We start from the raw sequence: 52708 nt of genomic DNA, 5'->3' as shown, positions 1-52708 counted from the left end.
AGTTCAATGTGAGCGATGTTCAAACTCTTCAATTAAAAGTTTTTTGAAACCGAAGTTTCGTGCTCAATGAATTCTGTATAAATTGACTATATAGTCACTCATAAGAAATTGAGACTCTAAATTTGTTTGCTCTACTTAGTAAACTAAGCTTCGCTGTTAGAACTCAATCTGTACGAGTGCCCACACAGATGATTGCTTTATATTGTTAAAGAACGTTTGAGATACTTTTTCGTCTCAAGGGCTGTGCATTCTACGCAAGCCGTTATTTTTGTCAACACTTAATTTTGAGAAAAGTTTATTTTTTCAAAACTCAGTCTTACTTGACTCAACCAACTCGTCGTTTTGCTTTTTTGTAAGCAGTCCGCCGTGTCGGTGGATGCGCATTATAGGGAGATCCGAATTGAGATCAACTGTTTTTTGAAGTTTTTATGAAAAAAATGACTGTTCGCGCAAAATACGAACGAAACGGGTAAAAATAGCACTAAAAAAGGCCCCGAAGGGCCTTTTAACGTTATTTTACTATGAGCTTCCAACCTACTTTTGCTTGTAGCTTGGACTCTAGTTGCAGCTCACTGGCCATTAATGGGTGATATTTTAACCAATCACCATCAAATGTCAGTGTAAGGGTGTTTTCATTAACACTGAGATCAATCGCTGGTAGTACATCATCTTGGCGACGCATTGATAAGATCACAGCGATCCGCACAACTCTTGTTAAGCATTCTGCGAGTACTTGATGACAGCCCAAGTGAGCAAAACTGTTTTTAACAAGATCAGCGCGATGCTCACTAGCAACAGCAGTAATCAGTTTATGCTCAGATTGCGAGAATCCTGGCATATCTGTGTTTTCTATAATGTAAGCCGTGTGCTTATGATAAAGCTTATACTCTATGAGTAAGCCTATCTCGTGCAATTTTGCTACTGTCCTTAGCAATGCAATTGCATTTTCATCGATCGATTGCCATTGCCCCATCACGCTTTTAGCCAACTGCTCCGCAAGTTGCGCAACACGACAAGCCTGTTTTTGATCTACATGATAGCGATTCATTAAACCATCAACTGTACGTTTGCGGATGTCGTGGTTATGAAGCTCTGGCACCATGCTATATAAAACACCTTCACGCAATGCACCGCGCGCAAGACCCATTTGTTTTATATCTAGCGATTGAAACAAGGCGATTAATATAGCGAGGCCAGAAACAAACACTAGGCGGCGCTCTTCACTCAAGCCAGCAAGCTCAAGATCAGCAATCGTTTCAAATTGCACTGATTGCTCTTTAATAGCGAGAAGTTTATCAAGCGTTAAAAGCTCATCTTGGTTTTGTGCAACCATGATTTCTTGGATCGCTTGCACTGTGCCTGACGCACCGCTCGCAATTTGCCATCCGGTTGCTTGGTATTCATCGACAATTTCTGCAACCACTTCACTTGCAGCTTTAATTGCAGCAGCAAAGTTTTCGTTACTGAGCTTTTGATCTTTGAAGTAGCGTTCTAGGAAGGTAACACAGCCCATGTGTAGACTTTTATAATGCAGTGCATCAAAACCCTGACCGATAACAACTTCGGTACTGGCTCCGCCAATATCGATAACCAGTTGTTTACCGCTACAAGCAGAGGTGTGCGCCACGCCTTTATAGATTGTCTTAGCTTCTAGTTCACCGCTGATAACATTGATTTTATGACCAAGGATCTGTTCAGCTTTATGCTTGAATACATCAGCATTAGTAGCAAGACGTAATGTTGCGGTCGCAACAATTGTGATGTTTTTCTTTGGTATGTCTTGTAGACGTTCAGCAAACAAGGCTAGGCATTCCCAACCTCGTTGCATGGCTTCAGTGCTAAGGACGTTGTTTTCATCAAGCCCTGCAGCAAGCCTTACTTTACGTTTTACTCGACCGATCGTTTGCAGACCGCCAGCAATCGATTTAGCGATCAGCATATGAAAGCTATTTGATCCTAAGTCGATTACTGCATACACATTTTTTTGCGGTTGAAGTTGCCCCACCGTTCAAAAACCTCTAGTTACTACTAAGTCTTCAATAACGGCCGTTTATCACGACCGCGATTTCTGGTAACTATTATTTGGTCGACGTCCGTTGTTATTACGATTACGTGGGCCTGTAGAATAGTTCCGCTTTTTCTGAATAGTAGGCTTAGTTAAATCATCAAGCAATGCACTTTTATCATAATGTGATAATGGAATGCTGTGTTCTATGTATTGCTCAATTTCGTGGAGATTATAGGCGTACTGTTCACAGGCAAAGCTAATAGCGTGTCCTGATGCACCTGCACGTCCGGTACGACCAATACGGTGTACATAGTCTTCACAATCATCTGGCAAATCAAAATTAAATACATGACTTACTTCTGGGATGTGCAAACCACGAGCTGCAACGTCTGTTGCTACTAAAAAGTCTAAATCGCCTTTGGTAAATTGAGCCAAAATTGATTGACGCTTTTTCTGGTTTACATCACCGGTTAATAATCCAACTCGGTGACCATCGGCTTTCATCCATGCATAAACATTCTCACAACTGTGTTTCGTATTTGCAAACACAATCGCTTTATCTGGCCATTCTTCTTCAATTAAAGTTAACAGTAACTTAATTTTGTCATCTTGCGATGGATGGAATAGCTCTTCTTGAATACGCTTACCTGTTTTTACATCAGGTTCAACTTGTACATGCTCAGGGTTAGTCATATGTTCAAACGCTAATTCCTGCACACGATATGACAAGGTTGCAGAGAATAATAGGTTTAATCGCTCAGACGTTTCTGGCATACGTCTAAACATATAACGAATATCTTTTATAAAGCCTAAATCGAACATACGATCTGCTTCATCAAGCACTACAACCTCGATTTCATTGAGGGTATAACAGCCCTGCTTGTATAAATCGATAAGGCGTCCAGTAGTCCCAATTAAAATATCAACGCCTTTTTCTAGTTGTGCACGTTGTTTTTCGTAATCTTCGCCACCATATACTAATCCTAAGTTAAGATTACAGTGTGGCGCTAAAATTTTTGCATCTTTGTGTATCTGAATCGCCAGCTCCCTTGTTGGGGCCATGATCAGGGCTCTTGGATGTTTACTAGATGCTTTGCTAGATTGTAATAACCGATGGCACGTGGCGGTTAAAAACGCCAACGTTTTGCCCGTACCTGTTTGCGCTTGGCCCGCAATATCGCGGCCTTCACAAATAAAAGGTAGGCATTTTGCTTGAATGGGTGTGCAATATTCAAACCCATTTTCGGTTAAACCGGCAACCACTTCCGGTGCGATAGCAAAGTCTGAAAACTTTTTATCGGTCAAATGTGTCTTAGTCATAGCGTTTAAGCATAACGTTTAAACTTGCAATAAGAAACAAGAGTGTTTAAATACGCATTAAATATTTCGCCTAACTAATCGGAGATCGCAATGAGCGAGAAAATTATTCAATTAACTGACGATAGCTTTGAAGCTGACGTACTACAATCAGACAAACCTGTACTTGTTGATTTTTGGGCTGAATGGTGCGGACCTTGTAAAATGATCGCCCCTATTCTTGACGAAGTAGCTGGCGAGTTTGATGGCCGAGTTACCGTTGGTAAACTTAACATCGACCAGAATGCAGGCACACCACCAAAGTTCGGTATCCGTGGTATCCCTACATTACTTCTTTTCAAAGATGGCCAAGTTGCAGCAACTAAAGTTGGTGCTCTTTCTAAGACTCAATTAGTAGAGTTTTTAGAAAACAACATCTAATGAAAATATAAAAAAGGGCTTTTTGCCCTTTTTTTAGCTTTATTTTGTTTAAAGACTGGACGCCTTGCTAGTGACCTGCTAGTTTATAAAGCCAACTAATCCTTAGTTATACCAACAAACCTCACTCATGTATCAAACGATGATTTTGAGTATGACAATTGTAATAAAGAACCCACCAATATGCATTTACGCGAATTAAAAGACAAGTCTATAAAAGAGCTTGTAAACTTAGCTGAGTCCATGGGGCTCGAAAACGTAGCCCGTTTAAGAAAACAAGACATCATTTTCGCCATCCTTAAAGCGCACGCTAAAAGCGGTGAAAACATCTATGGCGGCGGTGTACTAGAGATCTTACAAGATGGTTTTGGTTTCTTAAGATCATCAGAAGCATCTTACTTAGCCGGCCCAGATGATATTTATGTATCACCGAGTCAAATCCGTCGATTCAGCATGCGTACTGGTGACTCAATTTCAGGCCTTATTCGTCCACCTAAAGACGGCGAACGTTACTTCGCACTATTAAAAGTAAATGAAGTAAACTTCGACAAACCTGAAAACTCTCGCACAAAAATCCTATTTGAAAACCTTACCCCACTACACGCAAACGAACGTTTACGTATGGAGCGTGGTAACGGTAGCACTGAAGACATCACAGCACGTGTACTTGATTTAGCCTCTCCAATTGGTAAAGGTCAACGTGCGCTTATCGTTGCTCCGCCGAAAGCGGGTAAAACCATGCTACTGCAAAACATTGCGCAATCGATCAGCTACAACCAGCCTGATTGTGAACTGATGGTTCTTCTTATCGACGAACGTCCAGAGGAAGTTACAGAGATGCAGCGCCTTGTAAAAGGTGAAGTAGTTGCCTCAACGTTCGATGAACCAGCGAGTCGTCACGTTCAAGTTGCCGAGATGGTAATTGAAAAAGCAAAACGCCTTGTTGAGCATAAAAAAGACGTGGTTATCTTACTTGATTCAATCACACGTCTTGCTCGTGCCTACAATACGGTGATCCCATCATCAGGTAAGGTATTAACCGGTGGTGTTGATGCAAACGCATTACACAAACCAAAGCGTTTCTTTGGTGCAGCTCGTAACGTAGAAGAAGGCGGTAGCTTAACAATTATCGCAACGGCTCTTATCGATACTGGTTCGAAGATGGACGAAGTTATCTACGAAGAGTTCAAAGGTACAGGTAACATGGAATTACACTTAAATCGTAAGATTGCCGAAAAGCGTGTATTCCCAGCGATTGACTTTAACCGCTCAGGTACGCGTCGCGAAGAGTTACTTACTAAACCTGATGAACTACAGAAGATGTGGATCTTACGTAAGATCGTTCATGAGATGTCAGAAATTGACGCAATGGAATTCTTAATTGATAAGCTTTCGATGAGCAAAACCAATGATGAATTCTTTGACTCAATGAAACGACAGTAACGATTACTAAGTTTTTAAAAAATGCCTGTTTAATACAGGCATTTTTTTTGCGTAAAACTAAGGACATAACACTTTAAAAGTTATACTTTTACAGAATAAGTTTATTGGTATTTGAAGAATAATTGTTCTATAAATGATTAGATATAAAGGTAAGGATCCTCTATGTCGCATTTAAAAATTGCAATTATTCTATTTGTAGTTAGCTTAATTGGCAGTATTACCAGCTTTATCATTTTCAACTCATCTATGAAAGAAATAGTCATTTTTGGCTTAGTTTCAGTCATTCCTTGGTCGCTATTAATCATTTATCTACATAAAGATAATGACAAACAAAAGGACTACCTTAAATATTTTGTATCTTGTATAACAACGAAAGATGGCATCGACTTCACTTTTCGGTTTAATGAAAGTGACAGCCAATTACCTGAGGTCTGTCACGCATTAAATGCAAGTCTAACCATGGTCGAGCATTTACTTAGTGAAGTTTCAGCTTCATCTGCGCGGCTTCTTCCTATGGCAGATGCTCTGCGAGACACCTATGCCTCAATGACTCAGAAAGCCACAATACAAAATGCACATGGAATTGATTTAGCCAATACAATAAATCGAACGATTGAAGTATCAAGAAAGCTTGATCATAGCTTGAAAGAAATCTTTCAATCTGTTTTGGCTGCGACAGAATCAGTTCAACAAACTCGTTCTGATTCAGATAAAAGCCAAGCAAGCCTTATTAAACTTGCTGATAATATAAATCTCACAAGCGAACAAATTTTATTACTTAAACAAGACAGTGATGCCATAGGCTCAATTATTGATGTAATAAATGGCATCGCAGATCAAACCAACCTCTTGGCATTAAACGCGGCAATTGAAGCAGCCCGCGCTGGTGAGCAAGGTCGAGGCTTTGCAGTTGTCGCAGATGAAGTAAGAAACTTAGCTGCACGAACGAGTAAATCGACCCAAGAAGTGCGTGAAATGGTAGCTAAAATTCAACACAGCACCAAACTTGCAAATCAACTGATGCAAACAGCTCTCAAGGAAGCTGAAAATACAGTACAGTTATCTGATGCAACGACAAAAGAAACAAATAAAATAGAGCAGGCTATGTTAGCTATCAGCAACTACTCAGAGGGCGTTCATGAGCAAGTCGCAATACAAAGTACTATGTCTGACGAAGCCCAGGCTAGTATTGATGCAATGGTAGAATTAAACTCAGACGCACTTTCAAGTTCGCAAATTCAAGCTGTGTCCAGTAAGGATTTAGTTAGCTTAGCTCACGCTATAGATGACAAACTGTCTTTGTTTCATATTGCTCACCCAGATATCGATACTAATCAGCGTATAAATCGCGATCGTATCCAAACTAGCGACTCTTCTAAAAATCATCAAGATGGAGAGATTGAGTTATTTTGACTTACAGCAGCACAATGTAGCTGCTCAAGCAACTGAGCAACTAGGCTAGTTAAGTCTGATAATTTTTGCTGTTTTAGTGCAGACTCAAGCGCCATTGCACTCACTGCCACCTCTTCTAACGCAAACATTTTTGCAGCACCACCAATGCGGTGCGCATCCTGCTGCAAATCGAAGTATTTATCAGCAGCAAAGTGTTGTTGTATTAAGGCGCTTTCGTGCTCGAAACTTGCAATAAAACTTGCGACTAAGTCGCTCATATCATGCTGAGACTTAATTGTAACGGCGTCCTTCTTACAATGCTTAGCAAGTTGCGTGTAAAACACCTTTTTATCAATTGGCTTAGCAAGATAACCTGTAAATCCCGCTTGAAGATAACCGTCGATTTCGTGACTAATAGCATTAGCCGTTAACGCATATACGGGCTGTGTAAACCCACATTCATGTAATAGTTTAAGCGCACTTAAACCATCAAGCACTGGCATCTGAATATCAAGCAACACAACATCGGGAAACTCCTTTAAACACTGCTCAACGGCTTGCTCACCATTTTCTACAGCAATCACTTCAAGTCCCATAGATTCTAAATAGCGAGAAATTAAACGGCGGTTATCTGGATGATCTTCAGCTAGCAGCACTTTGCCAGATAAGCCATTGGCAGCATGTTGTTCGAGTTTTGCAGGCTCAATGATGTCAGAGCTTGGTATATACTCTTTACAAGGTAAGTAAAATGAGAACACGCTACCTTGGTTCAGCTCACTTTCAACACTAATATAACCACCCATCATCATTGCAAGCTGTTGCGATAAACTTAATCCAAGTCCAGTACCACCGAAACGGCGACTAATACTATTGTCACCTTGGCTAAAGCAGTCAAATATTTGCTTCAGTTGCTCGGCATTCATGCCAATACCAGTGTCGGTAACATAAAACCACACACCTTGCTCAACACGCGAAACCTTTAACTCGACTTCGCCTTGGTTTGTAAACTTAATTGCATTTGCACACAGGTTAATAAGGATTTGTTTAATGCGGGTAAAATCGAGCAAGCTATAATATTGCTCACCAAGTTCATTATGAAATGCAAAGTTCAACCCTTTATCTTTAGCCTGACCACTAAGCATAGAATGGACATCTGTAAGCAACCGAACTAAATCCCCCTCTTTTAGGCTAAGCTCTAGCTTGTTAGCTTCAATTTTACTGATATCTAGCACGTCATTTATTAGCTCTTTTAAATGATCACTTTGTTTTTGGATAACAGCAAGTTCATCATTTAAGTGCTCTGGTTTATAATAACCATTAATTAAATTATCTGTTTGCCCTAAAATTGCAGTTAGCGGCGTACGAATTTCGTGACTAATATTTGCTAAAAATTGACTCTTTATTTCGTTAGCTCTGCGCAATTTTTCTGCTGTTTCTTCAAGTTCTTTTGTTCGTTTTGCCACCATTAAAGAAAGCTGCTCTTTAGCGCCTTTTTCAATACTACGACGGTATACAGTAATACCTGTTACCACCAGCATAACGAATAAGATGAATAGCATAATGCCCAACTGTCGTTGTTTGGACATTTCGAGATCTTGTACTTGTTGACGTTGCTTTAGTTCGATTATTTCTTGATTGAGCTGAGTTGCTTGTATCTGGCTTTGTAACTCTCCCATCGACTTTAATAATTTGGCATTTTGAACAGAGTTAAATGAACGAACAAACTTATCAAAATTCGCAACGGCTGTAGCAAAATCACCTTGACCTGCTTTAATTAAAGCCATCATCCCCATACCATCTTGAACACGTAAATCGTCTTTGTACTCCTTTGCCATCTGTACTGAAGTAGTTAAAGTGGATTCAGCTTTTGTTAATTTATTCTGTAACAATTCAATTTTTGCTTGTGACAACACGCCGGCCAACTCTAAGGCTTTGTTGTCAATTTTTTTTGCAAACTCAATCGCTTTTTCGGCATGGCTTAAGGCAAGCTCTAAATCACCCGTGCGCAAATAAACATTAGCAATGTTGCCATGGCGAGAAGACAAGAAATAGGCGTTATTTGTTTCTTGATAATAGCGCAAAGCACGCTGATAATAATGCAAAGAGAGTTGATACTGCCCAAGCTCAGAATAAGCTACCCCCATATTTCCATAGGATTGAGCGACACCATCCATATCACCTAAACTTTGGAATATATTTAATGTTTCTCTGTACATTTCAAGAGCAACTTCGTAACTTGAAAGTCGAATATATATTCCGGCAATGTTATGCAAAATATCAGCTTTATCTTGCTCACTACCATGTTGTTCATAAATATCTTTGGCCTGTTTGTAGTAATTTAAAGCTTGATTCAAATTAAACATATCAAAATAAGCGAGACCAATATTGCTCATTAAATTGGCTTTAGCTAGTGGGTCAGGCATTTTTTCAGCAAAAGGTATCGCTTTTAAGTACGCTATTAGCGCCTGTTGCATCAAACCTTGATAATAGTAGGTCACTCCTTGCATTTTTATTGCACGAAAGAAACGCTCCGGATTGGTATCAAATGATGTAGATAACTCAACTTTTTGGTAATTTTCAATTGCTTTAGAAAATAAGTCTTTCTCTAATGCTAAATCGGCTAATTGCATATAAACATCAAGAGTTTGCTCATTACTCAGTGAACCTTGTGAAATTAACTGTAACCCTAGTTGATGCTTATCTTCCCATTGTTCTTGTTGTGTGAATTGCTCAAATAATGAATTTGCAGCCAAATTGAAGGGCATAACGAAAAAACAGCAAAAAAACGCTGAACAAAGTATGCTTAAACGTGTAGGTGCGAGCATATATTTAATATCCCTAATCTTATACTTGGCTTTTTATGCTAATTTTATAATGCTAAATATTTATCTCAGAGCAACTTTGTAGTTTCAATTGTTTAGCTGTGATAGCGTACACACATTTAGATTACACCAAAGTCAGGCTTGCGAACAATGGTTAACCCACTGATTGATGAGATTTTTTACCTCCTTTTGGAACAGCCTGTTTGGAAGGTTCATACGCTTGCCAGAGCACTTAGTGAATCTGGAAAAATAGAACCATTAGACGCAGACCCACAAAAAGATCTGTTTAAACGCAACTTTTTAGTTATGAATGGCTTGTATCAACTGCAAGCACAACTTGCGCCAGAGCAACAGCTAGAGATTGCCTCTTTACATATTGAACTTATTAGTAAGCAAACAAGTAACGCATTAGAAAGTCATGACCCGCTACGGGGTTATTATTTAGATTGGCAAAACTTTGATACAACAAGCGATGAAATTGATACGTTGTTAACTGATTTTTGGCAGCGCTTTTCGTCATTTAGCCCAAAAAAGGCCATTCACTCATTACCTCAGCAGCAGCTAATACAATTACAACAGGCGTGGCAGCTACCTACTGATTTTTCGGAAAAACAGTTACAAAAGCGTTGGCGACAACTAGCATTAAAACACCACCCAGACCGCCAAGGCTGTGCAATTGAGTTTAAGAGAATACAACTCGAATATGAGCAACTTAAAGCTAGCTGCTCATAATTAACCAGATTACCGACTCAAACGTCGCGCACGAATCTTGCGCTTTTTAATATTACCTTCGGTCAATTTGCGTAATGCAGGTTTTGCAGCTGCTCGCTCAACAGCAATAAAGGCCACATTATCAAGTACGTTAATTTTACCTACCTGATGACCAGCAATTCCCTCTTTACCAGTTAATGCACCTAAAATATCACCGGCACGAATTTTTTGCTTCTTGCCAGCATCAATCATAATTGTCGCCATGGTTGGCTTATAAGCAGGCTTTTCGAGCAAGCTAAATGGCGGAATTGGTTCAGGGTCAAAGTCGCGCTCATAGTGGTCGCCAATTTGTGCCACTTTAAATTGCTCTGCTTCACCATAAATAGAACATGCAATACCCTTTTTACCTGCTCGACCAGTACGACCAACACGGTGTACATGGGTTTGAGGGTCATGCGCGAGGTGGTAGTTCACTACCATGTCCATATCGTTGATATCTAAGCCACGCGCAGCAACATCCGTTGCAACCAGAATACAGGCACTTTTATTAGCAAAGCGAATTAAAGTGCGCTCACGTTCACGTTGATCTAAATCACCGTGTAAGGCAACCGCACTAAACCCTTCAGCATAAAGGTCATCACAAATCTGTTGAGTTTCAACCTTGGTGTTACAAAAAACCACACAGCTTTCTGGCTGGAACTTTAATAACAACAGCTTCAATGTATTAAAGCGCTGTTTGTTGTTATCTAGCTTATAAAAGTATTGCTTTATGGTGCTTTTTGTTTGCTCTTCTTCAACCTTAATCATTTCTGGATTGCTAAGCACTCGCTCAGCTATCGCAGCAATTGATTTTGGATAAGTCGCACTAAACAATAATGTTTGGCGTTGATTTGGAATACTCTCAACAATAGCATCAAGGGTATCTTGGAAACCCATATCTAGCATTTGATCAGCTTCATCTAACACCAAGGTTTCAACATCATTTAAGCGCAATGTGCCTTTGCGAATATGGTCATCAACACGACCTGGCGTGCCAACAATGATATGCGCACCATGCTCTAATGAGCCAATTTGTGGACCAATAGACACACCGCCACATAAGGTTAAAACTTTAATGTTATGAATACCACGGGCTAGCTTACGAACTTCTTCCGCTACCTGCTCTGCTAATTCTCGGGTTGGACATAAAATGAGAGACTGAATACGAAAGCGTTTCACATTTAACTGAGCCAGCACACCTAGACTAAATGCAGCCGTTTTACCCGACCCGGTTTTAGCTTGGGCAATAATATCTTTGCCTTGCAAGATCACTGGCAAGCTTTGCGCTTGCACAGGCGTCATTTGCGTATAACCTAAAGTTGATAAGTTATCGGTTAACTCTTGCGGCAAAGCCAAAGATGAAAAAGCAGTAGCGGTCACAGTAATATTCCAAACTTGATAATTGAGGGACATCCTCGAAGATGCTGTGGATCATAGCAGAGAATGTGCTGTTTCTCTAAACGAAAACATTGTTCAGCATATTTAATTCATATTTGCTTACAGTTTGGTGCTTTCTAACTCTCTGCATTTGTTCTAGTTTATTGATAGCAATATTCAGGAAGAAACGATGCTTCTATTTAATACCGCACCCGCTGATGTTTTTTATAAAAAACAAAAAACGTGTCCACATTGCCATAGTGAACATTATTCTTTAAGCAATCACAGTAAAGTTTTGCGCTTTACTATTTTGCCCATCATGCCACTTTCTATTAATTATCAAAGACAATGTGATGACTGTGGCTATGTTACTCCTGCACCTTGGTATTCATTGCCCGCCTTAGAGTTAGCGTCGTTTATAAAGTACTTTATTGGCCTATTCATCATCGCTTACCTATTAGCAAAAGCATTAATCGGGGCGAATGAACAAACTGAGAACGAGCAAACTTACCTAAACGAGCCAAAGTTGTTTGATACCTATTTTGTCTATTCAGATAAGTTTACTGGCAAACCAAAACGTATTAACAACCTAAAAGTAGCTCAGCTCGTTGAATTGGATGACAAGAACATGACTTTTAGAGTTGCTAACTACACTTACAAGTACAATAAAGACATCGAGATTGCGATGCGAACCAGCATGCTAGTTCAAGATGATTACTTTTCTAGTAAAACCCTGACTTTCAGTAAATCACAAATACAGCAGCTTTATGATGAAGGCAGCATATATAAGATTATGCGACCTGAGCTTTATAGTTTATTTGGTGGTTTTGTTATGCACCCGCCTAGACCTAAGCCTTTATATACGGGCGTTAAGCTCGATAAACATAATCAGGAGGGGATCACTTACTTCAAAGATGGCTTATACGAGGAAGCGTTGAAAAGTTTTACCCTGTCTGCGGAAGATGGTTATTCATGGGGACAATTAAACTTGGGTCAGATGTATCGCGATGGCCAAGGGACAGAAGTGAATAACGAAAAAGCAGCTTACTGGCTCAACAAAGCCACCTTACAAGGGAATCCTAAAGCAAAGGTTGAGCTCGCAGAGCTATGCTTGAGTTACGATTGTAGTAAGTTGAATACTCAATAATCTGTTACCCATAAATATCACGCAGAAGAAACCAGCCTAATAATATGACTCTCGCTATTTACTTTATTTTTGTTATGTTATAACATTTTTGTATGGCACAGTATTTATATTACTTTGTTGGTTTTATAAATGCTTATTAGCAATAACAGAGTCACTCTCCTGCTCTGTTTTAAATTGCAACTAGGCTTCATTGCTTAATGAACGAATCATCTTTTGAGTTTGTACAACTTAAAGGAAGACCTTGCACACTAGCACGCTTACGTTCCCGTGCTAAATCCTTGCCGGCGAGCTTGCTCGCCGGCACTTTTCATTAAAGCTTTAAATGATCATCTAAAAAAGCCAATACTTTTTTATAGTAAAGAGTGCGGTGCTCTTCTTTATAAAAACCGTGACCTTCATCATCTAATAGCTCATAAATATAGGGATGATTCTCTTTTTTAAAAGCCGAAATTAAAGACTCAGCTTGCTCGATAGGCGCCCTTCGATCTTCCCCACCATGAAAAATTAATACTGGAGCTTTTAACTTTTCTATATTGTAGCTTGGTGAAAAACGCTTTAGTTGCTCTTCATCCTCGCCTAATACCACTTTTAGAAAACGTTGCCCGCTATCACGCTCAGATACATCTCCCTCATCAAACATGAGTGGTAAATCATATACACCTACAACTCCAATCGCACACTGGAACATATCAGGTTCCAAGATCGCACTTTGTAACGCGGAATATCCACCAAAGCTGGCCCCCATAATGCAAATGTTACCTTTATCAGCAATACCGCTTGAAATAAGATATTTTACACCATCTATAATATCGTATTGTATTTCCTGTCCCCACTTGCGATGGCCGGCACGTTCAAAATTTCGTCCAAAGCCACCTGAGCCACGAAAGTTAACCTTTAGTACAGCAATTCCTCTACTCGCAAGAAGCTGAGCTGTTGAGTCATATCCCCACCAATCTCTTGGACCATGAGGACCCCCATGCGGCATTACTACTAATGGTAAGTTTTTTTCTTCAGCGTTATTTGGAATAGTTAAGTAACCGTAGATAGCTAGTCCATCACGTGCTGTAAAATTGATAGGCTTTGTAATCGCCATTTGACTAGGTTTAATCCAACTTCTGGATGAGAATAGAAAACCGAGATTATTAGTTTTAGCATCAAATAAGTAATAACTGCCAGGATTAGTGTCACTTGAGGCAAAAATGACGCTCTTATCACCATTTACGGTACTGCTGACTAATTGAACTTGCTGGCCCTCAAGCACTCTTAAAAGAGCTTTTAATTGCTGGCTTTTCTTAGTGTTATTATCTATAAAAGAATAGGTTGGGTAGCCTAACTCATGCTCGACAGCAAAAAGTTCTTTTGATACTTCATCCACCCACACCTGCTTTGGTGAAACACTTTTTTCTTTATGGATTAGATCAAATTGTTTAGTTTTAAGATTTAACTTATAAAGCCCTTTAGCTTCTCCGTTAACAGAAGCCGTCACATAAGCAGATTCATCCGTGCTATCAAAAGCATGCAACCCAACATCACTATACGAAATATCCTTTAAATTGAGCTCTTCCCACTCACCACCAGATTTAGGGCGGATATATATTTTTGGATTAATATAGTCATCAGTCGAGGCGGATACTCTTACGTTGCCTTCATGATCAGTCAGAAAACTAGCCATTCTTGAAGGTGAACGTGTGATCTTTTTTCTTGTCCCTCGATAGACATCTACTTCATACACAATCGTGTGAGGCTCTTTGGCAGCTGTCCATGGTATGGTTAAAACCAACATTTTACGCTTATTTTCTACCAATGGGTCAAGCACATAAGAGGTCCCTAATACAGGAGTTGCCTTTTTAATTCTCGTCCCAGTTTGCCTTTCACCTTGATAACCAACCAAATACTCCCCTTGACTGCCGTCTGCGTTTACACCAAACAACTCACCATGGTATTCAGGATGATCTTTCCAACCTTTTAGATACTCTTTAGCTAATACAATACGCTCTTCATTCACCCAGTAATAGTTGCCGACTTGAGCATTTTTTGGAAAGTTTATCGCATGCAATACCTTAAATGTATCAGTATCCAAAATCATTAAAGAATTCTTGCCGTTAGGCTGCGTCATTACGGCTAGGTATTTACCAGTAGGTGAAATCTTCACACTTCCAAACTCGCTAGCTTTACTGAAGGTTTCAATTGGTAAAGGTTTTGGTTTTGCATTACTAATAAAGCTAATAAGCAAACAAGATATAATTATGATTAATCTAGACATAAAATTCCCTTTTAAATTTAGAGTAAAATAAAAGGTAACAAATAACTCCCAACCAGTATACTTATAAATAACAATTGTTACCGAAAAAATCTCTTATAGATAATTGTCATTAAAACGACGATCCCCCCAGCCAAAACACCCAATAAACCATCAAATATAATCGGCGTAGCCAACTCCCCAGTTTTGCCAACTAAATCCGTTACAAACTCGATGCTACCTTGCTTGACGTGATGCAAAACAGGGATCCCATGTACCAATATGCCACCGCCAACTAAGAACATAGCAACCGTTCCTGCAAAGGCTAAAAAGCGCATTAACTTAGGCGCTGCAGCAAGTAAAAACTTACCTACAAGCTCTTTAAACTTACCGCCACTTTGCTGCGCTTTTTGCAGTAAATACAAACCAGCATCATCAAGTTTAACAATCCCAGCAACTAACCCATACACGCCAATGGTCATAATAATTGCGATTACACTGAGCACTAAAGCTTGATTAACCAGCGTTGCGCCAGCAACCGTACCTAGCGTTATCACTATAATTTCTGCAGAGAGGATAAAATCAGTACGGATTGCTCCTTTGATTTTTTGCTTTTCGTATTCTTGTAAGTCTTGTTGTTCAACCACACCTTCACCTTCTTGTTGAGCGTGACCAAACAGCTTTTCGATAATTTTCTCTGCACCTTCAAAACACAAAAACAGCCCGCCAACCATTAACAGCGGAGTGATTAACCAAGGCAACCAAACACTAATCAATAACGCTGCGGGCACTAAGATGGCTTTGTTGATAAACGAGCCTTTTGCCACAGCCCAAACCACTGGCAACTCTCTATCGGCAGTTACCCCTGTAACTTGCTGAGCATTAAGCGCGAGGTCATCACCTAACACCCCTGCTGTTTTTTTTGTTGCGACTTTACTCATCGTCGCAATGTCGTCTAAAAGTGTTGTAATATCATCAAGTAAGGTTAGTAAATTTGTGCCTGCCATGGTGGTTCCTTGCCCATTAAATACACTATCAACATAACTTATCCTGCCATTTTCACCAACGGTTAATTTTTCTTTGTTAGGCTTATAGCTCATTCAAAAATAGAGGTGTTTCTATGATTAAACCACTTCTCTCGGGGCTCGCTTTAGTTACCTTGTGCGCATGTGCTGAGCAAAGTGCACCGAGCAACTATCTGTGCGATGAGACCCTCAGCGCCAGTATCGTTGAGTACAATGATGAGGAAGCCAGACTGACATTTAAGGAGAGTGAATATTTACTCAATCGCCAAGTAAGCGGCTCTGGGGTTAAATACAGTGCCGATAATGTGCTGTTTTGGTCTAAAGGCGATGAAGCCATGCTGATTTTAAGAGGTAAAAAGTACCAATGTAGCTTAACCCAGTAATAGCAAAAGCTTTCGTGGCTAAATTAGCTTAATCAGTGGTTTTGAGTATAATAGCGACAGTTTATTCAGCGTTTAAGCGGCTATAATGAAATACAAAGATCTTCGCGAATTTATCGAGTTATTAGAACAAAAAGGTGAGTTAAAACGGATCAAACAAGAAATTGATCCTTACCTTGAAATGACCGAAATTGCCGACCGTACGTTACGTGCAGAAGGCCCTGCTCTGTTATTCGAAAACCCTAAAGGTCACACCATTCCCGTTCTTGCTAACCTTTTTGGTACGCCCAAACGTGTAGCGATGGGTATGGGCCAAGATGATGTCAGTGAACTGCGCGAAGTTGGTAAGTTATTAGCTTTTCTAAAAGAGCCTGAGCCACCAAAAGGCATTAAAGAGGCACTAGGGCAAATCCCAGTATTCAAACAAGTACTGAATATGCCAGCTAAAGAAGTAAAAAAAGCGCCTTGTCAGCAAGTGATACTTGAAGGCGATGATGTTGACTTAACTAAGCTGCCTATCCAACATTGCTGGCCGGGTGATGCTGCTCCCTTGATCACATGGGGTCTAACGGTTACCAAAGGGCCTTATAAAAAGCGCCAAAACTTAGGCATTTACCGTCAGCAGCTATTGGGTAAAAACAAAATTATTATGCGTTGGCTATCGCACCGCGGTGGCGCATTAGATTTTCGTGAATGGTGTAAAGAGCACCCAGGCGAACCTTACCCTGTATCTGTCGCATTAGGTGCCGACCCTGCGACAATCTTAGGCGCTGTAACACCAGTACCAGACACCCTAAGCGAATATGCATTTGCTGGTTTACTACGCGGTAGTAAAACTGAAGTTGTTAAATCGGTTTCAAATGACCTACAAGTGCCTGCTACCGCAGAGTTCGTGCTTGAAGGTTATATTATGCCAGGTGAAACAGCACCAGAAGGCCCTTATGGCGACCACACAGGTTACTACAACGAAGTAGACGAGTTTCCGGTGATGACGGTCACTCACATTACACATCGTGAAAACCCAATTTATCACAGCACTTACACTGGCCGTCCACCAGATGAGCCAGCAGTACTCGGGGTTGCATTGAACGAAGTGTTCGTACCAATTCTGCAAAAGCAATTCCCTGAAATTGTAGATTTTTATCTACCACCTGAAGGCTGTTCTTATCGTATGGCTGTGGTCACGATGAAAAAACAATACCCAGGTCATGCCAAGCGCGTGATGATGGGGGTGTGGTCTTTCTTACGTCAATTCATGTATACCAAGTTCGTGATTGTTTGCGATGATGATGTAAACGCACGTGATTGGAACGACGTGATCTGGGCCATTACAACGCGTATGGACCCTGCTCGCGATACGACGATGATCGAAAACACGCCAATTGATTATTTAGATTTTGCATCGCCAGTTTCGGGCCTTGGCTCAAAAATGGGCATGGATGCAACCAATAAATGGCCAGGCGAAACAGATCGTGAATGGGGTGAGCCCATTGTTATGGATCCAAAAATCAAAGAACGTGTTGATGAATTATGGGACAGCTTAGATATTCTCTAGGCTGTGACTATGTTAAACTGCTCAAAATTTAACGGTTATGAGTGCGATTCATAACCGAATTTGCTTCTGTGCTTATAAAGGTAAACTATGCAAACATTACTCGCTGACGTTGTTGCGATCAGCCCGCTTACAGACCATGTACATAAGGTCATTTTGAAACCACAGCAACCTGTGTCATTCGAGGCAGGCCAATATATGCAACTTGTATTAGGCGAAAAAGATAAGCGTGCCTTTTCTATTGCAAGCCGCCCTTCACAAACTGACCAAATTGAACTACATATTGGTGCCGCAGGTGCTGATTCGTATGCAATGCAAGCGCTTGATCATTTACGTCAAGCACATACAGAGCAACAGCAAGTTAATGTTGAAGTGGGTTTAGGTGTATCACAGCTGCGAGTTGAGGGTGAGCGCCCAATTATTCTACTTGCTGGCGGTACTGGTTTTTCTTATGCCAAATCAATGGCTGATCACCTTGCTGAAATTGGCTGTGAGCGCCCTGTATTATTTTACTGGGGTGTTCGTGAGCAAGCTGCGCTTTATGCTCATGATGAAATGCAAGCATGGGCAAACAGCAACCCACATTTCCAATACATTCCAGTGGTTGAAAATGCGCCGCAAAGCTGGACTGGCAAAACCGGTTACGTCCACAAGGCCGTTATGGAAGATATAGTGTCTTTAGAACCATACGATATTTACATGGCAGGCCGCTTCGACATGATTGGCGTGGTTCGCGATGATTTTATTAACCATGGTGCGGTACGTGAGAACATGTACGCTGATGCATTTGCATTCATTAAATAACTAACTCATACAGATTATTTTTAAGGCATCCAATTGGATGCCTTTTTTATTTGTTTTACCTATCGCCTTAATCCGTCTAAACGATTTCACAAACTGCATTTCCTTGACCATACTCTGTTTAGAATAACGATGGGGAGAGACCCAAATGCTAAATACAAAAGTACAAGACTTTATGCAACGTAAGTTGCCACACATTACGCCTGAAACTGAAATGACCACCGCGATTAGCGAGCTGCAAAAGTTTAAATTACTAGGCGCACCTGTATTCGATGACAACAAAAGTTTAGTTGGCTTTATTTCAGAACAAGAGCTGCTGCAACCGCTCATGCAAAACAGTTATTTCTGCGATGGCGTGGTAAAGGTAAAACAACTCATGCGCACCGATGTTGTTACCGTGAGTAGCGATCAAAATATCATTGAGTTGGCTGATGCCATGAAAACGGGTAAGCCAAAGAATTACCCAGTTATCGAGGGTGGTAAGGTTGTTGGCATGATCAGCCGAGGTGACGTGCTCAAGGCATTATATGAAAACTACGTTTCATGCCAAGAGCACCAAGTATAAGTTAGCTGCTTAACGATTAGCAGCTAACTGTTTTAAAGCCGCTTTATCTGCATCGCTTAAATAAGCAATTTCAAGCGCATTAGCTTGCGCTTTTTCCATATCGGCTTGGCTTAACCCTGCCGCAGGTGCTGCTACTTGATACTCATACGCTATTTCAATACCTTCAACGGCCGGATCATCAGTATTAATCGATGCCAAAATACCATGGTCTAAGAAGGTTTTTAGCGGGTGTTTTGCAAGCTCAGCAACAGTACTGGTTTGAATGTTACTGGTTAAGCAAGACTCAATACCAATGCGCTTATCACGTAAGTAATCCATTAGTGCAGCATCTTCAATTGCTTTTACACCATGACCAATACGCGTTGCACCAAGCTCGTTAATTGCTTGCCAAATGCTTTCGCTACCGCGTGCTTCACCGGCATGAATCGTGGCAGCTAAGTATGCATCATGAACTTGTTTAAAGTGATCAACAAATAGCTCACCCGGGAAACCAATTTCATCGCCAGCTAAATCAACCGCCACTAAATCATTTTTAAAAGCAAGTAGCGCATCAAGCTCTTGCTGACAGATTTTGGTGCCATATGTACGCGACATGATGCCGATTAAGTTAGCTTTAATTGGCGCGTTTTGGCACGCACTTTTTACACCATCAACCACCGCTTCGACAACTCCTTGCGGGTGTAAGCCTTGGCTTTGCGCCATATAATATGGACTAAAACGAAGCTCAACGTAATCGAGGTTTTGGGCAATCGCATCTTCAACGTTTTCGATAGCAATACGACGACAAGCATCGTAATCACCCAGTACTTTTACACCCCAATCAAGCTTTTGTAAAAATGCCACTAAATTTGGTTCAGGGTCGATAACCTGTACGTGCGGAATAAGTGCTTCAATGTTGTCAGCAGGTAATTCAAGATTAAACTGACGACCAAGGTCTAAGATCGTTTGTGGGCGAACATTACCATCTAGATGACGGTGAATATCAAGCAAAGGGAGTTTGTTATTGATCATAATTAGCACTCAGGTTCAGTAAATTTGCGCGGATCATACGTACCCACGGCGATATTTCAAGTTTAGATGATTTTATTTACTTTTTTGAGGTCAAATGTCTGCTTTAATGGCTGCTATCATTATGCAAAAAATGCCACAAGGTTTTAAAAAGTTTATCAGCATCAATTGGTTTTGTTAAATAACCATTCATACCACTGGCTAAGCCTTTCTTAAGGTCATCATCATGGGCATTTGCCGATAAGCCAATAATCGGTAAATCGGTGATCAGCAACTCATTACGAATAACCTTAGTCGCTTGTAAGCCATCCATATTCGGCATTTGAATATCCATGAGCACAAGGTCATAGCTTTTTTCACTGATCATCTTAATAGCCTCGTGGCCATCTTTAGCGATATCAGGTTGGCAGCCTTTAGTTTTTAAAATCGAACCCGCCACATGTTGATTCAATGGGTTATCTTCAACCAATAAAATTGCATCATAGGCAAATGACACAGCTGTCACATCGATATCAGCTAACTCATCATCACTATGAATCACCTCTTCAAGAGGGGACTCAAATGGCAGCGAAATTGTAAACGTTGAACCTTGCCCCTCAGAGCTAGTTAGGCTTATCTCGCCTCCCATCATAACAATGAGTTTTTGACAAATGCTTAAGCCTAAACCTGTGCCACCAAAACGACGAGAGGTTGAGCTATCAGCTTGTGAAAATGGTTTAAACAGGCGCTGCTGAGCCTCTTTACTGATGCCGATGCCTGTATCAATAACACTAAAGTAAGTAAATTCACCCTGCTGCCAAATACGTAATGTAATCGTGCCTTCTTGAGTGAACTTCACCGCATTGTTTAACAAATTCAACAATACTTGTTTTAAACGAATTGGGTCGGTGTGGATCAGTAAGTGTTCAGAAGCATCAAGCTCAACTCTAAATTCTAAAGAGCGAGAGTTAAGCTCAAACTGCAATAAGTTAGTCAGCTCACTAACCAACGCATTCACATCAATGGGTTCTTGATGTAGCTCCAATCGCCCCGCTTCTATTTTAGAAAAATCTAAAACATCATTGATTACCCGTAATAGTACATTCAGTGCACCATCGGCTTGATCAATATAACCACGGGCTTGTTGCCAGTCAGGCTCTTGCATTGCTAAATAATGCAAACCCTTTATACCATTAATAGGTGTGCGTATTTCATGGCTCATATTCGCCAAGAACTCACTTTTAATTTGGCTGGCTTTATCGGCTTTTAATTTTTCTTCGCGAAGGCTTTGAGTTTGCTTTGCCACTTGCTGACGAATTTGAATATTAGTACCAGTTACTGAAATCAAAAAGGTGATCAATAACCAAACAAACAGCATACCGACTATTTGCGCCAACCAATAAGGCAGCCATGACGACTGTGTAACTGACTCCCATAGTTTTACCTGCCAAACGCGCTCACCAATAATAAAGTTGAAGCTCGCAATAGCTGTTGTACCTACACGGTGTGGGTTGTAAATTTCGACAGGATTACTGCCGTCAGTAACGTCATAGAAGCTGGCATCGATATCAGTGTTCTGATTAAAATTAAGTGTTTGTGCTAACACCTCTAAATTGACCACGGCGACAACATAACCTCTAAACCCGACCTGATGATTAATGTCTGAATAAACTGGGTTGAAGAATAAAACGCCCTTTTCGTTACCATCACCTTGCATCAGGGTAATAGGCTCACTGACGGTGACATTTTTAATTAACCGAGAGTCAGTTAACGCTTGTTTACGTAACTCGTTTGAGGCTAAATCAAAGCCCTGCGCAGGTTCGTTCCCTGCTAATGGGTGAATATATTGCACCGGAAAATAGACTGCTCGCTTACTCACCGGCTGCCACTGCCCTGCAGCATTTTTTTCTTTCACATAATAGTCAGCGCCGAGTTCATCACGTAGTAAATTTTGATAATTATTTAGTTGTGAGTGAATAACCTTAGGCGCCCACTCAAGGGCAAGAATTTCTTCGCTGTATTGTAGTTGCCTTGATGTGAAGCGTTTAAATTCGTCAAAATCAACCATGTCACTACTAGCAAAAAAAGTTGCGAGTAAGGCTAAGTGCGACTTAATTTCATCGACTTTATGCTCAAGGTTCGTGTGAATAGCACTGACTTTAGCTTGCTGGCGCTGTAAATCTTTGTCTTTTTTAACACTGGCTGCACCATAAAAGCTGACACAAATAACCACGTAAATTAATAGCGACGGCACAATGATTTGCAGCCGTTGGCGAGTATGATGGTAACTAAATGCCGCTAAAATTAATGGCGTGAAAATCAGTACCCCAATGCTATCGCCAATCCACCATGCGATAAAATTATTAAGCGCCGCATAACTCGGAATAACATTGTTAATGACCAGTAAGCCGGTGCCAATTGATGCTGCAATCAAGCTACACAAAGGGCCGCCAATCATTAAACCAAGCATACTTTGCTTTAATGACGATAATTCAATTGGGCGTTTAGCGACATGAATAATAATGTAATAAGCAAGCCAAGCTTGGAATGTAGATGCAGTTGATACGCCAATTGCCTGCATCATCATTTGCCAATGAAAAATATCAGTGACTTTATCAAGGTGAATAAGGTTTACAAAGAATGCCCCTAGCAGAACCCCTGGCAAGGCACGATTTCTAAGTAGCAAGATACTGGCAAGCGCAATACCTGAAGGCGGCCATGCTGCAACCGCATAACCATCAATCGCCAGCAAAGAATTACTTAAATACCCTGTAAGAAAGTAAGCAAGTGCAATGCTTATTGTCAGTGTAAATAAGTTCTTCAAGCCATCGCTCCTTTGCTGGCTGGAGTAAAATTATTGATAGAGTACCAATGCTTTTTCTGGTTGGGCACTCTTACTGTAGCTTAGCACCGCTTGCTGCAAATAAGCATGGCGATTATCTGCATTAAGCGCTTTATCAAACACTCGCGCGGCTAAGTCGTATTCACCGTGAGCATTTGCTAAACATGCAAGGGCTAGTAATAAGTCTGTATTTTCGGTGTCTTTTTTTAATACATCCTGCAAACTTGATTGTAATTTCAGTGCATCGCCAGCGCTACTAGTACGTAAAATACGTGCTAAATCTTTATGCTGTAGCGGTTTTTTGATCATTTTAATTAAGCTTAGCTCAATTTTGTTTAACTCACCTGCCTTCGCCATCGCCGCTAAATAGCTTACCTCTGCGTGTGGCTTCAAGTTTTTGGCTAATTGCTCATAACGCTCAGTTAAATCCCCGTTTGACTGAGCTGCAAAATAACGGTCGAACAATTGTTGCCACTCTTGCTCAGAAAGAGCTTTTTTACGTAATAAACGTGGCATAAAGTCATTAAGTGCCGCCCACTTTTGCTCTTGCACTAAAACATGGGCATACATTTTAAGCTCTAAACGAGAGGCTTTTTTGCGTTCAGCTAACGCTTTAAGATCAGCAAAGATAGTGCTGGTTTCGCCGCTAGCAATCCATAAATTAGCCACTTTTAGCTGCTTATCTTGGCTTATTTTATCAAGATAGCTAATTGCTTTTTCATTTTCATTATTCGCCAGTGCCGCTTTAGCTAGAAGCGCAAAACGTATATCGCTCCACTTTTCTGCAACACTGTTGTTATCAAGTGCAAGCTCAAGCTCCGTATAATCGTTATTAATCAAGCTCCATACGCCTTGCTCAATGGCCGCTTGTTTACGCTCTTCACTGCGCGCAAAGAAACCATGGCGTGTATGGCTATATAAAGATATTACGTATCGGCAAAGCTTATAAAGTAAAAACAGTGCAGCGAATGCTAATATTAAAAGTGCAGTAACGCCCCAAATAGTCCCTTCAATGGTTGTTTTATTAAAGGCAATTAGTACATAACCCTTTTGGTCTATAAAAAAAGGGGCAATCCCTAAGCAGACTGCTATTGCAATAATGATTAATAAAAAGCGGATCATTGTGCCCACTCCTTCACCTGCTCAGTACTTTGTAGTGACACTTTTGGACTAAAATCGAGCTGCTCTTTCGAAAGCTCAGCAAGACTTTTTAAGGCCGCTTTTGTTTGCGCATCATCTTGTTTAAAGTAATCTTTTACTAAGCTATGAGCAGCATCAACAGCACTAAAATACACACTACTTTGTTTACTTAATACCGCATCTTGCGCTTGAGCTAAGTATAAACTTAAGCGCTGTTTTACTAGGTGACGCTCTTGCTCACTTAAAAATGGTGCGATAACCATATCTTCACGTGTGCGCACTTCTACAAAGAAGTCTTTAAACTGCTGCCACGACTTCGCAAGGTTTTGACGCCATTCACTGACATTTTCACTTAATTGATTTGGGTCCTCTTTGACGACCTCTTCAGGGAGTGAAATAGCATTAAATACCAGTTCATCAACTTTTTGATTAATGCCATGCAGTTTTAAATAAATTGCTTCAACAGCCACAGGTTCTATGGCATTCAAGGTTTGTAAATCTTGGTGAATTGCTTGGCGAATAGCGCCTGTACCCGGGTGTTCTGCAAGCAAGCTATCTAAGCGAGATAGCACAGCAGCAGCCCCTTGGTAATCGTGCTCTGCCCACAATTTAAATTCGGCCATACGCTGCAAGCTTGTGACTTCTTGCGGATTAAGCGTGAAAGTTTGCTGCTCGGCGCGCTTTAAAGCCGCTTGTAATTGCTGCTGTGTTTGCTCAGCACTTTCGTTTAGTGCATCAGTGACCTTTTGTTCACTGTTATAAAGCGAGTGCTGCATTGTTTGTTGGGCACTTTTTAATGCATCAATTTGCTGCTGTAAGCGAAGGTTTTCATCTGTCAGTTCAGTCAATACCACAGCCGATTGCTGATCGCTATTTAATTTTAGATAAAACTCATAGCCAACTGCACAAGCCACTAAAAGTGAAATAAGTAACGCTAAGCTACCTGTTTTGCTGATGCCTCTTTTAGCTTGTACAGGCGCTTTTGCCCCAGTATTTGCCGTTTGCGCTTTTTTCTCTGGCTGTGCAGTCACTGGCTTTGCGGGTTGTTTTGATTCTGCTTCACTCATTTTGCTACCTTGCTGATTAATGCAGGTGAACATAGCGTTGTCGCTCGCCCCTGCAGCAATATATATCTGTGTTCTTACGACATTTTGTTGCTTTAAATAGTCTGCGATACGCTCACTGGCAACGAAAAATTGTCGCTCTTTCAACCATGCAAGCTGAGGCTCATTTAAACCATTAAAAATGGCATCCACCGCTGCATTACTGGTAATGACTATACCTTCTACATCAATTGTTTGCCAGTGGTCCATCCACTTGCCCGGTTCGCTCTCAATTGCGCTTCGCTTGTAAACAACCAATTGATTTAATAAAGCACCACGTTGTTTTAACGTTTTTGCTATGGTCGTGCGTCCACCTTCACCTTTCACTAAAACAATGTTACTTAGTTCAACATCTTGTAGTGTTTTTAATTCAAGCAGACCTTCTGAATCATGCTGTTTGGGCACTGCGGCTCGTCGCCCAAAGGCTTCATAAACCGCATCAGCCGTTTGCTGACCGACCGCATAAAGTTGCGCTGCTTTGTTGATGGTTGGTGTGAGTTTTAACAAGGCATGCACGGCATCTTGCGAGATAAAAATGATTTTATCGGCATTTTCTAGCGGCGCGAGCTCACTACTATTTACTGTGAGGTAATCTAAGGTAAGGACTGGGCACAGGGTTGTTTGATAACCCGCCTGCTGAAGCTCAAGAGCAAGCTCAGTGCCTTTTCCTTCTGGACGAGTTATCAAAATATGCATATTAAGCGTCTCTATATACTTCAGCTAAAATTTTATCAGCACCTTGCTCAAGTAGCTTTTCAGCAAGTGTAATACCTAACTGCTCTGCGTCAGCCACTGGGCCTGTCACTTCATCACGTAGCATTTGGCTACCATCAATAGCGCCCACTAAACCACGTAAATGCACTTGCTCACCATCGACCAATGCAAATGCACCAATAGGTACTTGGCAACCACCTTCTAAACGGCGATTCATAGCACGCTCGGCATTAACACGAATGCGTGTTTCATTATGTTCAAGTGGCGCTAACAGTGCTTTTGTTACTTCATCATCAATACGGCACTCAATACCCACAGCACCTTGACCATTTGCAGGTAATGATACCTCTGGCTCGATAAAAGCTGTAATACGCTCTGGCATTTCTAAACGAATTAGACCCGCTGCAGCTAGGATGATTGCATCATATTGTCCATCATCTAGTTTTGCTAAACGTGTATTAACATTACCGCGTAAGTCACGAATGTCTAAATCAGGGCGCGCTTCGCGAATTTGGCATTGGCGGCGTAAGCTTGATGTACCAACAATCGCACCTTGTGGTAACTCATCTAAACTCTTGTAGTTATTTGATACAAACGCATCGCGTGGGTCTTCACGTTCACAAATTGTGTGTAATGCTAAACCTTCAGGAAACTCAACAGGCACATCTTTCATTGAATGCACCGCAATATCTGCGCGACCATCAAGCATGGCTTGCTCAAGCTCTTTTACGAATAAGCCTTTACCACCAATCTTGGCCAGTGGTGTATCAAGGATAATATCGCCTTGTGTCGACATAGGAACCAACTCTACCGTTACGTCGTCATGGAAGTGCTCTAGTTGAGCTTTTACAAATTCAGCCTGCCATAAAGCAAGTGCACTTTTACGGGTCGCGATACGAACTAGTTTTGTTGTCTGTGTCATGAAAAATCCAATTAATTATCAGGCTGATACTAAATATTACTCAGCTAAAATTCTAAATTCTTTTTGGGCCAGTAAGTTGCCATCTGCGTCAATAACTTCAACACGCCAATCACCCAGTTGCTCTGGCATGATGTTTTTCGTTGAATAAGTACGAAAACGTGGACTGCTTACGGCCAATTCAATCGAAGCAAGCTGTTGGTCTTGGTAATACCATTGGTGACGAACAGTTTGTCCCTGCATATTTCTAAGCTCGCTAAAAAAGCTCAGGCTACTGCTAATTTGCGCTAATTTTACATCGTTTTTTAAAACGTTTACTGGTTCTCGATCAACAACATCGGTAGTTAATACTGCGCGGCTTACTTTATCTGTGTCTATTTTTGCGCCAATTGCGACACTGGCAATATGTGCTGACCGTGAAAACTGCTGCTGAGCATCAGGTGCTGCTGTAATTTCAACTTGCGGTTCAGTTTGTGATGCTTCTTCATCAGGAATAACGGCTAATGTTTCAGGTTGTTGCTCATCAATAACCTCTTCACTGTCGATCTCAGCCTCTACTGTCGTAACGTCAGGTTCTACAATGTTTGAGCTCACGACCTCTGCTTTAGCTGTTTCTGTGTTATCAGCCAGCGGTGTTTGCTCATTCATTGGCGGTGCGACGATTTCTTTTGGCTCTTCTTGCTCAGCGTCATTCAAAGGCGCTTGTAGCTCAGCATTTGCAAACTCTGATTGCGGCTCATCTTGCGGTGATTGCTCTGCATTTACAGCGCCAATAAAGCTATACACTAATATAGCCAGCGCAACTAAGATAACACTGCTAACCATAAAGATGCGTCGCCAATGCCATTGATAAGTCACTGCTGTCGGTGCTGAACTTGCCGATTCAACGGCATTCATATTTGCTGTAATTACAAGTTTCTTTGTCATGCTGGCCTCTAAAACCAAAAAATTAACTCAAGCGAGCAATTAACCACTCTCGAATAGCCATCAGTTCTTCACCACAAACTTGGTGCGCCATCGGATAGTCTTGCCAGCTTACTTCCATGTTGTTAGCGCTAAGCACGTCAAATGCTTGTTTGCCCGCGCTATGCGGTACCACATCGTCAAATCGACCATGTGCCATAAAAATATTTAACCCCTGCTGCTTGGCTTCATCAGCAAATTTTGCAGGCACACACATATAGGTTGAAAGTGCCATTACACCCGCTAATTTATAATCTAGACGTGGCGCTAAGTGCAGCGATACCACACCCCCTTGCGAAAAACCGGCAAGAATAATTTTGTTAGGAGCGATACCTTTTGCAATTTCTTGGTCAATAATTGCAGCCACTTTTGCAGCAGATTCACGCACTCCTTGCTCATCAGCACGCTTATCTAAATCCATCGATTTAATATCGTACCAAGAGCGCATTGCCATACCTCCATTTAAGGTGACCGGTTGCACTGGCGCATGTGGAAACACAAAACGTACGCCAAGCTCTTTTGGTAGAGCAAGTTGCGGTGCAACGGGCGCAAAACCATCACCTGAATCACCTAAACCATGTAGCCAGATAACCGTTGCTTTGTGTTCAGCTTGCGCTGGATATTCAACAAACTCTAAACTCATAGTTCAGAACGCCACTCAATTGTTTGACCTGCTTGGCGAGTTGCCGCATCACACATAAATTGCCAAAACTCTGCACCTGAGCGGTTATCAATCCACTTATCGTCGCGTAGTTCAAAATGGTGACCATTAAATTTAGTCGCTACCCAAACTTGGTGTAATGGTGCTTGCTTGTTGATCACAATTTTACTGCGATCAGGAAAGATGATTTCTAAAATACCTGACGCTGATTCATAGTCTAAATCGGCATCACATTCATCGATTTGCTCTTCAATAGTTAGCATTAATGCATCGGCTAGTGTGTGGTATTCATGATCAGTCATTTTAGTGTCCTTTAACTGGCTTTAAGCCTAGATCTGGGGGCAGATTGTGTACATCAAGTGTAACAGGAATAAATTCATCCGCGAATAGCTGCATTTTTTAAATATTCTGTTACTCTGCGATTATAAAGCCAGCAACCGTATTAATCTAATGAAAGAGACTCATAGCCAAAAATTAAAAACCATTTTACCTCTAAGCGCCCTTCTAGTAACCCTAGCAGGTTGCGGACAAAGTGGTGCTCTTTATCTGCCAGATGATACTAAGCCGCCTGCAAAGTCTCAGCCACAAGCTGATCCATCCGAACAACCAGAGCAAAAACAGGACCAATAGATGGACTTTTTTAACTACAATAATAGTCAGCTGTTCGCTGAAGACATCGCTGTCAAAGAGCTTGCCGAACAATATGGTACGCCTTGTTATATCTATTCTCGGAAAACCTTTGAACGTCATTATCTAGCATTTGCTGAAGCTGCTAAGTCACATAAAAGCTTGGTGTGCTATGCCGTAAAAGCCAACTCAAATATTGCCGTGCTGAATATTTTAGCGCGACTTGGTTCAGGTTTTGACATTGTCTCAAAAGGTGAGCTTGCGCGTGTCATCCAAGCAGGCGGAGACGCAAGTAAGGTTGTGTTTTCTGGCGTTGCAAAAACCGCTGACGAAATTGCCTATGCACTTGAATTGGGGATCAAGTGTTTTAACGTTGAGTCAGTGGCTGAGCTTGAGCGTATTTCAAAAGTGGCAACGGATCTTAACTTAGTGGCACCGATTTCGATTCGCGTAAACCCAGATATAGATGCAAAAACGCACCCTTATATCTCAACTGGCTTAAAAGAGAATAAGTTTGGTATTGATATTCAAACTGCGGTGACTGTGTATCAACATGCAGCATCATTACCCGGTTTAAAAATTACCGGTGTAGATTGCCACATCGGCTCGCAGCTAACGGAAATTAAACCTTTCTTAGCAGCACTTGAAAAAGTACTGTCTCTTATCGAAGAGTTAAAAGCGGTTGGCATCAAGCTAACTCACCTAGATATCGGTGGTGGTCTTGGCGTGCCTTATAATGGCGAAACACCTCCTCACCCGAGCGAGTATGTTGATAAAATTACCGCTCGATTAGCAGGCTACCAAGATTTAGAACTTATTTTTGAACCTGGTCGTGCGATTGCAGCCAACGCAGGTATTTTAGTTACTAAAGTTGAGTTTATTAAACAAAACCAAGATAAGTTCTTTGCTATTGTTGATGCTGGCATGAACGATATGTTGCGTCCATCGCTGTATCAAGCTTGGCAAAGTATTGTGCCAGTTGAACCTCGCGCAGATGATACACCTACTCACAACTACGATATTGTCGGCCCAGTTTGTGAAACCGGCGACTTTTTAGGCAAAGACCGTGAGCTTGCACTTCAAGCCGGTGACCTATTAGCGCAGCGCAGCGCTGGCGCGTATGGTTTTACCATGAGCTCAAATTACAACTCACGCCCGCGTGTTGCAGAGATTATGGTGGATGGTCAGCAAAGCCATTTAATTCGCCAACGCGAAACCTTAGAAAGCCTTTGGCAAGGTGAGAAAATTTTACCATAAACGTTTTTATAACCGCCCTGCTCTGTGGCATGATTAGCTCAGAGCAAACCCGAATTAGAGCGTTATGTTAGTTAATTTTTCAAAAATGCACGGCCTAGGTAATGACTTTGTCGTTATTGATAACATTACTCAAAATGTTTTTTTATCACGTGATCAAATAAAGAAGCTGGCAGATCGCCATTTCGGCATTGGCTTCGATCAACTGCTTATGGTTGAAGCCCCTTACTCGCCTGATCTCGATTTTCATTATCGAATTTTCAATGCCGATGGTAACGAAGTTGAACAATGCGGCAACGGCGCGCGCTGTTTCGCCCGCTTTGTACGTATGAAGGGCCTGACCAATAAGCATAAAATTTCGGTTTCAACAAAATCTGGTAACCTCACGCTTTATATAGAGAAAGATGGTCAAGTAACGGTAAATATGGGCCACCCTAATTTTGAACCGAACAAAATTCCATTAAAAGCCAGCAAGCGTGAGCTGACCTATATTCTTCGCACTGAAGAACACACAGTATTTAGTGGCGCAGTGTCGATGGGTAACCCACATTGCGTGTTAGAAGTTGATGACATTCATACCGCAGAAGTCACCACCTTAGGCCCACTCCTTGAAAATCATGAGCGTTTTCCACAACGTGCAAATGTTGGTTTTATGCAGGTAATTTCGCAAGATCACATTAAACTAAGAGTGTGGGAACGTGGCGTTAGTGAAACCTTAGCCTGTGGTACAGGTGCTTGTGCTGCGGTCGTGGTTGGACAAATTCAAAGTAAACTTGCTAATACCGTACAAGTTGACTTACCCGGCGGCAGTTTACAAGTACGTTGGCAAGGCGAAGGCCACCCTGTACGAATGACAGGCCCTGCTGAGCATGTTTTTGATGGACAAGTGGCACTATGAGCAAACTAACAGAACAACAAATTGCTGACTATTTAAAAGCACACCCTGATTTTTTTATCAAAAACCCGGATGTGCTCGCTGAAGTTGAACTACAACAACAAACGGCGGGAGCAACGTCTTTGGTACATATTCAACAGCGCCAATTACGTGAACACAATACGTTATTAAAAAATAAGATTGAGCAGCTCGTTGAACAAGCAAAAGAAAACGAGTTAATTTACCGCTTATTTAGCGACTGTCATCGTCAGTTATGGACTAACTACGACTTTACGACACTGGCTAGCAATTTGCGCAATATTATCTGCACTAATCCATCCATTAACGAATGCCACTTAGTTAAGTACGATAAAAAGTTTGATGAATTAATTGCTCATCGCCTGCAAAACGACGGCATTTACTTGGGTCGAGTAAGCCAACAAGAAAGAGACTTACTGTTTTCAGACACGACTCAATCGACTGCCTTATATTTAATTGGTAACACAAAACACCCTGTGGCTATTTTGGCGTTTGGTAGTGATGACGTAAATCACTTCGAACCGGCAAAAGACAGCTTTTTTGTCCTTGAGTTTGTTCGCTCATTACAACTGCGCTTATTGGAACTTGCATGAGCGATGTGACGACGCCAGACATTGATGAATTAAGTGATGCTTGGCGAACACCTATCCAACTATTTGCAGACTACTTACGCTACGAAAAACAATACTCAGCGCACACAGTAAACCAATACACTAGCCAGCTAGGCTTCGCAGCTTTGTACTTTAGTAAACTATGTGAAGACTGGTTTGCTGTTCAAGGTGAGCATATTCGCCGTTACAGCATGCAAATGCGCAGCAAACAATTGAGTGGTCGCACAATCAGTTTAAAACTGAGCTGTATTCGCAGTTTATATAAATTCTTAAAAGCCAAAAATATCGCCAGTCAGGCACATTATCATAATCCGGCAGAGGCCATTAAAGGGCCAAAATTTTCCAAGCCTTTACCCAAAAATTTAGACGTAGATCAAATGGCTAAGCTACTAGAACTGCCAGATGATGAGCCTTTAGCTATTCGTGACAAAGCCATGATGGAATTAATGTACTCTTCGGGTCTGCGCATTAGCGAGTTAGTTGGCGCTAACATACAAGATATAAACCCGGCTGAAGGCGAAATTTTAGTCCGTGGTAAAGGTAACAAAGAACGCTTATTACCTGTAGGCAGCAAAGCGCTCAGTGCATTAAAAGCATGGCTGAAAATTCGCCCTCAATTTGCACATCCTGATGAAATAGCCGTGTTTGTTAGCAGCCAAAAAAAGCGAATTTCCGTACGCCAAGTTCGCTTACGGATGCAAGAATGGGGCATTAAGCAAGGGATCAGCTCACAAGTGCATCCGCATAAATTGCGCCACTCATTTGCATCACATATTTTAGAATCATCAGGGGATCTGCGTGCCGTACAAGAACTGTTAGGACACAGTAGTTTGTCTGCAACTCAAGTTTATACGCATTTAGATTTTCAGCATTTAGCTAAAGTGTACGATAACACCCATCCACGCGCTAAAAAGCGCTCAACATCAGAGTAAACCCTTGTCATTATGATCCGATTTAACCGTGCCCTATCGCCAGTTTCTGTTTTAAGTTTTGATTTAGACGACACACTTTACAACAACCATCCGATCATAAAATCAGCCTTGCAAGCACAAGCTGATTACCTCGAGGCATTAGACCAATGGCCAGCCGATAGCATGAGCTACTGGTTAACATGCCGCGATAAAGCTTTAAAACATGATGCGACTTTAATTGATGACGTTACGCGCTGGCGACAAGCAGCATTACACTATGCCATGACCGATCTGGGTTTTTCAGCAGAGCAAGCTCAGTTGCATGCCGAAAATGCTTATCAGGCATTCGCTGATGCCCGCAGTCAAATAACCGTTACTGATGAAGTACTTGAATTACTTACTAATCTCAGTAAACACTACCGCCTCATCGCCATCACCAATGGTAATGTCGAAGTAGAAAAGTTTAACCTTAATGGTGTATTTGAGTTAGTTTTACAAGCAGGCCCACACGGAAAAGCGAAGCCGCATAGCGCCTTATTTGATAGCGCAGCCAAACACTTAAAGGTGCCTCACAAGGAAATTTTGCACATTGGCGATAGCCTAGATACTGATGTGCAAGGTGCCAATAATGCTGGCTGCCAAAGCGTTTGGCTTAATAACCAAGCAACGCAATATCGTTATCAAGGATTAGCAGATATTGAAATAAGCAATATCATGGCGCTCAATCATTTAGTTAAAAAGTAACGACTTTAAAAAATGTGTTTTATGCTGAGTAAGTAAATAACAAAGATTAAATGATTGGGCAAAACGGATGAATGCTTTTCTTAAATTAATATTGCTATGCTCTCTTAGCTTAAACGGATACTTTATTTGGCAACTGTTTAACCCCGCGAAGCCAAAACAAATTGAGACTGTAGCAACCACTCCCATAGTCAAGAAAAGCGCGGTTTTACCAGCCCACTTTCAACAAGCTGTTGCGCTATTTAGCAACCAATTATTCGACAAAGCGGTGGCCGAGTACACCCAATTGCTTATGAATGAACCTCGCTATGCAAGGCAACTTAAACAAATTTGGCAACAACAACTTGAGACATGGCTTTCCCATCAAAAATTCACCTTAAGTGAGCAATTTTTAACGGCCTTTTTAAATAGTCACCCTTACGATGTCACCATGCTTGAACTTGAGGCAAAGCGTTTAATAGCACAAGGTGATACCCAACAAGGTATTATCAATTTACTGGCGCTTAGCAACCAGTTAGACAGCAATGATAAGCAACAACTTAACAAACAAATAGACGAGCTAAGCAAATCCTATATTGATGAACTTATTGCAACGCAACAATGGCAAGCCCTACTTAATATTAGTCAACAATGGCTTGATTACGCGCCTGGCAACGCGCATTACTTATATAACAATGCATTAGCTAGCTACCATTTAGAAGATTATGTCGCGAGCCAAATAACCCTAGATCAACTACCCGAAGATCATGACTATAAACAACAGGCTGAGCAATTACATCAGTTGATTCAACAAGCTCTCGCAGGTGTTGAAATTATAAAATTAACTGCTCGAGGTTCGCACTATTTGGTGAACAGTATCATCAACGATGATATCGAAACCGAGCTGATGATCGACACCGGCGCTAGCTTTACTGTAATTAACCAAACATTATTAAACTCGCTTAACACCCCAGCCAATTACCTTGGCACCTTACAAGTAAACACAGCTAATGGAATTGTTGAAGCAGAGCGTTATCAGCTCGAGTCGTTTCAAGTCGGTCAACAACGTATTCGTAATTTTGAAGTGCTGGTAATAGAAAATCATGTTGGCTATGGCTTGCTTGGTATGAACTTTTTAGAGAATTTTAAGTTTAATATCAATCAGCAAGTGAATGAGTTAGAGTTGATAAAGAACAATTTTTAAGGACAAGCAATGACTCTTAACGAATTTCTTGCGAAATTAGCAAGCACACCTCAGCAAATTGAGTTTACCGATACCATGGCGGTCATAGACAACAATTATGATTTTACCCCAAGTGGTTTTAACAATCATGGCCTGCTAAGCGCGGCAAATGAAAATAATGGCTCGTGTAAAATTTTTGCCTTTGCTAAGCTAAATCAACTGAGTAAACAAAACACCCTAGATTGCTTTGGCGCGTTTTATCGTGATGACGTATTACACAATCCTGAAGGGCAAGACCACATGAACATTCGCACCTTTATGCTTGCCCCTGAAGCGACCCCTTTCTTAGGGATTACTTTTACCGAGCAAGACGTGCTAAAAGCGAAGTGAGTAAAAGCCAATAGTTAAAGGCTTTTTTCCATAAAATAACGGCAGCCGTCGAGTGGGTAGTTACGCATTTCATATTTAACTAGGTAGCCGTTGTTTTCGTAAAAGGGTTTAGCTTGGAAATCGAGCGTATCAAGTTGTGCGGTGTTTGCACCAAGTGCTTTAGCTTTACTCTCTAATTCAGCGAGTAAGCGTGTCGCAAGTCCCTTACCACGCGTCTTATCATCACACCAAAGCCAACTAATAAGCAGCCAATTGCCAAATACCTGACCATGAATACCAGCAACCACACTGTTTTGTTTATTAACGAACTTAAAACCAACGGGAATACGCTCGGCATTAAAATGCGCGGCGTTGAAAGCCACAATATGTTCTCTAAGCTGGTTGTTTAAATCAGCTGAGTCATCACTTTTTAATTGATACATATACTCAGTATACGCTTATATCGTTAATCAGTATAAGTGGTTCTTACCATAAGGTACTTCGAGCATGTTGCTGGCCAGCTTTTCGGGCTGACCACACATCTCATCATAAGCACTAGTGTGGCGTAAAACCATATCACCATAACTTAGGTGATCGAGGCGCTTTTGAATGTGCAACGGGCTAATATCGCGAATAAACTCACCTTGCTCATCAGTAACATAATACTCAACGTTATTGATCAGCACAGACACCTGATACAGCGCCATTTCTAATGAATGAAGGATAACCTTTTGCAGTGGTTGGTGAGCTGCAAGCTCTGATAATTTGATAGGCATGTGCATTCCTCTTTGGTGGTGGAACTATTCATACGTGATTTTGATATACTGTGATCAAATTAATTGTACAAAAATCACTCATGCCAGAAAAAGTACGACTTGCTAAATTTATTGCCCATGCGGGTGTTTGCTCTCGAAAGCAAGCATCGCGCTTGATAGATCAAGGTGAGGTAACAGTAAATGGCCGTGCCGCAAATCATATAGATCATGTTGATGAGCACGATGATGTGATTGTACTTGGCGAAAAAATTTTAGCTAAGGCACCACTCACCTACTTTGCTTATCACAAGCCTGTTGGTATAGATTGCAAATTAAATGCTGATGACCCAACAAGCCTTATTCATAGCCTGCCTAAAACCACTCGCGTTTACCCAATTGGCCGGCTCGACAAAGACTCCCGAGGTTTATTGATTTTGACCAATGACGGTGAGTTTTGTAATCAACTGATCCACCCTGATTACCACCAACCCAAACGCTATTTAGTCACCGTTGATAAACCTCTTGATAGTGATTTTTGTAAAAAAATGGCGGGCGGTGTGCCTGTCGATAAACAAATAACCCTCCCTTGCACGGTGACTCAAGTCAGCGAAACACAGTTTTGCATCGTCTTAAAACAAGGTTTAAATCGGCAAATACGTAAAATGGCTCGTTTTTGTGGCTACAAAGTCATCGACCTTTACCGCACAGATATCGCAAAACTGTCACTCACCACGCTGAATTTGCCCGAAGGACAAATAGTCAGTATCAAAAAAAGTGACATTCTCTAACAAAAAAGTTTGCATTAATTGATTACACGTGTAATCTTTAATTAAAGATTACATCTGTAGGCATAAAAATGATTGAACTTTCTAAAGCTGAATTCGAAGTATTAGATGCAGTATGGCTTGGCTACCCAGCCACAGCTAGTGAAGTAATTGCGCGTTTAAGTGACGATAAAGAATGGCACGAAAAAACCATTAAAACGCTACTAAGCCGTTTAGTTAAAAAAGGCGCTCTTAGCTTCGAGAAACAAGGCCGCCAATATAACTACACTCCTTGCATCGCCCGTGAAGAATACACATTAAAAGAAAGCCAAAGCTTTATTGAACGCTTCTTTAATGGCCGTATTGCGCCACTGGTGAGTGGCTTTGCTAAATCAGAGCAACTCTCGCAACATGATATTGATGAGCTGAAAAAGGTCATTGATGATTGGGAAAAACAGCAAAAATAAGGCGTTGTTATGTTAGATGCATTTTTTAATTGGCTGTTAGATCAACAACTTTTGATCTCATCTGCAATTATGTTTTTATTGCTGCTAGAGCGAAAGTTACTAAGCCAGCTATCGGCACGCTTGGTTTATACACTGTGGGCGCTTTTACCAATTAGTTTATTGTTAGCGAACCTACCAGAGCACTTAAAGCCAATTCAAAACGACTTTATCAGTAAGCTGACTATCACGCCAAACACAGCAATAATGCCACAGTTTACGCTCACTTGGTTTGCTATTTATGGCTTTATTAGTGCCGCACTGCTGATCACTGCCGTATATTTTCATTACCGTTTTCTAGCGAAACTGCAGTTAGCGCCAATTACGCTTGATCATCACAGCAATCAAAGTATGCGCTTATACCAAAGCAACCAAGTGAGCTCACCTATGGTTGTTGGGGTTTTAAATACCAAGTTAGTGCTGCCTACAAACTATCAAAGCCACTACGATAACCATGCTTTAGCGCTTATTTTAGAGCATGAATCAGTGCACATTAAACGCAAAGATAACCTAATTAATGCCATCGCTTTAAGTGCCACTATTTTGTTGTGGTTTAACCCTGTCGCTTGGCTTGGTTATGCAAGTCTGCGCCGTATTCAAGAGCTTTCATGTGATGAGCAAGTACTCAAAAATAAATCAACTGAACAACGAATTTTATACAGTAAGGCATTAGTGCACTGTGCAAGCTTTAGCAGAACAGGCTTAATGGCTTATTCACAATACGGAGATAAAAACACCATGTTACAACGTCTAAACCAAATAAAGCAGATCGACAACAGCTCATTTATCGCAAAAACAGCGTTAGTTATTTTTACAGCGGGCATGCTTAGCAGCTTTGCGATTGCAAAACAGCCGATGTCAGTTGAAAAGACAAAAGACTATCAAGCGGTTATGCGTGTAGAGCCGATATACCCTATTCAAGCTGCAGAGCAAGGTATTAGCGGTTCAGTCGTTTTGAAATACGATATTTTACCAAGCGGCGCCACCAGCAATGTAAGTGTGGTAAGTGCAGAGCCTGAAGGTGTTTTCAATCGAGAAGCGAAAAGAGCCTTAAAAAAATGGCAGTATGCGCCGTCTGAATCCGGCTTTAAAAACGCATTAGTACAACTCGATTTCGCCTTAGACGAAAACTACCAAGCAAAGGATTTAATAGAGAAAATTAAAGTTAGCTCTAAGTAAAAGCAATCACTTAAGACCCTAAAGCAAGCGCCTTATTTAAGCCGCTTGCTTTGTGGTTTTTGACTATTTGCTCTATCGCTAAAGACAAAGAGCAATCATAGCCACAGCACAAACATAGCCAACAAGCCAAACTAATGAACGTAAAATATCCTGGTTTATGTAGTAGAAAATACAATACAACACACGGGCAATAACATGCATAATCGCTAGGGTCTCAGTTACCTGATAGACATTATTGCTACCTATAACGACTGCCAGCGCGACCGCAAAAATAATCAGCGATTCAAAGCTATTTTGATGTGCTGCCAACGCACGAGCACCAAAGCCGGTTAGTTTAGCTTGTTGCTCGCGAGGGTGCTTATTGTCGTAGCCTGCCAACTTATTTTGTGCAAAAGCCACAGGCGCTTTGGCTAAATAGGGTATGAGTACTGCGATGAGTGCGCAGATAATCAGTGTGGTCATGATATTTCCTTATCTTTTAACTATAATACCCTACCCTAGCGTAAACAAAAAAAAGCCGCTACTTAAAACAGCAGCGGCCAGCAATAGCATCATTGTCACTATAGTCTAAAGTCAGCATAAAAGCCCTGCGGCATATTGTCACAGCTGAGTTTTTCTCAAGTTGGTCGATAAGCTGATGCTCTCATACTTTGGTTTTGTTACTATATACCCAAGCCTCCTCAAGATGCAGAATTCAGCGTTTCACAGGAGCTTAATATCAAGGCGGTACTTTGCAAGAATGGCAGTCCCTTTTAAGAAGTAACAACGATGAGAGTAAGTGCCTGTGAAGCGCCCAAAGGGTTGGTTTAAAAGCGATTTATACTGCGTTATTGATTTTAACAATAGAACCACTATTATTTGCAATCAATGCCTTGCCTAAATCGCTTTTAATTCCAACTGAAACTCACATCTTGAGGTGGCTTGGGTATAAATACTCCTCATTAATTTATTTTCAATATGACTTGGATTTTCTTAACTATTTTTGCGGCATTTATGCAGTCTTGGCGCAACGCTCTGCAAAGTAAACTCAGTGCAACAGTGAGTGTTGCCGGGGTAACACTTGCTCGCTTTATCGTTGCCAGCCCAATTGCTGCCCTGTATTTATTTGCACTTTATCAGTATCAAGACGCCGCACTTCCTGATTTTAACCTAGCTTTTATTGGCTACATTGTTGGTGCCAGTATCGTCCAAATCGTTGCCACTGGTTTGATGGTAAAACTGTTTAAAATGAATAACTTTGCTGTCGGCGCAGGGCTTGCCAAAAGTGAAGCGCTAATGGCGGCCATTTTAGGTGTTATGTTCTTTGGCTCAGCACTGTCGTTACTGGGCTGGGTTGGCGTATTTATTGGTGCAATTGCGGTACTGCTATTAAGTGGCATCGCGAATGTTAAACACTTTAATTTGGGCACCGCACTGCTTGGGCTTGCTTGCGGCACTTCTTTTGCTCTCTCTTCATCATGGATCCGTGAAGCAAGTTTAAGTTCAGGGCTGACTTTTCCGCACTCTGCAGCTTGGGTGTTAGTGCTGATAATCAGCTTACAAACACTGATGCTATGCGTGTACATTGCATTCAAAGAGCGCGATACTTTTAAGAAAATGTGGCAACACAAAGGCACCACGACCGCTGTTAGTATTTGTAGCTGTTTAGGTTCTATTGGTTGGTTTAGCGCCATGAGCTTGCAGCATGTTGCTTATGTAAAAACACTGGGGCAGATAGAAGTATTCTTTACCATTATGGTATCGATTCTTTGGTTAAAACAGCCGTTAAAACGCCAAGACACGGCGGGGCTTGTGTTAATTGCACTGGCTGCCATTCTTGTAATGCTACCCAATTAGGCTTATTCCTAGTCATTAAAAAAGCGGCTATGCCGCTTTTTTAATGGCTAATCTTTAGGGTTATTACACCACTAATTATCAACAGTACTCCGGCAATGCGGCCAAAAGTAGCGGCATCCCCATAAAATAAAATACCAACCAAGAAAGTGCCAGCAGCACCAATACCTGTCCATACTGCATAGGATGTCCCCATCGGAATATCCTTTTGCGCCAACCACAACATAAAGCCACTAGCGACCATAAAGGCGACGGCTATTGCAATGCCTAACCAGCGACTGTCTGCCTGTTGAGACATCTTAAGGCCAACAGGCCAGCCAATTTCTAACAGCCCTGCGACAATTAAATACGACCACGCCATTATTGATCTCGCTTTTTCAAAATTACATCATATAAATCTTCACGGCGGTCTTTTAAGTTTCTTACCGTACCTTCACTGTGAAGGATTTTCAGTTTATCCATATCTAAATCACTGAATAACAACATTTCGGTATTCGGTGTTGCTTCATTCAAGGTTGCATCATGCGGGAACGAGAAGTCAGAAGGGGTAAGCACTGCTGATTGCGAATACTGTACATCTAAGCTTTCTACTTCAGGTAAGTTACCAACAGAGCCTGCAATCACAACATAACATTCATTTTCGATTGCACGTGCTTGCGCACAATGACGAACACGTAAGTAACTATTTTTTGTATCTGTCCAAAATGGCACGAACAAAATATCTAATCCTTGCTTAGCGAGAATACGCGACAGCTCAGGAAACTCTACATCGTAACAAATTTGAATACCGACACGACCCGCATCCGTTTCAAATACCGCAATTTTGTCACCACCTTGGATCACCCAGTCATTTTGCTCGTGAGGGGTAATATGAATTTTACGCTGCTCATCAATTTTACCGCTACGGTGGCACAAATAGCTGACATTATAAATCTTGTCGTCTTCAGCGAGTGGCATGGAACCGGTGATAATATTGGCATTGTATTCAACCGCCATGCGTGACATCGCATCACGGAAGGTTTCTGTGTATTCGGCCAAATAGCGAATCGCTTCCGTTTGATTACTTTGCTCGGTAAGACCCATTAACGGGGCATTGAAAAACTCCGGAAACAGAATAAAGTCACTTTTATAATCTGATACTGTATCAACAAAATACTCCACCTGCTTAAGCAGCTCTTCAACAGACTCAACACAGCGCATTTGCCATTGTACAGCACCGACACGGACAATTGATTTAGTCGACTCAAGTACCGTTTCTGTCGGCTCAAACATAATGTTATTCCACTCTAGTAAAGTGGCATAACCAACTGACTCCTGATCTTCAGGAAGGTATTTTTTAAGTAAACGTTTAACTTGGAAATCATTAGATAGCTGAAAGCTTAAAATCGGATCATACAGCTCTTTGTGGTCAACTTTTTCGATGTACTCCATCGGAGACATCTCTGCACTATGATTGTAATAGCGCGGAATACGTCCACCCGCTAAAATAGCGCGCAAGTTATACTGACGGCACAGCTCTTTACGCGCATCGTATAAGCGACGACCCAGTCGCATCCCTCGGTGAGTTGATGAAATCACCACATCTAAACCATAAAGTGCATCACCTTCAGGATCACTAAATACACGGTCGTGACCATCAACAATATCTTCGTAGGTATGTGGATTAGAAAAGCGCGCGTAATCAACCTGTACACTCAAGGCGATGCCTACTAAAACACCATCGTCTACAATGCCTATTTGCCCTTCCGGAAACTGGTCTATTAGCCTAAAAATAGTATGGCTTGGCCAAGCACCTCCAAGCCCTGGGTAAGCTTGATCCATGAGGGTCTTTATTTGTGGGTACTGTTCTTTAGTTAGATTACAAATCTCTAAATGCGTTTTTTCCGCCGGCATAACTACTCCTTTTTAGGCACGAAAATATTATCAGGCAAACGGCAAGCCGATATCAATGATGGTTTGATTAGAGTGGCATTAATTCACAGTCCTGCCAAGCTTAAAGCTTAGCAAAAACGAAGTGAACTGGTGTTTAACCCCGATTAAATTAAATGAATTAAAGAAACAGAAATCTCTTTAATTCTTCACAGCCTAAATTTTAATCTATACTAGTTTTTACACCTAGCTGTCTAAGAGGTCCGGTTGCTAAAACATCTCTTAAAACAACCTAAGCAATCAGAGTTACAAGAAATAGAGCATGTTAAGTTTCTTATTATTTTGAAGATTGCTTACTTTGCACTCGCAGTCCACGTTGTGCTAATTCCCGTTTTCGCTCACATTGGTGCAGTTACTTTGGCAATAGTAAATGTTCTAAGTGTGTGTGCATGGGCTGGGGGAATTTTTCTAATCAAACAAGGTTTAACCTCCTTAGCTCTTCGTGTGTTTTGTCTTGAAGTTGTTATTCACTCAACCATTGTTTGTGCAATGCTTGGCTTAGATGCAGGATTTCAATTTTATCTATGGACTGTGTCTTGCCTGTTAATGATCGACTATCAACTAACTTTAAAGCGAGCTTCTTTGTATAGCGTGTTAATGATCATTGCTTTTGCATTGTTGTATGTGTTTTTTTCAAATACAAACTACCCTTTTGCTTACTCTGAACTGCTCCCCCATATTAAAATAATTAATATAATTATTGCTGGCTTACCTATGATTTATGGCATGGGTTTAATTAGAGAGATTACTCTTTCACAACGACTAGAGTTAACGGAAATGGCAGCCCGGGATCCTCTTACAAAACTTTTCAATCGCCGCTTTGCTAAAAGGCTAATTATGAATGCACGCAAAAATTGCATAAATAATAACAGCCCTCTTTGCATGGCCATGGCAGACATCGATCAGTTTAAAAGAATCAATGATAATTACGGGCATGATAAAGGTGATACTATTTTAGTGAATATTTCACGACTCATCAGTGAATTCATGAGCGAGGATGATATTGCAGTTCGTTGGGGCGGAGAAGAGTTTTTACTAATACTTACTCAATCTAATGAACGCCAAGCCTTTGCAAAAATTGAAGCTTTGCGTACAAAAATAGCAGTATTGGAAGCTCACCCTGACTGTCCGGATTTAAAAGTAACTATGAGCTTTGGTTTAATTGAATGGCAACCCCTTACTCCCATAGAAAAAATGCTGCAGTATGCAGATTCAGCGCTGTATGAGAGCAAGCACTCTGGCCGTAATAAGACCACGATAGTGCATGCTCAAAGTACATTTTTTGAAAATGAAGATTAATTAATTGCCTCAATAGTAATGCTATGTGCAATCTCTTGCGGCAATAATGGCGTTAAACCATTACTGACATAATCGTTAAACCCGGCACGATAAAATTCTGACAATGGATGCCCAGATTGCCCACCCGGAATAGCCATAATCGCTTTATCTAAATGCCCTGGTTGAACAATAAAGCGCTGCGAAGCACCAAAACTACGCCCTTGTACTGAAGGCATAAAGGTATCACCAAACCCAGGCGCCGTAGGCATATTCAATAAGCTTTTAAGTACCGGTATTTGCTTGGCAAATGGGTGCTCAATCACTAACTCGTTGACCTTACCCCACTCCCAGCTGTGCGGGTTGTTACCGTACTGCTCGGTTAGTTTAGTGATAACGCGATCAAATGCAGCTAGCATTTGCTGATTCCAGTTTGCATACTCTGGGTTTAACCATGCTTCAGGCTGCGCTTCGATAAGTTGCCAAACAGCAGGCTCTAAGTCTCGTTTTACTGGTTTTAAGCTGCTGTCGAGGGCTTTTAGCTTATTCTCTAATGGACTAAATAAACCATTAATTACTTCACTGCGGTAACGCTTTACTAAGGTATAACCAATTGAATCGCTACAAGCACACGCCTGCCAATTATTTAGCTCTTTTAAATACAGCGCATATTTATCGCCTGCGTTGCTGAGCTGTTTGACCAGCAGTTTATGCCAAGCTGTTAAGAATCGAGCTTCATTATCATGTTGTAAGTCATAAAAATCTTGTTCGTTGAACTGTTGCTTTTCAAATAATCGATCGCGAATTTGTGCCGAGCGAGCCCCCATGGCATAAGCACCATTACCAAAGCGCTGGTCATCCTCTGCGGAAACAACGCGTGAGTTGCCCGTCCATAATCGGCCACTGTCTGGGTTTTTAACAAATGGACGCAGCGTTTCGTTTTCATGCCACGCTGCAGGATACGCTTGCTCAGCCACCGCTAATTGATGGGGCTCTTTACGGGCTGGAACGGCTCCCATATTCTTCCAAGCGGCGTTCCCTTGATCATCAACAACCATTAAATTTTGGACAGGAATACCCACCTCAGCCGCAAGCGCTAGTGCATCATCAACCGTACTTGCTTGCTCAAGCTTAAGTAATTCCATATCAACCGCATACTCATGGTGAGCAACCCAACTTAGTGCGTATGGTTTGCCATTAATTTCTTTTACTGGGCCATATTCACTCATGGTTAAAGCATAATTTTCAATGCTGCCGTCATTGAGTAAGATGGGTTCATCTATCTGCCACGTTTTCTCTTTACTCTCAAGGGCTATCCAATCGGCTGTATCTAAATAACCATTGGTGAACCCCCACGCTATTTTATTATTGGTACCAACTACAATTGCTGGAGCGCCAGGTAAAGACACACCGGTGATTTGCTGCATTTCACCATTGAGTGGATAATTGAGCTGGGCACGGTACCAAATGATTGGTACTGCAAATGATAAGTGCATATCGTCTGATAACATTGCAGCACCAGTTTCAGTTAACTGCCCAGTAACTGCCCAGTTATTACTACCAAGCTCCTTGCGCTCTGCAATCTCAGTCATAGCCCATTGAGCGTCTTTGAGATTTGGAATACCGCCGTTATAAGGTGCTAATAGGCTGTTATCGAGCGCCGCTTGATAAAGGCTAGGCTGAGTAATAAAGTCGACCATCGCCTTACCGTATAGATCTTCGATTTCGATCAGTGTTTTGTCGCGTTCAAAGGTAGCCGTTTGCAAATCTAAATACATACTAAAAATGATTAGTAAGCTGTCTTCACTTTGCCAAGGTTTTGCTTCAGCGCCAGTCAGTAAATATTCAAAACTATCGAAACCTACTTGCGCATGACCCTCATTAACCCCATTCGCGTAAGCTTTTAATAGCGCTTTATCTTTTGCTGGTAACTGCGCAACAGCAATCTGACTACGTTTGCGTAACTGATGAAAACGCATTTTTTTATCAAGCCCAACAGCAGCTTTACCAAATAATTCACTAAGCTCACCTGCGGCATTACGGCGCAGTAAATCCATTTGAAAGAATCGGTCCTGACCATGCGCAAAACCAAGAGCATAGGCTACATCTAAACGGTTTTCGGCATGAATAACAGCCTGCCCTAAAGTGTCTCGTTCAATCTTCACTGATTGCGAAATAGCGTCGCTTTTACCCCGGCCATCAAGAGCCGGTAAACTTAGATTTAATACACCATAAACAAGCCCTGTTGCGAGTAACACCACAACGAACAAACCTATTAATAACCATTTGATTATCTTGAACATGCCATTTACCCTTGCGCTAAAGTAACACTGTATTAACCTGCTATATTAACCTGAGTTTTGTGAAAAAATAGTGTTGCTATCCAAATATTTAAATTTAGTTTTCTTGATTAGCTGGTGATTGTTAATTGCCTCAGAAATTGTCTATAGTAGGGAAATAGTTTAGAAATCAATCTTTCTCATGCCATTAGCAACTGAAACCGATAATAAAAAACTGCAAAAACTAAAGTTAGCCTTTTGGTTTTCACTTGCGCTAGTTATTGTAATTGGCTTAATCATCGATCAATTAAACTATAGCCGAGAAAAAGATGCGTTCCGTGCTCAGGAGATTGCGCGAGTTAGCGCTTACCGTGCAAAGTTAGAGGCGACTCTAATCTCTAATATTCAACTTGTTCGCGGCCTTGCCGTCGCAGTTGCTGCTGAGCCAAATTTAAATCAAAGCCGCTTTTCTCAAATTGCCACGCCATTATTCGAAACCTCTTCAGAATTAAGAAATATCGGCGCTGCACCAAACATGATCATTCAGATGACTTACCCACTAAAAGGAAATGAGAAATCAATTGGTCTCAATTTTCTAGAAAACGCCGCGCAGCGAGACGATGCAATTAAGGCGCGCGATGAAAACAAAATTGTCATGGCAGGCCCCTTAGAACTAGTACAAGGCGGTCAAGCCTTAATAGCTCGCATGCCTATTTTTACACCACCAGAACAGCACTTTTGGGGATTACTTTCTGTCGTACTCGATATTGATAAAGTTTATAACAATTCGGGGCTTCTAGCTTTAAATAAGCACTACGACATAGCGTTACAGGGTCGAAACGGGTTAGGTGCTGAGGGGGAATTTTTCTACGGAAATAGCGCTATTTTAAATGACACACCACTTAATTTTGGCATTAATTTCCCTGGCGGGAATTGGCGTATGTATGCTGTTCCGAAAGCAGGTTGGCATCCACCAAAATCAGCCATTTGGCCGTTACGTATCGCCATAATTATCGTATGTATATTATTTGCGGGTGCTTGTGTGTTCTTTTTAAAAATGCTCGAGCGCCAATACAAAAGCGAGCGAATGCTCGAAACAATGAGTAGCCTAGCAAAAGTAGGTGCGTGGTCATTTAATCTCGAGACCAAAGCTGTTTATTGGTCAGATATGACTAAACAAATCTTTAAGTTGCCACTCAATAAACAACCACAATGGCCAACCAATCTCGACTATTTTAAACCCGGTTACAGCCGTGACAAAATTCGTCACTTAATCGAAAAAGCGATAAAAGAAGGTGAAAGCTTTGAAACTCAAGTGCAAATAATCACAGTATCAGGCGAAGCTATCTGGGTTTTAGCGCATGGCGAATCTGAATATAAGAATGGCCGCTGCATCAAACTATTTGGATCATTACAAAACATAGATGCTCGCAAACGTGTTGAGCTTGAAAACAATAAAATTGCCTTGCACAACGAAATACTTGCCTCATTAACTGTTCACGAAGCCGTCTTAACGGGTAACTTAAACTTATCTAAGCATGTAATTGTAAAAGCGATATGCCAAGCACTAGAGGTTGATCGAGCAAGCATTTGGTTATTTAGCGAAGACCGACAAACGCTTAACTCGTTTGCTAGTCATGATCAAAATCAATCGCGTTTTAGTCGGGCAGTGTCGTTACAGCAAATAGAACACCCTAACTATTTTGATGCCATTAACAATAACGCCGTTATAAATGCGAGTGATGCATATCACCACCCGTTTACCAAGGAGTTAGCTAGCAATTATTTTGATCGCGCTGATATTCGCTCCATGCTTACTGCAATCATTCCGACTGGGAGTAAAAGTATGGGAGTGGTGTGCGCAGAGAACAGCGCATCAAGACGACATTGGAGTAAAAACGAGGAAAGCTTTTTAATTGCAGTTGCGGCACTTATTGGTAGCTTACATGCAAGCCAACAGCGTATAGAAACTGAACATCAGCTAGTTCAAGCGAAAAATGCAGCAGAACAAGCAGTAAAAATAAAAGGTGAATTTTTAGCAAGTATGAGCCATGAAATCCGCACCCCGATGAATGGGGTTATTGGCATGCTTAATATCATTAAACAAACAAAATTAGATAAACAACAAAGCCATCATCTTGAATTGGCACAGTCATCAGCAGAGTCATTACTGCATATTATCAATGATATTTTAGACTTTTCAAAAATTGAAGCTGGTAAGCTCGATATCGAAAACGTGAGTTTTAATATATCTAAACTTCTAGGCGATACCATTGAATCATTTGCTATAAAAGCAGAGCAAAACAATACCAAACTGTTACTAGATGCAACTCATATCAAACGTGAATTTATCATAAGCGACCCAAATCGTATTAGGCAAATCATCAATAACCTAATAGGTAATGCAGTTAAATTCACAAAAGACGGTGAGATAGTCGTGATAGCCAAACTTGAAACTGCTGATAACGAGTTATATCTGAATTGCTCTGTTGTTGATAATGGCTTAGGCATAAAACCAGAAAAACAAGCAACTCTTTTTGATTCTTTTACTCAAGCTGATGCTTCAACTACCCGGCAATATGGCGGCACAGGCCTTGGTCTTGCCATTGTTAAACAGCTTTGTACTCTAATGGGCGGCGATGTAAATGTTGTCAGTTCTTATGGAGAAGGCAGCACGTTCAATTTCTCAATTAAAGTAAAATTTGACTACCAAAAGCAGCTGCATGAGCCAAGTCACTTAATTGATAAAAAACGCATTTTAATTGCTGACAACTGCAAGCTCAGTAGCAGCATTACTAAAAAACAATTGCAATTATGGGGAGCAAAAGTTGAAGTTATTGGCAATATGCCAAGCTTAATTAACCGTGCAGCCCACTCTCAAGAGCCACCTTGCGATGCAGTTTTTATAGATTACCAACTTTATATGCAAGCAGAACAATCAGAGCAACGAGCGTTCCAAAAATATTATAATAACAATGCATGTAAATGTATTTTAATGGCACCTATGAGCCTAACTGAAGAGCAATCTAAACAAACTTTAGAAGCGCAAAGTATTATATTTAAACCTTTAACCCCTTCAGACTTATTTAACTCTTTGGCTAACGAAAAGTACATTGAACAACAACAAGTAAATAAAGAACAAAGCATCGCTAAAATTTCCATGCCAGCTTCGAGTACATCATCTCGCGTCTTATTAGTCGAAGACAATAAAGTTAACCAAGTGGTTGCTGGCGCCTTACTCAAACAAGCAGGTATTAGTTTTGACATTGCTGAAAATGGTCTTGAGGCAATAACAAAACTAGCAAATAATGAGAATGCCCCTTACGAACTAGTGCTAATGGACTGCCAAATGCCAGAAATGGACGGCTATCAAGCAACAAAGGCAATAAGATTAGGAAAAGCTGGCGAAGCACATCAGAAAGTCAATATTGTTGCACTAACTGCCAATGCAATGCAGGGTGACAAAGAACGCTGTTTAGATGCTGGCATGGATGATTATTTAACAAAACCCCTTAACTTTGACTCATTAAATAAAAAATTAGCAATTTGGCTAAGTGCAGCACATTAAAGAGAAATAAAATCATGCAATTATCATCGATACAACAACGCGTTATTGGCTGTTTACTCGAAAAGCAAAGTACAACACCCGAACATTATCCGTTATCTTTAAACTCCCTCACTAATGCATGTAATCAAAAATCTAACCGTGAACCGGTGCTGTCTCTCACTGAGGCGCAAGTACAAGATACCCTAGATGAGCTTATTGCATCACGCTTAGTAACTCTTGATGAAGGGTTGTCAGGGCGGGTTAATAAATATGCTCACCGCTTTTGTAATACCGAATTTGGCAGTTTGCAATTTACTGAGCAGCAACGCGCCATTATTTGTTTACTGCTGCTACGCGGCCCACAAACACCGGGAGAGCTAAGAACGCGCAGCAACCGACTAGCTGAGTTTAGCAATGTCAATGAAGTTGAAGCCGCATTAAATACACTCATTGAGCAAGAACATGTTGCACGCTTAGCACGAGAGCCAGGCAAACGAGAGAGCCGCTATATGCACTTATTTGTTGACCCAGACAGCATCACTGAGGATATGGCTGCTAGTGAGCCGATGCAGGATAACAACAGTGAAGTGCAACAATTACTGAGCGAAATCGAAGATCTTAAGCAGCAAGTCAACGAAATAAAAGCGCATTTAGGTCTTTAATAAAAACCGCGCCCATAACATAATGTAAAAAACGCTGACAACCACAACGAAAAATAGGAGCTCTACCATGCGTGCCGACATTCTGGCGGAAATGAAAGTCCAACCAACTATTGATGTAAAAGCGGAAATTACCCGTCGCGTTAACTTTCTTAAAAGCCGACTTACTGCTGCGCACTCTCGCTCACTTGTATTAGGGATCAGTGGCGGTGTTGACTCATCAACCTGTGGCCGCTTATGCCAATTAGCGGTTGATGAATTAAACCAAGAACTCAACACCAACAAATATCAATTTATTGCAGTTCGCTTACCTTATGGTGTTCAAGCAGATGAAGATGAAGCACAAATGGCTGTTGATTTTATTAAGCCAAGCAAGCGTATGACGGTTAACATTAAAGCGGCTGTCGATGGCATGCATGAACAAGCAATGGCCGCGGTTGTTGGTGGTGGTGCTGAATTACCAGAGCAAGCTAAAATTGACTTTATCAAAGGCAATGTGAAGGCACGCCAGCGCATGGTTGCGCAGTATGAAATTGCTGGTTTCTGCCAAGGCTTAGTGGTTGGTACCGATCACAGTGCTGAAAACATCACGGGTTTTTACACCAAGTTTGGTGACGGTGCATGTGATTTAGCGCCGTTATTTGGTTTATCAAAGCGTCAAGTTCGTGCACTTGCTGAGCATTTGGGAGCACCAGCAGTACTGGTAAATAAAGCCCCAACGGCCGATTTAGAGTGTGATCGCCCAGGTCTGACTGACGAAGAAGCGCTAGGCCTCACTTACGATCAAATTGATGATTTCTTAGAAGGTAAAGACGTCAGCAATGAAGTCGAAGAAAAGCTAACAGCAATTTACTTACGTACTCAACATAAACGCCAAGCAATCCCAACCGTTTACGACGAGCTTTAAGGGTAGTTTAAACATTGCGAGGGCAATAATAATTGCCCTTTTCTACTCCTCCCGCACCCCTTAGCAATATTCAGAACCTTCAATCACTGATTATCAGCTTCACAAAATGATCTAGAGCATCATGCCTGACGTAAAAGTTAGCAACATGATTGCAGTAAAGATGAAATAGTTCTGTAATTTGGTTTATAGTTGTTACAGTAAATACATTATATTTCAAATCAAAAATCTAAGGTTTTATATTAGCTTATGTCATCGCCCATCTTAATTACCGGCGCAGGCCAACGTATTGGACTCGCTCTGGCCGAGCACTTATTATCGCAAGGGCAAGAAATCATAGTCACTTATCGTACCCGCCATGCAGCAATTGATGTGCTTGCAGGCAAAGGCGCTATTTGTATCCATGCAGATTTTAATAGTGACCAAGCTATCGGGCACTTTATTGAAGAATTAAAAGCGCATACCAACCAGCTCAAGGCAATTATTCATAATGCATCTAGCTGGGATTGCGAAGCAAATAATCACGATTACGCTGACCTATTTGATAACATGATGCGTATTCATGCCAAAGCGCCCTATTTAATTAATTTAGCAGCCTCTGACTTGCTACTGCATTATCAGCAAAACAGTGGCCAAGCCGCAGATATTATTCATTTAACTGACTATGTTGTTGAAAAAGGCAGTCCTAAGCACCTTGCTTATGCAGCAAGTAAAGCGGCGCTTGATAATTTAACAAAGTCGTTTGCCGCTAAATTTGCACCGGCCATTAAAGTGAATGCTATCGCTCCCTCGCTGATCATTTTTAACGAGCACGATAGTGACGAGTACAAAGCCAAAACATTAAAGAAATCGCTAATGGGCATTGAGCCCGGCTGCGCCGAGATTATTAACAGCGTAGAACTATTACTAAGCAGTCACTACATTACAGGTCGTTCTATGCCTGTTGATGGTGGCAGACATTTAAAATAACGAATTACTGAGAAAGCTATGCACGATGATTTAAAAAACAGTTACCAACAAATAATTACTGCGGTAGGTGAAGATCCTGCTCGTGAAGGATTACTCGACACACCAAAGCGCGCTGCAAAAGCAATGGAGTACCTGACTAAAGGTTACCGTCAAACATTAGACGAGATCACCAACAATGCGGTATTCACTTCAGACGCCGATGATATGGTTTTAATCCAAGACATTGAGCTTTACTCTATGTGTGAACATCACTTATTACCGTTTGTTGGCCGCTGTCATATTGCTTATATTCCTAACGGCAAAGTACTTGGTTTATCGAAGTTTGCGCGAATTGTTGATATGTATGCGCGTCGTTTTCAAATTCAAGAACAATTAACTCATCAAATTGCTAAAGCGGTTGAAGAAGTAACTGGTGCGAAAGGTGTTGGCGTAATCGTTGAAGCAAAACACATGTGTATGATGATGCGCGGCGTTGAAAAACAAAATTCAAGCATGCGTACATCAGTTATGTTAGGTAACTTCAGAGCCGATCCAAAAACCCGTAACGAGTTTTTACAACTAGTTAGAGGGTAATGATGGCCAACGCAATTATTAATGTCACTAACCTCAGGCTACGAACCTTTATTGGTTTTAATCCTGAGGAACGTGAGAAAAAACAAGATGTAGTGATTAACTTAGAAATCCACTACCCTGCAGATCAAGCCTGTGAAACTGATGCGGTTGATAAAGCACTAAACTACAAGACTATTACCAAAGAAGTGATCAGCCTTGTAGAGGAAGGCCACTTTTTGCTGTTAGAAAAATTGGTTGCTGAGATTTTAGCAATTTGCCACCAGCATCAAAGTGTTCACTATGCCAAAGTGCGCGTTGATAAACCGCACGCGCTGCGCTTTGCAGATTCAGTATCACTGACTCTTGATTGGCAAAAAAGTTAAAATTAGGGCGTGTTGACCTTTGTGG

At 41.2% G+C, this 52708-nt stretch carries 48 protein-coding genes; 28 read left to right on the top strand and 20 right to left on the bottom strand.

Annotation, left to right across the window (positions count from 1 at the left end; translation table 11 throughout):
• Positions 1-511: 511 nt before the first annotated feature.
• Both gppA and rhlB read right to left on the bottom strand, forming a co-directional pair.
• Positions 512-2005, bottom strand: coding sequence for a guanosine-5'-triphosphate,3'-diphosphate diphosphatase (gene gppA, locus CWB80_RS10855; RefSeq protein ID WP_054554681.1), 1494 nt, complete (start codon positions 2003-2005; stop codon positions 512-514).
• A gap of 48 nt (positions 2006-2053) precedes the next feature.
• Positions 2054-3328, bottom strand: coding sequence for an ATP-dependent RNA helicase RhlB (gene rhlB, locus CWB80_RS10850; RefSeq protein WP_054554680.1), 1275 nt, complete (start codon positions 3326-3328; stop codon positions 2054-2056).
• A 90-nt stretch (positions 3329-3418) separates the two neighbouring features.
• Between rhlB and trxA the strand changes: the two genes are divergently transcribed.
• From trxA to CWB80_RS23105, 3 genes are all read left to right on the top strand, one after another.
• Complete coding sequence (gene trxA, locus CWB80_RS10845) at positions 3419-3745, top strand: thioredoxin TrxA (protein WP_054554679.1); 327 nt, start codon at positions 3419-3421, stop codon at positions 3743-3745.
• Between the two features lie 180 nt (positions 3746-3925).
• Positions 3926-5185 (top strand): transcription termination factor Rho, encoded by a 1260-nt coding sequence (rho, locus tag CWB80_RS10840; protein ID WP_054554678.1) that lies wholly within the window; start codon positions 3926-3928, stop codon positions 5183-5185.
• A gap of 162 nt (positions 5186-5347) precedes the next feature.
• The gene (locus tag CWB80_RS23105; protein ID WP_138598975.1) at positions 5348-6598 is read left to right on the top strand and encodes a methyl-accepting chemotaxis protein; all 1251 of its coding nucleotides are present in this window, start codon (positions 5348-5350) and stop codon (positions 6596-6598) included.
• On the opposite strand, the gene CWB80_RS10830 is transcribed toward CWB80_RS23105, so the two are convergent.
• On the bottom strand, positions 6571-9330 hold the full coding sequence (locus CWB80_RS10830) for a tetratricopeptide repeat protein (protein WP_249362565.1): 2760 nt from the start codon (positions 9328-9330) through the stop codon (positions 6571-6573). The genes CWB80_RS23105 and CWB80_RS10830 overlap by 28 nt on opposite strands.
• Before the next feature lie 219 nt (positions 9331-9549).
• Between CWB80_RS10830 and CWB80_RS10825 the strand changes: the two genes are divergently transcribed.
• A complete protein-coding gene (locus CWB80_RS10825) occupies positions 9550-10131 on the top strand; it encodes a DNA-J related domain-containing protein (RefSeq protein WP_138598973.1) in 582 nt (193 codons plus the stop codon).
• Between the two features lie 9 nt (positions 10132-10140).
• On the opposite strand, the gene dbpA is transcribed toward CWB80_RS10825, so the two are convergent.
• The gene (gene dbpA / locus CWB80_RS10820) at positions 10141-11529 is read right to left on the bottom strand and encodes an ATP-dependent RNA helicase DbpA (protein WP_138598972.1); all 1389 of its coding nucleotides are present in this window, start codon (positions 11527-11529) and stop codon (positions 10141-10143) included.
• Positions 11530-11716: 187 nt separating this feature from the next.
• Between dbpA and CWB80_RS10815 the strand changes: the two genes are divergently transcribed.
• Complete coding sequence (locus CWB80_RS10815) at positions 11717-12673, top strand: tetratricopeptide repeat protein (RefSeq protein WP_138598971.1); 957 nt, start codon at positions 11717-11719, stop codon at positions 12671-12673.
• Positions 12674-12983: 310 nt separating this feature from the next.
• Here CWB80_RS10815 and CWB80_RS10810 read toward each other — a convergent pair whose 3' ends face one another.
• Both CWB80_RS10810 and CWB80_RS10805 read right to left on the bottom strand, forming a co-directional pair.
• Positions 12984-14936, bottom strand: coding sequence for an alpha/beta hydrolase family protein (locus CWB80_RS10810; RefSeq protein WP_138598970.1), 1953 nt, complete (start codon positions 14934-14936; stop codon positions 12984-12986).
• A gap of 77 nt (positions 14937-15013) precedes the next feature.
• Positions 15014-15919 (bottom strand): DUF808 domain-containing protein, encoded by a 906-nt coding sequence (locus tag CWB80_RS10805; protein WP_138598969.1) that lies wholly within the window; start codon positions 15917-15919, stop codon positions 15014-15016.
• A 113-nt stretch (positions 15920-16032) separates the two neighbouring features.
• Here CWB80_RS10805 and CWB80_RS10800 point away from each other — a divergent pair, with 113 nt between their 5' ends.
• From CWB80_RS10800 to CWB80_RS10785, 4 genes are all read left to right on the top strand, one after another.
• On the top strand, positions 16033-16320 hold the full coding sequence (locus CWB80_RS10800) for an MliC family protein (protein WP_054554672.1): 288 nt from the start codon (positions 16033-16035) through the stop codon (positions 16318-16320).
• An 85-nt stretch (positions 16321-16405) separates the two neighbouring features.
• Entirely contained in the window at positions 16406-17872 is a 1467-nt protein-coding gene (gene ubiD, locus CWB80_RS10795; protein WP_054554671.1) for a 4-hydroxy-3-polyprenylbenzoate decarboxylase, read from the top strand.
• A gap of 87 nt (positions 17873-17959) precedes the next feature.
• Positions 17960-18673 (top strand): NAD(P)H-flavin reductase, encoded by a 714-nt coding sequence (gene fre / locus CWB80_RS10790; RefSeq protein WP_138598968.1) that lies wholly within the window; start codon positions 17960-17962, stop codon positions 18671-18673.
• 145 nt (positions 18674-18818) lie between these two features.
• Positions 18819-19235 carry a CBS domain-containing protein gene (locus CWB80_RS10785; protein ID WP_054554669.1) on the top strand — a complete coding sequence of 139 codons (417 nt, stop codon included), beginning with the start codon at positions 18819-18821 and terminating at the stop codon, positions 19233-19235.
• Between the two features lie 9 nt (positions 19236-19244).
• Here the strand turns inward: CWB80_RS10785 and add are convergent, their stop codons facing one another.
• The 8 genes from add to cyaY all read right to left on the bottom strand — a co-directional run bounded on the left by add (position 19245) and on the right by cyaY (position 28866).
• A complete protein-coding gene (add, locus tag CWB80_RS10780) occupies positions 19245-20246 on the bottom strand; it encodes an adenosine deaminase (RefSeq protein ID WP_054554668.1) in 1002 nt (333 codons plus the stop codon).
• Between the two features lie 103 nt (positions 20247-20349).
• The gene (locus tag CWB80_RS10775; protein WP_138598967.1) at positions 20350-23046 is read right to left on the bottom strand and encodes a CHASE domain-containing protein; all 2697 of its coding nucleotides are present in this window, start codon (positions 23044-23046) and stop codon (positions 20350-20352) included.
• Positions 23047-23076: 30 nt separating this feature from the next.
• Positions 23077-24186: a heme biosynthesis protein HemY gene (locus tag CWB80_RS10770; protein ID WP_138598966.1), complete on the bottom strand. Its 1110-nt coding sequence runs from the start codon at positions 24184-24186 to the stop codon at positions 23077-23079.
• The gene (locus CWB80_RS10765) at positions 24183-26003 is read right to left on the bottom strand and encodes a uroporphyrinogen-III synthase (protein WP_138598965.1); all 1821 of its coding nucleotides are present in this window, start codon (positions 26001-26003) and stop codon (positions 24183-24185) included. Before CWB80_RS10765 ends, CWB80_RS10770 begins: the two co-directional genes overlap by 4 nt.
• A 1-nt stretch (position 26004) precedes the next feature.
• Positions 26005-26943, bottom strand: a complete 939-nt coding sequence (gene hemC, locus CWB80_RS10760; protein ID WP_054554664.1) for a hydroxymethylbilane synthase — start codon at positions 26941-26943, stop codon at positions 26005-26007.
• A 36-nt stretch (positions 26944-26979) separates the two neighbouring features.
• On the bottom strand, positions 26980-27867 hold the full coding sequence (locus tag CWB80_RS10755) for a DUF2914 domain-containing protein (protein ID WP_138598964.1): 888 nt from the start codon (positions 27865-27867) through the stop codon (positions 26980-26982).
• A gap of 22 nt (positions 27868-27889) precedes the next feature.
• Positions 27890-28546 (bottom strand): alpha/beta hydrolase, encoded by a 657-nt coding sequence (locus tag CWB80_RS10750; RefSeq protein WP_138598963.1) that lies wholly within the window; start codon positions 28544-28546, stop codon positions 27890-27892.
• Positions 28543-28866 carry an iron donor protein CyaY gene (gene cyaY, locus CWB80_RS10745; RefSeq protein WP_054554661.1) on the bottom strand — a complete coding sequence of 108 codons (324 nt, stop codon included), beginning with the start codon at positions 28864-28866 and terminating at the stop codon, positions 28543-28545. The genes CWB80_RS10750 and cyaY overlap by 4 nt, the downstream gene beginning before the upstream one ends.
• A 148-nt stretch (positions 28867-29014) precedes the next feature.
• On the opposite strand from cyaY, the gene lptM reads away from it, so the two are divergent.
• From lptM to CWB80_RS10705, 8 genes are all read left to right on the top strand, one after another.
• The gene (gene lptM, locus CWB80_RS10740; RefSeq protein WP_138598962.1) at positions 29015-29194 is read left to right on the top strand and encodes an LPS translocon maturation chaperone LptM; all 180 of its coding nucleotides are present in this window, start codon (positions 29015-29017) and stop codon (positions 29192-29194) included.
• Entirely contained in the window at positions 29195-30448 is a 1254-nt protein-coding gene (lysA, locus tag CWB80_RS10735) for a diaminopimelate decarboxylase (protein WP_138598961.1), read from the top strand.
• A 64-nt stretch (positions 30449-30512) separates the two neighbouring features.
• Positions 30513-31343 carry a diaminopimelate epimerase gene (gene dapF / locus CWB80_RS10730; RefSeq protein ID WP_054554658.1) on the top strand — a complete coding sequence of 277 codons (831 nt, stop codon included), beginning with the start codon at positions 30513-30515 and terminating at the stop codon, positions 31341-31343.
• Positions 31340-31951: a DUF484 family protein gene (locus CWB80_RS10725; protein ID WP_054554657.1), complete on the top strand. Its 612-nt coding sequence runs from the start codon at positions 31340-31342 to the stop codon at positions 31949-31951. Before dapF ends, CWB80_RS10725 begins: the two co-directional genes overlap by 4 nt.
• Positions 31948-32901, top strand: coding sequence for a tyrosine recombinase XerC (locus CWB80_RS10720; protein WP_138598960.1), 954 nt, complete (start codon positions 31948-31950; stop codon positions 32899-32901). Before CWB80_RS10725 ends, CWB80_RS10720 begins: the two co-directional genes overlap by 4 nt.
• A 12-nt stretch (positions 32902-32913) precedes the next feature.
• Positions 32914-33624 carry an HAD-IA family hydrolase gene (locus tag CWB80_RS10715; protein ID WP_054554655.1) on the top strand — a complete coding sequence of 237 codons (711 nt, stop codon included), beginning with the start codon at positions 32914-32916 and terminating at the stop codon, positions 33622-33624.
• 67 nt (positions 33625-33691) lie between these two features.
• On the top strand, positions 33692-34804 hold the full coding sequence (locus tag CWB80_RS10710; RefSeq protein WP_138598959.1) for a retropepsin-like aspartic protease: 1113 nt from the start codon (positions 33692-33694) through the stop codon (positions 34802-34804).
• Between the two features lie 9 nt (positions 34805-34813).
• On the top strand, positions 34814-35173 hold the full coding sequence (locus CWB80_RS10705) for a HopJ type III effector protein (RefSeq protein WP_138598958.1): 360 nt from the start codon (positions 34814-34816) through the stop codon (positions 35171-35173).
• A gap of 14 nt (positions 35174-35187) precedes the next feature.
• Here the strand turns inward: CWB80_RS10705 and CWB80_RS10700 are convergent, their stop codons facing one another.
• Positions 35188-35595, bottom strand: a complete 408-nt coding sequence (locus CWB80_RS10700; RefSeq protein ID WP_054554652.1) for a GNAT family N-acetyltransferase — start codon at positions 35593-35595, stop codon at positions 35188-35190.
• 27 nt (positions 35596-35622) lie between these two features.
• On the bottom strand, positions 35623-35928 hold the full coding sequence (locus CWB80_RS10695; RefSeq protein WP_054554651.1) for a DUF6482 family protein: 306 nt from the start codon (positions 35926-35928) through the stop codon (positions 35623-35625).
• Between the two features lie 80 nt (positions 35929-36008).
• On the opposite strand from CWB80_RS10695, the gene CWB80_RS10690 reads away from it, so the two are divergent.
• From CWB80_RS10690 to CWB80_RS10680, 3 genes are all read left to right on the top strand, one after another.
• Complete coding sequence (locus CWB80_RS10690) at positions 36009-36695, top strand: pseudouridine synthase (RefSeq protein WP_054554685.1); 687 nt, start codon at positions 36009-36011, stop codon at positions 36693-36695.
• Between the two features lie 68 nt (positions 36696-36763).
• Positions 36764-37138, top strand: coding sequence for a BlaI/MecI/CopY family transcriptional regulator (locus CWB80_RS10685; protein WP_054554650.1), 375 nt, complete (start codon positions 36764-36766; stop codon positions 37136-37138).
• A gap of 9 nt (positions 37139-37147) precedes the next feature.
• Positions 37148-38353, top strand: coding sequence for a M56 family metallopeptidase (locus CWB80_RS10680; protein WP_138598957.1), 1206 nt, complete (start codon positions 37148-37150; stop codon positions 38351-38353).
• 78 nt (positions 38354-38431) lie between these two features.
• Here CWB80_RS10680 and CWB80_RS10675 read toward each other — a convergent pair whose 3' ends face one another.
• Complete coding sequence (locus CWB80_RS10675) at positions 38432-38815, bottom strand: MAPEG family protein (protein ID WP_138598956.1); 384 nt, start codon at positions 38813-38815, stop codon at positions 38432-38434.
• Between the two features lie 495 nt (positions 38816-39310).
• On the opposite strand from CWB80_RS10675, the gene CWB80_RS10665 reads away from it, so the two are divergent.
• Positions 39311-40189, top strand: a complete 879-nt coding sequence (locus CWB80_RS10665) for a DMT family transporter (RefSeq protein WP_138598955.1) — start codon at positions 39311-39313, stop codon at positions 40187-40189.
• A 40-nt stretch (positions 40190-40229) separates the two neighbouring features.
• Here the strand turns inward: CWB80_RS10665 and CWB80_RS10660 are convergent, their stop codons facing one another.
• The gene (locus CWB80_RS10660; RefSeq protein ID WP_138598954.1) at positions 40230-40547 is read right to left on the bottom strand and encodes a DMT family transporter; all 318 of its coding nucleotides are present in this window, start codon (positions 40545-40547) and stop codon (positions 40230-40232) included.
• A complete protein-coding gene (locus tag CWB80_RS10655) occupies positions 40547-42079 on the bottom strand; it encodes a carbon-nitrogen hydrolase family protein (protein WP_138598953.1) in 1533 nt (510 codons plus the stop codon). The genes CWB80_RS10660 and CWB80_RS10655 overlap by 1 nt, the downstream gene beginning before the upstream one ends.
• 243 nt (positions 42080-42322) lie before the next feature.
• On the opposite strand from CWB80_RS10655, the gene CWB80_RS10650 reads away from it, so the two are divergent.
• Positions 42323-43414, top strand: coding sequence for a GGDEF domain-containing protein (locus tag CWB80_RS10650; protein ID WP_138598952.1), 1092 nt, complete (start codon positions 42323-42325; stop codon positions 43412-43414).
• Here CWB80_RS10650 and CWB80_RS10645 read toward each other — a convergent pair.
• Positions 43411-45693: a penicillin acylase family protein gene (locus CWB80_RS10645; protein WP_138598951.1), complete on the bottom strand. Its 2283-nt coding sequence runs from the start codon at positions 45691-45693 to the stop codon at positions 43411-43413. The genes CWB80_RS10650 and CWB80_RS10645 overlap by 4 nt on opposite strands.
• A 178-nt stretch (positions 45694-45871) precedes the next feature.
• On the opposite strand from CWB80_RS10645, the gene CWB80_RS10640 reads away from it, so the two are divergent.
• The 6 genes from CWB80_RS10640 to folX all read left to right on the top strand — a co-directional run bounded on the left by CWB80_RS10640 (position 45872) and on the right by folX (position 52683).
• Positions 45872-49237, top strand: a complete 3366-nt coding sequence (locus tag CWB80_RS10640; protein WP_054554642.1) for an ATP-binding protein — start codon at positions 45872-45874, stop codon at positions 49235-49237.
• A 14-nt stretch (positions 49238-49251) separates the two neighbouring features.
• Positions 49252-49878, top strand: a complete 627-nt coding sequence (locus CWB80_RS10635; protein WP_138598950.1) for a YceH family protein — start codon at positions 49252-49254, stop codon at positions 49876-49878.
• A gap of 67 nt (positions 49879-49945) precedes the next feature.
• Positions 49946-50782 (top strand): NAD(+) synthase, encoded by an 837-nt coding sequence (nadE, locus tag CWB80_RS10630; protein WP_054554640.1) that lies wholly within the window; start codon positions 49946-49948, stop codon positions 50780-50782.
• 246 nt (positions 50783-51028) lie between these two features.
• Positions 51029-51748, top strand: coding sequence for a dihydromonapterin reductase (gene folM / locus CWB80_RS10625; RefSeq protein ID WP_138598949.1), 720 nt, complete (start codon positions 51029-51031; stop codon positions 51746-51748).
• Positions 51749-51766: 18 nt separating this feature from the next.
• Positions 51767-52321 (top strand): GTP cyclohydrolase I FolE, encoded by a 555-nt coding sequence (gene folE, locus CWB80_RS10620; RefSeq protein WP_054554638.1) that lies wholly within the window; start codon positions 51767-51769, stop codon positions 52319-52321.
• A gap of 2 nt (positions 52322-52323) precedes the next feature.
• Complete coding sequence (gene folX / locus CWB80_RS10615; protein WP_054554637.1) at positions 52324-52683, top strand: dihydroneopterin triphosphate 2'-epimerase; 360 nt, start codon at positions 52324-52326, stop codon at positions 52681-52683.
• Positions 52684-52708: the final 25 nt, after the last annotated feature.

Origin of the sequence: Pseudoalteromonas sp. S1650, from assembly GCF_005887195.1 — a bacterium.
In the GTDB taxonomy this organism is placed as follows: domain Bacteria; phylum Pseudomonadota; class Gammaproteobacteria; order Enterobacterales; family Alteromonadaceae; genus Pseudoalteromonas; species Pseudoalteromonas simplex.
This window is presented reverse-complemented; position numbering and strand designations above follow the sequence as displayed.

Bases quoted from the DNA above. Each gene is read 5' to 3' on its own strand.
- rhlB (WP_054554680.1), bottom strand. From the start codon at position 3,328: ATGACTAAGACACATTTGACCGATAAAAAGTTTTCAGACTTTGCTATC.
- trxA (WP_054554679.1), top strand. From the start codon at position 3,419: ATGAGCGAGAAAATTATTCAATTAACTGACGATAGCTTTGAAGCTGAC.
- rho (WP_054554678.1), top strand. From the start codon at position 3,926: ATGCATTTACGCGAATTAAAAGACAAGTCTATAAAAGAGCTTGTAAAC.
- CWB80_RS23105 (WP_138598975.1), top strand. From the start codon at position 5,348: ATGTCGCATTTAAAAATTGCAATTATTCTATTTGTAGTTAGCTTAATT.
- CWB80_RS10825 (WP_138598973.1), top strand. From the start codon at position 9,550: ATGGTTAACCCACTGATTGATGAGATTTTTTACCTCCTTTTGGAACAG.
- CWB80_RS10815 (WP_138598971.1), top strand. From the start codon at position 11,717: ATGCTTCTATTTAATACCGCACCCGCTGATGTTTTTTATAAAAAACAA.
- CWB80_RS10810 (WP_138598970.1), bottom strand. From the start codon at position 14,936: ATGTCTAGATTAATCATAATTATATCTTGTTTGCTTATTAGCTTTATT.
- CWB80_RS10805 (WP_138598969.1), bottom strand. From the start codon at position 15,919: ATGGCAGGCACAAATTTACTAACCTTACTTGATGATATTACAACACTT.
- CWB80_RS10800 (WP_054554672.1), top strand. From the start codon at position 16,033: ATGATTAAACCACTTCTCTCGGGGCTCGCTTTAGTTACCTTGTGCGCA.
- ubiD (WP_054554671.1), top strand. From the start codon at position 16,406: ATGAAATACAAAGATCTTCGCGAATTTATCGAGTTATTAGAACAAAAA.
- fre (WP_138598968.1), top strand. From the start codon at position 17,960: ATGCAAACATTACTCGCTGACGTTGTTGCGATCAGCCCGCTTACAGAC.
- CWB80_RS10785 (WP_054554669.1), top strand. From the start codon at position 18,819: ATGCTAAATACAAAAGTACAAGACTTTATGCAACGTAAGTTGCCACAC.
- add (WP_054554668.1), bottom strand. From the start codon at position 20,246: ATGATCAATAACAAACTCCCTTTGCTTGATATTCACCGTCATCTAGAT.
- CWB80_RS10770 (WP_138598966.1), bottom strand. From the start codon at position 24,186: ATGATCCGCTTTTTATTAATCATTATTGCAATAGCAGTCTGCTTAGGG.
- CWB80_RS10765 (WP_138598965.1), bottom strand. From the start codon at position 26,003: ATGCATATTTTGATAACTCGTCCAGAAGGAAAAGGCACTGAGCTTGCT.
- hemC (WP_054554664.1), bottom strand. From the start codon at position 26,943: ATGACACAGACAACAAAACTAGTTCGTATCGCGACCCGTAAAAGTGCA.
- CWB80_RS10755 (WP_138598964.1), bottom strand. From the start codon at position 27,867: ATGACAAAGAAACTTGTAATTACAGCAAATATGAATGCCGTTGAATCG.
- CWB80_RS10750 (WP_138598963.1), bottom strand. From the start codon at position 28,546: ATGAGTTTAGAGTTTGTTGAATATCCAGCGCAAGCTGAACACAAAGCA.
- cyaY (WP_054554661.1), bottom strand. From the start codon at position 28,866: ATGACTGATCATGAATACCACACACTAGCCGATGCATTAATGCTAACT.
- lptM (WP_138598962.1), top strand. From the start codon at position 29,015: ATGAAAGAGACTCATAGCCAAAAATTAAAAACCATTTTACCTCTAAGC.
- lysA (WP_138598961.1), top strand. From the start codon at position 29,195: ATGGACTTTTTTAACTACAATAATAGTCAGCTGTTCGCTGAAGACATC.
- dapF (WP_054554658.1), top strand. From the start codon at position 30,513: ATGTTAGTTAATTTTTCAAAAATGCACGGCCTAGGTAATGACTTTGTC.
- CWB80_RS10725 (WP_054554657.1), top strand. From the start codon at position 31,340: ATGAGCAAACTAACAGAACAACAAATTGCTGACTATTTAAAAGCACAC.
- CWB80_RS10720 (WP_138598960.1), top strand. From the start codon at position 31,948: ATGAGCGATGTGACGACGCCAGACATTGATGAATTAAGTGATGCTTGG.
- CWB80_RS10715 (WP_054554655.1), top strand. From the start codon at position 32,914: ATGATCCGATTTAACCGTGCCCTATCGCCAGTTTCTGTTTTAAGTTTT.
- CWB80_RS10710 (WP_138598959.1), top strand. From the start codon at position 33,692: ATGAATGCTTTTCTTAAATTAATATTGCTATGCTCTCTTAGCTTAAAC.
- CWB80_RS10705 (WP_138598958.1), top strand. From the start codon at position 34,814: ATGACTCTTAACGAATTTCTTGCGAAATTAGCAAGCACACCTCAGCAA.
- CWB80_RS10700 (WP_054554652.1), bottom strand. From the start codon at position 35,595: ATGTATCAATTAAAAAGTGATGACTCAGCTGATTTAAACAACCAGCTT.
- CWB80_RS10695 (WP_054554651.1), bottom strand. From the start codon at position 35,928: ATGCCTATCAAATTATCAGAGCTTGCAGCTCACCAACCACTGCAAAAG.
- CWB80_RS10690 (WP_054554685.1), top strand. From the start codon at position 36,009: ATGCCAGAAAAAGTACGACTTGCTAAATTTATTGCCCATGCGGGTGTT.
- CWB80_RS10685 (WP_054554650.1), top strand. From the start codon at position 36,764: ATGATTGAACTTTCTAAAGCTGAATTCGAAGTATTAGATGCAGTATGG.
- CWB80_RS10680 (WP_138598957.1), top strand. From the start codon at position 37,148: ATGTTAGATGCATTTTTTAATTGGCTGTTAGATCAACAACTTTTGATC.
- CWB80_RS10675 (WP_138598956.1), bottom strand. From the start codon at position 38,815: ATGACCACACTGATTATCTGCGCACTCATCGCAGTACTCATACCCTAT.
- CWB80_RS10665 (WP_138598955.1), top strand. From the start codon at position 39,311: ATGACTTGGATTTTCTTAACTATTTTTGCGGCATTTATGCAGTCTTGG.
- CWB80_RS10660 (WP_138598954.1), bottom strand. From the start codon at position 40,547: ATGGCGTGGTCGTATTTAATTGTCGCAGGGCTGTTAGAAATTGGCTGG.
- CWB80_RS10655 (WP_138598953.1), bottom strand. From the start codon at position 42,079: ATGCCGGCGGAAAAAACGCATTTAGAGATTTGTAATCTAACTAAAGAA.
- CWB80_RS10645 (WP_138598951.1), bottom strand. From the start codon at position 45,693: ATGTTCAAGATAATCAAATGGTTATTAATAGGTTTGTTCGTTGTGGTG.
- CWB80_RS10640 (WP_054554642.1), top strand. From the start codon at position 45,872: ATGCCATTAGCAACTGAAACCGATAATAAAAAACTGCAAAAACTAAAG.
- CWB80_RS10635 (WP_138598950.1), top strand. From the start codon at position 49,252: ATGCAATTATCATCGATACAACAACGCGTTATTGGCTGTTTACTCGAA.
- nadE (WP_054554640.1), top strand. From the start codon at position 49,946: ATGCGTGCCGACATTCTGGCGGAAATGAAAGTCCAACCAACTATTGAT.
- folM (WP_138598949.1), top strand. From the start codon at position 51,029: ATGTCATCGCCCATCTTAATTACCGGCGCAGGCCAACGTATTGGACTC.
- folE (WP_054554638.1), top strand. From the start codon at position 51,767: ATGCACGATGATTTAAAAAACAGTTACCAACAAATAATTACTGCGGTA.
- folX (WP_054554637.1), top strand. From the start codon at position 52,324: ATGGCCAACGCAATTATTAATGTCACTAACCTCAGGCTACGAACCTTT.